Genomic DNA, 57,548 nt, shown 5'->3' with positions numbered 1-57,548 from the left:
GTACCGATTGGGAAACGTTTTTTATGAATGACGTCGAATTTCGGCGATTTCCCGAAATTCCACTCCCAGTTGCCATAACGTTCTGCCGAGATGGCACGTACTTTATCCCAGTCCTCTTCGGTTAAGATATACCGTTCAATCTCTTTCCCTTCATAGATCGAAGCAAGGAGATGATCGACGAATTGTTCCATCGTCAATGGTTCTGACAGGAATTCCGAGATATTCGCGACACGACTCCGGACTGATTTAATGCCTTTAGAGCGCATCTTCTCTTCACTGACGACAAGCGCATTGACGACTTCTTCGATGTTCGAATCGAGCATCAGTGTACCGTGACTAAACATCCGCCCTTTAGTCGTGAACTGAGCATTCCCACTGATTTTCCGACTTCCGACATGAATATCGTTTCGTCCAGATAACTCCGCTTCGACACCGAGTTTATGCAGCGCTTGTACGACTGGCTCCGTGAACTTTTTATAGTTGTTGAACGAATCACCGTCATCTTTTGTCAAGAAACTGAAGTTCAAGTTTCCTTCGTCATGATACACAGCGCCACCACCTGAAAGACGACGGACGACGTGGATGCCGTTTTCTTCGACATATTTCAAATTGACTTCTTCATTCGTGTTCTGGTTTTTTCCGACGATGATCGACGGACCATTGATATAAAACAAGAAATAGTCTTCTTCATTAACGTTCAGGTTGTTCAAGATGAATTCTTCGACAGCGAGATTGATTCGCGCATCGCGAATCTCAGGATGGAAGATGAATTTCATAAGGGTTTCGTGCTCCTTTGTGATGGAATCATAATGTGATCAGTTACAGCCGTCAACACCACACGCGTCACCTTCAGCGATGACTTCAAGTGTTTGTTCTTGGCGCATCTTCGCGAAGACTTGTTCGAAGGCTTCCACTGGTTGTGCGCCAGAAATGGCATATTTCCGGTCAAAGACGAAGAACGGTACACCACGGACACCCAGTTGTTGTGCCATCGCTTCTTCTTCTCGAACATCTGTCGCCAGTTCTTCTGACGCAAGAAACGCTTTGACATCTGCCTCAGCAAGTCCAGCATCTACTGCGATCCTTGTCAGAATAGCTCGGTCATTTAGATCTTCTCCATTCATGAAGTACGCTGTGAACAAGGCTTCTGATACTGCATTCATCTTACCATGTTTTTTAGCGAATTGAGTCAGACGATGAGCCTCAAATGTATTGGCTGGGATGACACGATCCATCTCGTAGTGCAAGCCTTCCTGACGTGCCGTATCAACGACACCTTGCGACATATTCCGTGCTTGCTCGAGAGTCGTTCCATATTTTGAAGCAAGAATTTCGTATAATCCTTGCGTCGGTACTGCTGGTGCATCTGGATCGAGTTCAAAGCTCTTGAATTCGACCTCGACATCTAACTTTTCGTTCGCAATTGCTTGTTCTAAACGACGCTTCCCAATATAACAAAACGGACATGCGTAATCCGACCATACTTCTACTTTCATCTGTGTTCTCTCCTTTTGTGCAATTTCATACATTAAGCATAGTCGCCTCTAGAAAGAGTTGCAATCTTTCCGCCCGCGTCAATACGAATATGTAAAAAAAGAAATCAAGATCATATTGATCTTGATTCCTTGATGAGTTAGAGAGCTTATTCTGTCACGAGTGCATGTGCTGCATCTTCGATCTCGATATCGAGTTCTTTCGTATAAGCATCTGTTTGTTCTGCTGTCCAGTTCAAGACAGATTTCATCTCTTCGATGACGGCATCTTTATGAGCACGAGCCCAAGCGATATCGAAGAAGACAGCACCTGTACGGCGGATGAAGAAGTCGATCGGACGAGCGACCATTTCATGTTCGATGCTGTAGTGGAGTTGTGCATAGACAGAACGTGGAAGAGCTGTCGTTGCTGCATCGAATGCTGCTGCGTATTCCAGTACTTTCGGTAAGTTCGAACCGTAGCGTTTTGCTAGGAATTGAACTTCTTCTGTCGTTAAACCGTTCGTTGCTGTTTGAGCTTTTAAGAATTCAGCAAATCCTTTTGCTCCGCCAACGTGTCCACCAGACATTGGCATGTTTTTCGTCGAGCAACGTGCATACGCGACGTTTTCTTCTTTTTTCAAGAGTTTAGCGACGAGATCAACGACGTGCTCACCCATTTTACGGTATCCAGTCAATTTCCCACCCGCAATCGTGATGAGACCTGACTCAGACTGCCATACTTCATCTTTACGAGAGATTTCAGAAGGATCTTTTCCTTCTTCATAAATCAATGGACGTACACCAGCCCAGCTTGATTCCACGTCTTCCGCTGTCACTTTAACCTCTGGGAACATATAGTGAATCGCGTCTAGGACGTAGTCTTGGTCTTCGACTGTGAACTTCGGATGTGCAGTATCTTTATCGAAGAACGTATCTGTCGTACCAACGTACGCTTTTCCATCACGTGGAATCGCGAAAATCATCCGACCGTCTGGTGTATCGAAGTAGACCGCTTGTTTGAGTGGGAATTTCGATTGATCGATGACGACGTGGACCCCTTTTGTCAAACGAAGTTGTTTCCCGACTTTAGAGCCATCTTTTTCACGTAATTCATCGACCCATGGACCTGTCGCGTTGACGACTTTTTTCGCACGGATTTCATGTACGTCACCTGTCAAGAGATCCGTCACACGCATGCCGACGACTTTTCCAGCATCGTAGATGATTTCTTCCGCTTTTGTATAGTTGACGACGCGTGCACCGTGTTCAACCGCTTCTTTCATGACTTCGATTGTTAGACGGGCGTCATCTGTGCGGTACTCAACGTAGTAACCGCCACCTTTGAGACCTTGTTGTTTGACGAGTGGTTCTTTCGCTAATGTTTCTTTCGCAGATAACATCGTCCGCCATTCCGAACGTTTAACACCTGCTAAGAAGTCATAAACACGAAGACCGATTGACGTACTGAACGGTCCGAACGTACCGCCTTTATGCATCGGAAGCAACATCCATTCTGGTGTCGTGACGTGTGGTCCGTTTTCGTAAACGATCGCACGTTCTTTACCGACTTCAGCGACCATCTGAACTTCGAATTGTTTTAAATAACGTAGACCACCATGGACTAATTTCGTTGAACGACTAGACGTACCGGACGCGAAATCCTGCATTTCGACGAGGCCAATCTTCATACCGCGTGACGCTGCATCGAGGGCGATCCCCGCACCTGTGATACCGCCACCTACGACGAGTAGATCGAGTTCTTCACGTGTTAATCGATTATAGACATCTGCACGGTTTTTGCTTGAAAATGGTTGGTTAGCCATGAATAGTTCCTCCTGTTTAGGTTCGAAAAAAAAAGAGACCACAACAAACACGCTGACTATGTCAACTGCTGCTGTGGTCTCTCCATATTCTCCGACCGATTTATTAACTTGACCTTACTATAACATACCTCACATCATTTGAACAACATCGTAGCTTGAACAGCTTTTTGCCATCCACCGTAGAGCGCATCCGTCTCTTCTTTCGCCATACTCGGCTCGAAACGACGTTCTTTTTTCCATTGCGTCGTAATCTGTTCACGGTTCTCAAAGAATCCAACAGCAAGACCTGCGAGGTACGCTGCACCTAACGCCGTCGTTTCATTGATTTCCGGACGCTCAACTGGCGCTTGGATGATGTCACCTTGGAACTGCATCAAGAAGTCGTTTTTAACTGCTCCACCATCGACACGGAGCGTTTTCATCTCGATGCCTGAATCTTGCTCCATCGCAGATAGGACGTCTCGTGTCTGATAAGCGAGTGATTCAAGTGTCGCGCGGATGAAATGTTCTTTTTCCGTACCACGTGTCAAACCGAAGACGGCACCACGAACGTCTGAATCCCAGTAAGGTGTACCAAGACCAACGAATGCTGGTACGACGTAGACACCGTCTGAAGACGTGACGCGTGTTGCGTATCCTTCTGATTCTTTGGCATCATCAATGAGACGTAAGCCGTCACGTAACCACTGAATCGCAGATCCTGCGACGAAGATACTTCCTTCTAAGGCATACTCCACTTTTCCATCGACGCCCCACGCGATCGTCGTCAGCAATCCGTGATCTGATTTCACAGCCTCTTCCCCTGTGTTCATCAGCATGAAGCAACCCGTACCGTATGTGTTTTTCGCCATTCCTGTATCAAAACATGCTTGGCCAAACAATGCGGCTTGCTGATCGCCTGCTGCTCCAGCAATTGGAACTGCTTCTCCGAAGAAGTGATACCCTGCTGTCTCTGCGTACACTTCAGAAGATGGTCGTACTTCCGGAAGCATGGCTTTTGGGACATCTAAGATGCCGAGTAACTCGTCATCCCATTTTAATTCATGAATGTTATACATCAACGTACGACTTGCATTCGAATAGTCGGTCACATGTGCTTTTCCGCCGGATAATTTCCAGATGAGCCACGTATCGATCGTACCGAACAGTAGTTCACCACGTTCAGCACGTTCCCGTGCTCCTTCGACATGATCTAAAATCCATTTGACTTTCGTACCAGAGAAATAAGCGTCAATCAATAGACCTGTCTTCTCACGGAAGAGCTCGGCATGACCGGCTGCTCGAAGCGCTTCACAGATTTCAGCCGTTTGTCTCGATTGCCACACGACTGCATTGTGAATCGGTTTCCCTGTTTCTTTTTCCCAAACGACAGCTGTTTCACGTTGATTCGTGATTCCAATACCAGCAATCTGCGACGGCTTTACGTTCGCCTCCGTCAGACAAGTCGCCACGACAGCAAGGACACTTCCCCAAATCTCGTTTGCGTTGTGTTCGACCCAACCTGGTTTCGGAAAATACTGCGTGAATTCCTGTTGCGCTGAATGGACGATCTCGCCGGCACGATTAAACAGGATCGCACGTGTACTCGTCGTTCCCTGATCCAATGACAAAATGTAGTTCTCCATCTCTTCCCCATCCTTTTGTATCTAAATAAGTTAAGCTGACTTTGACTCCACTGACGTTGTTTTGTTCGGACGAACACCGAATCTATAGCATAAGCCTAATATGACGATTGTCACAAGTCCTACAATCCAAAAAGCCGGTGTATCTTTTCCTGTGAAGACCGAACGATAAAACAATCCGCCAAGACTTCCACCGAGAACTGGTCCGAGAACCGGAATCCATGAGTATCCCCAGTTCGATGATCCTTTTCCATGAATCGGTAAGATGAAGTGAGCGATACGTGGACCAAGGTCCCGCGCCGGATTCATCGCATATCCTGTCGTGCCTCCGAATGACATACCGAGGCTGACGATCAAGAAACCGACGATCAATGGATTCAGACCATCTGAGAACTTATTCGCTCCGATCGACAACAACCCGATGACAAGTAAGAATGTTGCAATCATTTCACTCATTAGATTGGCAAATGTATGTGGAATCGCTGGTGACGTCGCAAAGACGCCGAGTTTCGCTGCTGGGTCTTTCGTCTCTGCCCAATGTGGTAAGTAATGGACGAAAACAAGACTTGCACCAAGTATCCCGCCGGCAATTTGAGCGACGATATAGCCTGGTACGTCCGTCCATGCAAATGAACCGTCAAAGGCTAAACCAAGCGTTACTGCTGGGTTAAGGTGTGCTCCACTGAATTGACCGACGGCATACGCTGCAATCGCCACGGCAAAACCCCACGCAAACGTGATGACGATCCAGCCTGCATCCTTTGCAAACGATTTCGTCAAACTAACGCCTGCACCTACACCGTTCCCAAGCGCGACAAGCAAAGCTGTGCCTAAAAATTCCGCTAAAATGGGTGACATATGTGTTCCTCCTTTTGGTTATGTGAAAAAAGCAACATAAAAAGGAGATCCACGTCAGTTCATACTTGAATGTTCTTCAAGCAGGACTCACACGTGAATCTCCCTTTTCTCCGTCACTTTGTATCAACTTGATATCACTATAACAATCAGTGAAAACGCTGTCAAACAATCTGAATGATTTTCATCACAATCCGGTTAGGAGCGTGGTTCAAAATGACGCCACAAGTCCTTATTCGATGTTGTGATACTTGAGGCACCTGCTTCAATTGCTTGTTCCACTTCCTCGACCGTATCGATGAGTCCACCGGCGAATACGAGACGCCCCGTCTTTTCTTTCACTTCTTGAATGTACTTTGGCATTAATCCAGGTAACACCTCGATGTAATCAGGTTGCGTCCGTTCCATGAGTTGATAACTTTTTTCGAGTGAACTGGAATCGAGTAAGAACATGCGTTGCATCGTCTTGACCTTTTTTTGACGTGCTTTCAAGATGACGCTCGCCTTCGTCGAAATGACACCATACGGCTTTAATTCTTGGCAGACGTATTCCGTTGCGTATTCATCATTTTTTAATCCTTGAACGAGATCCATGTGCAAAAACATTTTTTTGTCGTAACGATGCGCCATCTCATAGACTGCTTTTAAGCGCGATACGTGCATTTCGAGTAAGACCCCATATTCATATGGACTCTTCAGCATCTTTTCAAAGTCTTCTAATTTTCTAACGGAAGGCAGGATCTTCTGTCCAAAATATGTCATATGTTCTCCCCCTGATTCGTAATGTGTCCTAAGTATGTCGTGAAATAGGAGGAATAGGCAATGCTCTTTTCATGAAAATAAGTGAAAAGAGCGCTACGATTAGGGTATAGCTTAACGAAACGATTTTTTTTCAGGAGGTGAACGCGCAGTCCTACCGTCTGTGCACGTCAATGAGTCAGCAAAAACGGATTGTCATCTATTTATTCTCTATTTTAATTAACGCCTTAGGAAACAGCTTCATGGTGACCGCCTCGATCGGGAGTGCACCTTGGACTTCAGCGAGTGAGGCCGTCGCGGCCATCTCACCTTTAACTGTCGGACTAGCGATCATCGTCTTACATGTGCTTGCTTTGATTGCAGCACTTTCTCTCGGGAGTCGATTTAGTTGGTGGACGATTGTTCTCAGTTTTGCACTCGTCGTCCTTTTCGGCGCTGCGATTGATTTCTTCTTATCCATCCATCAATTAATTTACACACCACAGGGACTTTGGATGCGCGCCGTGTACATGTTGATCGGTATGCCATTGATTTCACTTGGACTCGCCCTCTATCTCCAAATCGGATTCGTATTGATGCCACCGGATTACTTGATGAAGTCACTGATCAGCCGCTTTAAAAGTACATCGCTCGGAGCAACGATCAGCCTCGGTATTCCTTTTTTGATTGCTTGCCTCTTTTCACTGATTGAACGCGAACTGATCGGCATCGGAGTCGGAACTTTCATTTTCCTCTTATTGAACGGTCCACTGATCGAATGGTTTCAGCGATTGTTCCCGATTACGGCACGTCCACCTAAACGGACAAGTTCTTGAATACTGTAAAAGAGCTGCTATTGATAGACAAATTCATCTATCAATAGCAGCTCTTTCATTTACGTATATGATTTTCTTTGGAAGACAAGAATCGATGCACCTAACAAGACGATGATATGAGCCAATACGAACAAGGCGGAGAACGTCAAAGTTGTTCCCATCGCTTCACTCGTACCATAGGTCATAGAATCCTTGAAATACATTGACCAGTCTAAATGCATGAATACGATCCACTTAGCGATTGCTGGTTTGAAACCAACCAGTAAGTTACCCGCAATGCTCGTAAAGAACTGTGCTAGTACGGTGAAGCCGATAATCATTCCAACAGAACGGAACAACAATGAGAAGAATAACGTCATGAATATTGTAAAAATCGGACTGACAACTTCGACGATCGTATCGCGGAACAGAATTGGATCTCCTGCCTCTGAAAACGCAAATGAGCCTGCGTAGACGATCGCAGCGATGAACACGAATTGGAGCAACATGATCAAGATCGAAAAGATAAGTTTCGAGAAATAAATCGTCATTCGTGAATACGGACTCATTAATAAGTGTTTCATCGTGTCATAACGTACTTCATTCCCGATGGCTTCTGCCGTGAAGACAATCGTGATGATTCCTAATAGAGATGTCAGTAAAAGGAACGTTAATGAATAATAATCATAACGTGTGAACTCAAAATCATTTGTCTTTGCAATGATGATAATACCAACTGCAATAACGACATATAGCGCTAAAACGATTTTCGCTTTTTTAGTCGTCCACCATTTCATCCATTCATTTTGTATGAGCGAAAGCATGTGAATCCCCCTCTTTTTTCGTTACTTGCAGGAATTGTTCCTCAAGCGTCAAGCGTTTAACGGTCAGTTCATGTAAATCGGCAATCGGCACGACGAGTCGAGCGATAGCTGGACATTCACTTTCCGGTGCGGTGATAATGATTTTATTCTCGAGTACTTCTGATGGGTAGTTTGCGACGCGAAGGGCATCGAGTACATCTGTCATCGCTTCCGCATTGACACGAAGAGCGATTTTCGCTCCGGTCTCATTACGAACGGACTCGACCGACTTGATGACACCCTGATCGATGATCGCGTAACGATCACTGATTTGTTCCATCTCACTCAACATATGGCTTGAAATTAAAATCGCGATATCTTGCTCACGCGCCATTTGGCGTAAATATTCACGAAGCTCCGCAATCCCGGATGGATCCAGACCATTCGTTGGTTCATCTAAAATCAAGACGCGCGGGTTATGTAGCAAGGCACGAGCAATTCCGAGTCGTTGCTTCATTCCGAGTGAGTACTCTCCGACTTTTTTTGAAAGCTTTCCTTCAAGACCAACGAGTCGTGCTAGTGCATCATAATCAACTTGACCGAGTCCCGGAATGAGGTTTTTTGCATGAACCAAGTTTTGTTTTCCTGTCAGATAAGGATAAAACGCTGGGTTCTCCACGATTGCTCCAATTTGCGTCAACGCTTTCGAACGCTCTTCTACGACATCAAATCCATTGACCGTGACTTTCCCTGCATCCTGCTCGAGTAGTCCCGTGATGATGCGAATCGTCGTCGTCTTCCCTGCTCCGTTCGGTCCGAGGAAGCCGAACACTTCTCCTGGGGATACCTCAAAACTGACGTCTTTTAAAATTTGCTCTTTCCCGAGACGCTTTGAGATATTTTCAATCTTTAACATCTGCTCTTCCTCCTCATTCATATTTTGTCTATGCTATTAGTGTACGTGATTTTTAAAGGATAAGTTTCATTTCTTACAAATATGTAATCCGATTCCAATTAAAAAGGCGTAACAGCAGAAATTTTATACTAAAAATAAAGAATGGAGTCGCTAGATGATTCTTTTTGAACAAGTAACACATGATCACTTTCCGATCATCCAATCGTTGTACGCGAGCGTTCCTGAATATGCGCTCTTAGAAGAACGAGTGCTTCCGCTCTCTGATTCGACCTTACAGGAAGAGTTTTTAAATCCCGATACCGTATCGCTGATTGGATATGTGGACGGAGAACCCGTCTTACTGATTGACTACCTACCGAAGCATCCAAAAAACGGTACACCTTGGATCGGTTTATTCTTAATGGATGCTTCTCAACACGGTACGGGAATTAGCAGTCGGTTACTATCCGCTTTTTGTGATCGATTCCTAAGTCAGGAACCTCACATTCATCTCGCGGTCTTACCTGATAATTTAAGAGCCCGTCGTTTTTGGGAAAAACACGATTTCCGATACGCGCGAACGAGTTTCTCGAACCGCGAACAACTCGTAGACGTCTACGTGTATGATGTAAGTAAAAACAAATGAAAACGTATGAATGGAGTATCACACAATGTCCAAACCCTCACTTCGCTTTGATGTTTTGTTAGCGGGATTGATTTCCCTGCTATTTTTTAGCATGACGCTCGGATTAACTTTCTTCATTAGTCAACATGCAACAAACCGACTCCAATCGGAAGTCGGGATGAATCTGTCAACGACCGCTCACCAACTATCTGATAAGCTTGATCATTACATGTGGTCACGTTATGCCGAAGTAAAATTGCTGGGTTCCTTATCAACGATTCAACAAACAGAACAAAAAACAGAAACGCGACGGACACTCGAAGAGTTACAACGGCAGATTCCTGACTTTTCTTGGATTGGTCGATTAGATACGGAAGGTAACGTCGTTGCGTCAACGAATCAGATTCTGGAAGGAACATCGATCAAGGAACGTCCCGTCTTCCAACAAGCCTTATCACAACCATTCATCGGAGATGTCCATGAAGCTGTCCTACTCGCAAAATTATTGCCGAACCCAAGCGGTGAACCGTTACAGTTCGTCGATATTAGTACACCTTTGTATGATAAGGGTCGATTTTCTGGTGTCCTTGCGACACATCTCAGCTTCGAATGGGCAAAAGCGATCGAACAAAGTTTTCAAAGCGCCACGTCCTCTCTCCAACAAGTCGATGTCTTCATCATTAGTCAAGATCGAAAAACGATTTTACTTGGACCAAGCGGATGGAGCGGTAAAACATTACCCGATAGCGTAACGCTGACTTCGAATGCTTCTGCGACCGCTTCCTGGCAAGGGAAAGAATTTGTCTCTGGTCAAAGCACAAGCCGAGGTTACAAGGATTACGATGGCTTAGGTTGGACGGTTCTCGTACGTCAACCGACTTCGATTGCGTTCGCTGATGCCGATGCTTTACGTCAAACGATTTTCATCGCTGGTTTGATTGCCTCTTTCGTTACAGCCGTACTTGGCTGGATGTTAGCGAAGCTATTGACACGACCATTATTAAAAATCACACATGCCGCCCAACAGATGCAGGATGATCCCTCAAAATCACTCCCGAATCATCGTGGAATCCGAGAAATCGAGACACTGACGGATGCCTTACAACGACTGATTCATCGCTTGCTACATACCGAACAAGAGAAATTAACGTTTGAACGCTTGTCACAACGCGATAGCCTGACTGGTCTCGCGAACCGCAACGGTCTTGCTCAATACATCGAACAATTGCCTGCAGAAACGCATTCTATCTATCTTTGCCTTGATTTAGACGGCTTTAAAGCAGTCAATGATACGTATGGTCACGCGCTAGGTGATCTCCTGCTGATCGAGGTCAGTCAACGTCTCGAACAGTTGCTTCCACCTGGTGGATTCGTGGCTCGTCTGGGCGGCGATGAGTTCATCATCGTCTTGACGACTCAATCCTTAACAGAAGCACGATACTTAGGTGAACAATGGATCGCTCACGTCTCGATGCCGTATCACTTAGAAGAACAAACCGTCCACATCGGGATGAGTATCGGAGTCGCCGAACAGGTGACAGGAGAATCACTTGAACAAGTCATGCATCGCGCTGATTTAGCGCTCTATCGTTCGAAGCAAAACGGCAGAGGATGTATGTCCGTTCAATGACCATTCAGGACGGAGGATTGACAAGCGCAGCTCTCCTCCGTAAGGTGAACGAGAAGCGTATAATTTTTCAACGAGGAGCTGTCAACATGAATCAATGGACACGTGAAGCACGATACCGTCCCCTCTCGGATGTCGATCCGAGCGTTTACCAAGCGATGAAGGAAGAAGTTCGAACATCTCCTTGGCGATTTTCTTACCATATTCAACCTCCGACCGGACTTTTGAATGATCCGAACGGCTTCGTCTATCATGATGGTCTCTATCATTTGTTTTATCAATGGTTTCCACTCGGACCCGTACACGGGCTGAAGTACTGGTATCACATGACATCAAAAGATCTTGTACATTGGTTCGATGAAGGAGCCGCCTTGATCCCAAATGACGATCCTGATTCGCACGGTGCTTATTCCGGTAGTGGCTTCATTAAAGATGATCAAGTGCACATCATGTACACCGGTAATAAACGGGATGCGGATTGGAATCGCCATACGAGCCAAATCGTCGGTCATCTCCGCTCGGATGGACGAATCGAAAAACATTTACCACCTGCTATTCCAAACGTTCCTGAAGGATATACGGAACATTTCCGTGATCCGAAAGTCTTCCAAGATGCATCGGGCATCTGGTACTGCATCATTGGTGCACAGCGCAGTGACTTGACGGGCTGTACTGTCATCTATCAGTCTCAAGATGCAGAGCAATGGACATTCCTCGGTGAGTTACAGACGAACTACCCGACATTCGGTTATATGTGGGAATGTCCTGATTATTTCGAGCTGGATGGAAAAGGAATCCTCCTCTTTAGCCCTCAAGGGATTGAACCAGATGGTCAGAACTATCAAAATATTTTCCAGTCCGGTTATTTCATCGGCGAACCGTTAGCTTTACCCGACTTAACATTCACACACGAACCGTTCCAAGAACTCGATTTCGGATTTGACTTCTACGCGCCACAAACAACTGAGGCGGCAGATGGTCGACGGATTCTTGTTGGTTGGATGGGGCTACCGGATATCAGTTATCCTTCTGACATCTATAACTGGGCACATGCTTTGACATTGCCACGTGAATTAACGATTGAACAGGGGCAACTTCGTCAACGACCTGTCAATGAACTGACACAGCTACGAAAAGAGACGCTGTTTGACGAAACGATTCTTTTCGAACAAGACGTGACAATTGCGGAAGCCGAGATTTTCGAGCTCGTGATGACAGACTTAAAACTGTCGTCGGACACGTTCCGCTTCTCGATTCGTCAAGACGCCACTGAAGAAACCGTATTCCATTACGATGCTGTATCACGTCAATTTACAATCGATCGAAGCCGTTCAGGTGCGGAAGTCCCTGCTGAATCATTCGGCACTTCGCGATCGACGATTCTTGCGAAGGACTTGCATACATTACGTTTGTTCGTGGATCGTTCTTCGTTTGAACTTTTCCTGAATGACGGAGAAGCCGTTGCATCTGGACGGATTTTCCCGAAAACATCCAGTCGAGGGATTGCCTTCTCTGGTGAAGCAGGTGCGCATCTCTCACTCTACGATTTATCTTAAGTAAAAAAAGCATTTTCCTGAATAAAATCAGGAAAATGCTTTTTTACTTCATTGTTTTAATCGAGATTCTTTTTCTAGATCAAATGCAAGGATGTGTTGCTCCCCAATCGGACCCATGACGGACTGTAACGTATCGACGTATCCCGTCTTGAAGTACAGTGATTTTGCAGCAATATTCTTTTTATTGACCGCTAGTGTAATCGCTGTGACTTCTGGAAAATGATGATGGACGAACTCTGGCAACTGCATCATTGCCTCTTTCGCATATCCTTGCTGTTGATGGCGTGCATCAATGGAAAAGGCACGTAATAGGACACTTTGTTCATGTGTTCGATGTGTTTTAGGGGGGTTAAGATGAAGAATAAAAAATCCGACGACGAGCTCGTCTTTTTTGATGACAACCGGGAATTTATCTGGATGGGCAACTGCATCTGTGACGACATCCGTCGGAAAAGAAGTAAACTGGACTTGTTCTTCCGGAAGAATGAACGCATCACATTGTTCATAATGTTCATTCGTATACATGTGTAATTTCACTACAGACATTCTCATTCCGCCTTCCCTCTTTGTACAGGACAAGAGAGTACTCTCTTACATCTATTCCCATTTTAATGTTTTTGTATCCATTTGCCTAGTCTTTTAGGGTACTCGTCTTACATAACATCCAATAGGCTCTTGTCTCTTTATTCCACGGTTCTTCTTTCCGTAATCCAATCCTGACACTAAAAATGATACACTAGGGAAAGTTCGATTATTGGACGAGAAATAAATACGCTCGAGGTGAACTGTATCATGCATGAAGATTTTTTCGAACAGATGGAGCGATTGACCGGCATTCAACTGAATCCTGTCCAACAACAGGCAATCGAACATGACCATGGTCCGTTGCTGTTACTCGCCTCACCCGGCTCTGGAAAAACAACGACGCTTAATTTTAAGATTGCCTATTTGATTTTACAAAAAAAGATCGAACCACATCGTATTTTAGGGCTGACCTTCAGTAAGGCAGCAGCTCGCGAGATGGCGGATCGTTTTTATCATCTATTTCACGAATTAATTGGAACGACAGCGGCATTCTCGACGATTCATAGCTTTGCTTTTCAAGTCGTTCGGGATCATACATCCCAGCAGCGTCTTTCCTATACGATCATTGAGGGACCAATGGATCAACAACATCCGAATGCGCCACATAAACGTATGTTACTCCGGCGTATTTTCCAGGAAATTAATCGGAGTGTCATTACCGACGACCAGATGGATGAGTTATTACGAATGATTTCCTTTGTCAAGAACCGTCTTCTTTCTTTAAAGGAAATCAAGGCAGTACCGACGACGATCAAACATTTCCCTGATATTTATGTGGCGTATGAACAATTCAAGTCGCGTGATCCCTTACATCCGTTACTCGACTTTGATGATATGTTGACGTATGCGAATACGATTTTGGAGCAAGACCGTCGTCTGTTGCAACATTATCAGCGTCGCTTTGACTATATCCTAACGGATGAGAGCCAGGATACGTCACTCGTTCAACATCAATTGGTCGAAAAGTTAGCCTTACCGCATAACCGACTTTGTGTCGTTGCAGACGATGATCAGACGCTATACAGCTGGCGTGGCGCGGACGCTTCTAAAATTTTGCACTTCAAAGATACGTATCCGAATGCGACGATTCTTTACATGGAACAAAATTATCGTTCGTCTCAAGACATCGTATCCGTCGCGAACCAATTCATTCAGCGCAATAAAGCACGCTATCCGAAACAGATGTTCACGGAGAACGCTGCTGTTCGTCCGATCATCTTAGAGACGTTACCAACTTACGAGGATCAGACTCGCTATCTGTTGAATCAACTACGGACAGAGACGAATTACCGCGAAGTGGCCATCTTATATCGCAACAATGCTTCTTCGATCAACGTCATGAATGCTTTGGATCAAGCAAATATTCCGTTTTATATTAAGGATGTCGATCATAAATTCTTCAGTCATTGGATTTTGAAGGATATCTTAAACTTCATGACATTCGCACAAGATCCGACAGATATCGATGTGTTAGCAACTATTCATACGAAATTCGCCGGGTACATTTCAAAAGCGCAACTTTCTCAATTGCAGCAGTTCGGTACGGGCGAATCTGTATTTGATCTACTCATAAACAAAATCGAGATGAAGTTTTATCAAAAGAAACAACTTCAACAAATGAAGCGCACGTTCGCTTCCATCCAAACCGTTCGACCCTCTGCTGCCCTCTCTCTGATTCGTCATGAACTGGGTTACGAAAAGAATTTGCGGAAAATGAGTGAGAGTCTCGGTTTTAGTCTCGATCACCTGCTTGAAACATTGAATACGATTGATAACATCGCAAGTGATGTACCAACGCTACTCGCTTTTCGTGAACGGATCACGCATCTCGAACAATTGATGCGTGATGCGAAACAAAATAAAAATCAAAATGCGGTCACCCTTTCGACCTTTCACAGTGCAAAAGGACTTGAATTCGATCGCGTTTTCATGATTGATCTCGTTTCTGGTATTCTTCCATCAGCTGATACGATCAAGGCGTACAAGAATGGACAACTCGATGATATGGAAGAAGCTGCACGTTTGTTTTACGTCGGCATGACACGGGCGCGACACGAACTACATCTTCTGTCCTATCGTTTTAAATCGAAATCATTTGATGTCTCGCCATTCGTCGAAGACGTTCATCGCCTCGTCACGCCTGATGCTGCAAAACGAAAAGTAGAGCGCAAGCGAACTGCTGTTGCAGCGCGAGCTAGCGTTTCCCCACTACCGATCACTGAGAACATGCGTGTCTCGCATACAGCATTTGGTCCCGGAACCGTTTTGCACATGGTTGACGACGTGCTAGAAATTTCATTTGATCAAGGAATGAAAAAACAGCTTTCGTTACAAGTCTGCTCTGAAAATGCATTACTCGAAATTTTATGATTTAAAAAAGGAGCTGACTCAAAAAAAAGAATGACGCGTCTTTTCACGCCCTTTCCTCAGGCGAGACACAAGCCAGTTTTCCTGCTTCATTCAAGCAGGAGAACGGGTCTTGTTTGTCTCTGACAGCGCATAATGCGCTTTTTCCTGTAGGAGTGGCGTGTGACGCGTCATTCTTTTTTACGAGATAAGGGTGGCAGATCATCATTCTGCCACCCTTATCTTTGTAGAGGCTGACTTTTGAGTCAGCTTTGTTGTATCCGTCAATTTTTAGTCGATGACTCATTTTGATGAATCAAGGCATCTCTGATTTCTGTCAATAATTTTTCTTCTGTCGTTGGTACCGCTTCTTCTTCGACGACCTCTTCCTTCTTTCGGAATGAAGTGATGCCTTTGACGAAGATAAACAGCGCAAAGGCGATCAACAAGAATTCGATGCTCGCTTGAAGAAATTGACCGTACTGCAACTCTGCATTTCCGACCATGACCGACAATCCCTTGACATCAACACCACCGATGATGATGCCGATCAACGGCATGAACACACTGTCAACGAGTGATTTGATGATCCCGCTAAACGCAGCACCAAGAATGACTCCGACCGCTAAGTCGATCACATTTCCTCGAAACGCGAACTCCTTAAATGCTTTAAACATGAAACGTCCCCCTTACCAAGCGCGGGACGCCAACTGCTGAATCGCATATCCGACGCCGTGCTCATCGTTTGTTTTCGTCACGTGATGGGCAATCGCTTTTGCCTCATCATGACCATTTCCCATCGCGATCGCCTTTCCGGCAACTTTGAACATTGGAAGATCGTTTAGATTATCACCGATGACAGCGACTTGTTCGATTGGCACACCGAGGTGGTCCGCGAGGATTTTAACTGCCGTTCCTTTATCGGCACCGACAGCCATGACTTCGATATTATCGTGTCCTGACGACGTGACATAGACACCTTCGACCTTTTGCTCGATTTCCTGCCAGATTTTTTTCATCAATTCTTGATCAAACGAGAATGAGATGAATTTAAATACTTTTCCCGCTTGGTTACGAATGTACGACCGGAATCCATCAATCATCTTGACGTCTTCGTGGACATAATAACGATCGTGGAAGAAATCAAGCACTTGTTTCGCCCGATCACTCTCTTCACTCAACTCTTTCAGGGAATCATAGGCTGCGTCGATCGTCGCTCCTTGTGCTGTCACGAGTCCTTGATCACAGAACATCTCGAAGAAAACTTCATATTGACTGATGATAACGTAAATTTGCTGTGCTTGTTCCGTCGTCAACGTCGTTGCACTTAACTCTTCTCCATCGACGGTCATCACACGTGCCCCGTTTGAAGCAATGATTGGACAGTGGATTCCTGCTGCGTCTGTTAATTCTTTTGCATTTAAGTAGTTACGTCCTGTCGCGATTGCAAATTCGACACCTTGTTCGCGTGCCGCTTCAATTGCCTGAATCGTCTCCGGTTCAATTCGTTGCTTGCCCGAAAGAACGGTTCCATCCATGTCTGATACGAGTAGTTTGATTGGATTTGCCATCGTCTTCACTCTCCTCTTTTTCTATTTCCATACCACTATACCATTTTTCACATTTTGACTGGTCGTAAACGCGGTTTACAAAATCGGTGACAATAAACGCGAAATACTTTCCTTGAATTTGATCGTTCTTGAACGCGCGGCATACGACTCGACCGTCATGAGCTTTGATACCTCACAATCAGCGAGGAAGAGACGTTCTAGTTCAATCGCTATTGTCTGATCATAGACGATCGTGTTCATTTCAAAGTTCAACCGAAAGCTTCGCGCATCGATATTCGTCGTCCCGACTGAAGCAATCTCGCCATCAACGACGATCGTCTTTGCGTGTAAAAATCCAGGTTCATACGTGTAGACTTTAGCTCCGTACGATAACAACTCTCCTACAGCAGCAGTCGTTGCCCAGTAAACGAATGGGTGGTCCGGTTTGTTCGGAATCATGATGCGGACTTCCACTCCGGACAGAAGGGCTGCCTTACATGCATCTAAATAACTCGTGTCTGGAATGAAATAAGGCGATTGGATATAAATCGTCCGTTTTGCTTCGTTGATCATCTTGATCAAGGAAAGCTTCAAATACTCTGAACGGGAATCCGGACCCGATGTGACGATTTGCATCGGTAATATATCCTGAATCCTATGCGTTCCATAGTAAAATAAAGATTTTTCCGTATAGACGTCACTTGCTTGGTTCCAGTCGAGAATAAAGCGGTCGAGTTGATCATGAACGACGTCACCTTCCAAGCGAAAATGTGTATCCCGCCAGTAGCCGAACTTTTCATCGATACCGAGATATTCCGTACCAACGTTGAAGCCACCAATATAGCCGATTCGACCGTCGATGATACAGGATTTACGGTGATTGCGGTTGTTCAATCGAAAATTAACGAATCCAATCGTCGACGGGAAAAAGGCAAACACTTCTCCTCCGTGTGCGAGTAAATCCTTAAAATCCGTCCGTTTGAGACTTCGTGATCCGACAGCATCATACAATAGACGGATTTTGATCCCACGACGGGCACAATCGGTCAATGTATCGATCAACGCTAACCCGAGACGATCTTTCTGAATGATGTAATATTGGATATTCACTTCATGCTCTGCCTGGCGGATATCTTGAATCATCCGATTGAACTTCTGCTCGCCATCCGAAAGAATCTGCAGTTGATTCGAGAGACTGAGCAGGGAACCGTTCGACATCAGGTTCATCCGAATCATATCCCGGTGCTTTTGAATCATCGGGTGCCGTCCCATCGTTACAAGTTCTTTTTTCTGTAAGGCGATCCGTCTATCCTGTTCCAGTTGTTCTTCATCCGTGACACGATAAAAATTCGTTTTTTTCAACAATCTTCCGAAAAACAGATAGACGAGAAATCCAACGAGCGGAACGAAATACAAGATGAATACCCATGCCCACGTCGCACCAATATCGCGCCGCTCGAGAAAAATAACCGTCAGGACAGCCAAGATATTCATGATAAGCAATCCGTAGACGATGATGATCGTGAACGTACTCCATACTTCCACCATACGATTCCCTCCCGCTTCAACGGTATTCTTCGATTTTGATTCCTCTGTCTCTTATTCCCGTTTCCTTCCGTGTCATTCTTCTGAAGACAAAAAAACCTTTTTGAAGCACTGCTAGCTTCAAAAAGGTTTAGGCGTGTCATGATTCTGGACATGGTTCCGGTTGTTGTAACGCCATTTGTTCAAGCGTCGCTTTGACACCTGCTACACAGTCTGGCAAACCAACACCATCATAGGCGAGTCCGGCTAAATGAATGTGTGGATAGTGAGAAGCGACGATTTCTCGCACTTCTTGAATCCGCTGTGCATGTCCTACCGTATAGGCCGGTAAGCCGTCTAAGAGACGACTGATGACGACACGTTCCGGTTGCAATGGACGACCACAGATGTTTTCAAGATCTTCTAAGACGACGCGTTCAATCATTTCGTCTGATTCACGAACGAGTGCATCTTTTCCGGGGCGTCCGATGAAGGCACGGAGCACGGTATGATTCGGTGCTGCATGATTCCACTTTTGATCAATCGCCGTGCATGCTGTAATTGAATACGGCGCCCGACGGTTGACGATGAATCCCGTTCCATCAATCGGTAACGCTGTTTCCTTATCGAAAATCAACGTGACCGTCGCCGTCGAGTGTGTTGAAAGGTTCGCAAGCCCTGGAAGCGTCGCATCTGGTAACAGGGACACGACTTGGCGATGCGGAATCGTCAACAAAATATCATCGGCATATTCTGGACCGTGATCCGTTTCGAGACGATACCGCCCGTCTTCTTCCCGTTCAATTGAACGAAGTGGTGTCTCCAGACGAATCTCTGTCCGTTCAAGCACCTCTTCTAAACGCTCGACGAGAGACTCGAGTCCAGTAGCAAGTGATAAGAATTGACCTGTCGCTTTAAGCGTCGGACCTTGTTGTTGATCAAGCGGACGCATGAGGCGCATTCCTTCGAACAAGCTTCCCGCCTTTTGCTCATTCGCAACGAATTGCGGGTAGGTCGCAAACGTACTCATCCGGTCGATATCACCCGCATAGATGCCTGAAAGAAGCGGTTCGATTAACTTCTCGACGAGTGCATCTCCAAGACGCGGACGCAGGTATTCCCCTAATGGGATGTCTGTTTCCGGAATCGTCAAATCAGGAGCAGGGTGAAGCAATCGTTCTGTCACCTCTGCTTTTTCTTCTTCCGTCAGTAGAGATGTCTCTGCGAATAACTCTAAATCGGTCGGGATGCCCATGACGGCACCTTTTGGAATCGGGTGGAGACCGCGCGCATCCAAGATATACGCTTGCGACGTGTTATTGCGAACGAGTTGCTCCCCTAATCCGATCTCTTCGATGAGATCCGTCAACACGTGTTTCCGTGCGACATACGAATCTGGTCCCCGCTCGATCGTCAATCCTTCGTCCCGATATGTCGCCACCTTACCACCGAGACGACCCTCTGCCTCGAGTAACGTGATGTTCATCTCCGGAAACTGCTTCTCTGCATAATAGGCGGCTGCAAGTCCTGATATACCACCGCCCACGATGACGAGACGTTTACTGGACATAACTACCCACCTGTTTCGCGACGGCTTCCGTGACAGCTTTCATGAAAGCTGGATCCGCGTTTGGCATGACAGGTCGCGCATAGTGAATTCCGAGTTCGTCGCAGACGACTTTACACTCGTAATCATTATCGAACAATACTTCTAGGTGATCGGCAACGAAACCAACGGGTACATAGACGAATGCTTCGTATCCTTTTTCTTCGTAGACGTCACGTGTCAAATCCTGAACATCTGGTCCAAGCCATGGTTCTGGCGTTTGTCCAGCCGATTGCCAGCCTGTGATCATATGCGGTACACCAGCACGTTGCGCGATCAATTCAGCTGTTTCCTTCAATTGTTCTGGGTATGGATCACCGTTTGCAATGATTTTTTCAGGTAGACTGTGTGCTGAAACGACGAGAACGGCTTTTTCTTCAGGTACTGGTAAAGCGTCGAACGTCTTGCGGATTTCTTTACCCCACCAATCGAGAAACGCTTCTTCTTTGTACCACGATTCGACGGATGCGAGACGAATACCGTGTTGGTCCGCGACTTCCTTCGCACGACCATTGTATGAACGGATACTGAACGTCGAATAGTGAGGTGCTAAAACGACCGTGACCGCTTCCGTAATGCCGTCTTTTGCCATTTGCTCGACAGCATCCTCAACGAATGGCTCGATGTGTTTCAGACCAAGATAGAGCTTGAACTCGATTTCACCAGCATATTTCTCAGACAGTTGACGGTGTAGCTCTTCAGCCTGATCAATCGTGACTTGTGCGAGTGGTGAGACACCACCGATGGCTTCGTAACGTTCCGTCAACTCTGCCAATGCTTCTGGAGACGGTTTGCGCCCGCGACGGATGTGCGTATAATAACGCTCGATATCTTCTGGTTTATATGGCGTACCGTACGCCATAACAAGTAGTCCTAACGTCTTCATTTTCCTACCTCCATTTTTTCTTTCGAATAATCATGGATAAATGCAGTCAAACGTTTCAATACTTCTGGATCGACTTCCGGGAAGATGCCGTGACCGAGGTTAAAGATAAATCCTGGTTGCTTCATTCCCATGTCGAGAATTTCCTTCGTTTTTGCTTCAAGGATATCCCATGGTGCTAACAGATAAGACGGGTCGAGGTTTCCTTGGACAGGTTTCGTCAGTCCACGCTCACGTGCTTCGTCAATCGACAAACGCCAATCAAGTCCGACGACGTCTAACGGTAAACTGTGCCATTCTTCTGCCAAGTGACTCGCTCCTACACCGAACATGATCATCGGCACGCCTGTATCTTTTAATTCCGTGAAAATGCGTTCCATCGTTGGCTTGATGTAACGGACATAATCTTTCCGGCTTGTCGTTCCGACCCATGAATCAAAGATTTGGAACGCTTGGATTCCTGCATCCACTTGTGATTTGATGTAATCGATGACCATGTCACCTAGTTTCTCCATTAAGGCATGCCATACCTCAGGTTGTCCATACATCAATGCTTTCGTTTTATGGTATCCCTTCGAAGGACCACCTTCAATCATATAGCTCGCAAGCGTGAATGGTGCCCCGGAAAAACCAATCAACGGTACTTCGAGTCGTTCCCGTAACAAACGAATCGTTTCATAGATATATGGAATATCTTCACGGTTAAATGGTTGTAATGCTTCGACATCTGCCATCGTGCGAATCGGGTTCGCGATGACTGGACCGATGCCACTCTTGATTTCGACGTCAACGCCCATCGATGGAAGTGGCGTCATGATGTCTTTATACAGAATCGCTGCATCGACCCCTAATTGTTTTACAGGTAGTTCTGTCACATATGCGCCTAGTTCCGAGTCATGTGTGATCTCGAAAAGCGTCCGTGTCTTCTTGATTTCACGATATTCCGCTTGATAACGACCTGCTTGTCGCATGTACCAGACGGGAACGTGATCAATCTGCTCGCCACGGATCGCCCGCAAAAACGTATCATTGAATTTCTTCATCATAACTACCCCTTTATACTCGTTCTAACGCCCCAAAAAAACGTACGATAAGTTTGTGAACACAGAAACATTATATCTGAAATTAAGAAGTCTGTGCCAATAAATCGTTTACAAAATGACAGTTCTGTTACCAGTTCATGAAATGTTCACTGTTTCTTGTAAAGACCGAATGCAGCGTTTAATTGACCACGGATCAAGTCAGAACGTTGCTGTTCCGTTACCTTCCGTTCTTTTTCACGTATTTCATGTGTCCGCCAGCCATCTTCGATTTTTTCCGCGACTTCGACGAGTCGTTCGACATCCGTAAATGAATATTTTCGTGTCTTTCCGTTCGTCCGTTCTGGAAAGATTAATTTTCGTTCTTCGTAGTAACGAATCTGACGTTCCGATAATCCGGTCAATTCACAGACGATTCCAATCGACATCACCTTTTTCTCACGGTAGTTCATCTTCGTCACTCCTTTCCACAAAAATACCATGTCAGATTTTCTGACACAACACGTTTCTTTGAAAGTATTTCCGTCTAAAGTAAACACATACTTTAAATGGATAAAGGAGGAACGACAATGAAACTGGAACAACTCGCTATCTCAGTCGATACGTTTTATGTCTTATTCGCAGCACTGCTCGTCTTTACGATGCAAATCGGATTCTTACTTTTAGAAACAGGAATGTTACGGGCGAAGAACGCAGGGCACGTCGCTGTCAAACAGATCATCAGCTTCTCAGTTGCCGCCCTCGCCTTTTGGGCCATCGGATTCGGATTGACGTTCGGTGATGGTAATTCCATTATCGGAACGGAAGGATTCTTCTTACAAGGAGGATTCAGCAGTCTTGATTGGTCGAACATCACGATTGATGTGAAATTCCTCTTCCAACTCTCATTCGTCGCTGTCTCCCTTGCAATTGCTTGGGGCGGATTCGCAGAGCGTGCTAAATTATCAGTTTATCTATTATTCGGAACGTTTTTCGTTGCTATCATCTATCCGATCATTGCACGTTCCGTTTGGGCAGGTGGATTCCTCGGTTCGCTCGGAATGCAAGACTTCGCCGGATCAACAGTCGTTCACTTACAAGGTGGGATCGCCGCACTCGTTGCTGCTTTACTGCTCAAAAAACGAATCGGTGCTGAAAAAACGCCGTTACTCGGACACAATGTCATCTACTCTGTCGTTGGTGCTTTCATCCTCTGGTTATGTTGGTTCGGATTCAACGCTGGTTCGACATTAACGATTGCCGACGGATTCTTTAGTTATGTTGCCTTGACGACATTACTTGCTACTGCAGCAGGTGCACTCGGCGCACTCGCCATCTCATTCTGGCACCGCCGTGTCGCAGATATCCCGTCGATCATCAACGGTGTCTTAGCCGCACTCGTTGCGATCACAGCAGCCTGTGCTTTCGTTGAACCATGGGCAGCCGTCGTCATCGGATTCCTTGCTGGTGTCATCACATATGGAACGAGCATTCTTCTCGCAAGTCGCGTTGATGATCCATTATGTGCCTTCTCCGTCCACGGTGTCGCTGGTATCTGGGGTACACTCGCAACTGGATTCTTCGCTTCACCACGTCTCGTTGAAATCACTGGGATCGGACAAGCTGGCCTCTTCTATGGTGGCGGTTTTACGCAACTCGGTGTTCAAGCACTTGGTGTCGTCTTTGCCGTCGTCATCGTCAGCGTCTTAAGTTATGCATTCTTAAAAGTTCTCGACCTTACGATTGGTCTTCGGATCACACGCGAAGATGAACTCCGTGGACTCGACGTCGCGGAACATGGTCAAGCTTCTTACGACCTCCCTGCTCCTGTCAGCAAAGAATTACGTATGGTCGAAGAAGAAGACCTCTCAAACGAACGTGTCAATTAATAATTAGTAAAGACCAAGAGCCTACACGATGGATTCATCGCGTAGGCTCTTTCTAATTGTCTATCATTTTCGTGCATAATACTCACCGATCACAAGTGCCAACGCTGCTCCACCAACGACATAGAGGGATCCGCTTAAAAAGAATCCAATAAGTGTCAGTACGATACATTGACTGATTGCTGCGAAGCGGATGATTTTCCGTTTCGCCAGTACGGCATTTCCAAATGGTAATAGACGAGTCAAAAGATGCTGATCGACTGCTTTCGTGAATGGCGCCAACTGAAAACTAGTTAGTCCTCCGAACGCTGGAATCGCTAAGGCGACGAACCAAACATTTCCACTTGCCAACCACATGAAAACAGCTCCAATTAACGTCAAACGAACAATCAATCCGATCCCGTCTCCACTCCGGATGAACTGTTTGACATACAAGTAATCGAATGTCGTTTGCGCTCGATATGGAATCCGCTCGACCATGTTACTTAAGAGACGACGGCGTTTATACGTTGCCGATAGATGCGGCACATCGACGAACCAATTCGCTAATCGATAAAATCGATCGCGCGATTCCTGCTCAAGTGAAATCCATTCGCGTAGAGGAAGATGATCCTGACGCTTCAGATGAAGGACGACCATTAAGAGAAGTGCGACGACGATCGCCATCCACGCCATATCGATGATGACGAGAAGTGCCGCTCCGAACGCATATAACAGCACCGTCCGATGTGCAATTCCTTCAAGTTTTGATAAGTTCGCTGCTGCTCCGAACAGTCCAAGCGCTACCCCAAGTAAAACAAGTTCAAGTGGTGTCGTCTGTTCCGTTCGAACATAGAGAACAACGACAGCTAAAAATGGAATCACGGCACGGATGATACCAAAGACCGCATTGTACGCTCGTACTTGTTGCATAAACCCTGATAACTTCGCTAATACCGGTAACAAAAACACTTGGTCCGCCTCAACGAGAAACGTCCGACTCGTCCGGTAGAGCGGTAAAATCAGAAACAAGGCTGCCATGACGAACCGACCAGGAAACGATGGATCGAGTTGGTCGAGGAAACGACCGTATACGACTAAACCGTACAAAATAACGAAGTACACGGTGAATAATAGTCCACCATTCGCCATATACCTTGTGTATTTCACCGTCTCGGTCATCGCCGCCTGATACCGTTCCTTCCATAAGGACTGGCTGTTCATCGTTCCGCCTCCTCGATTGCAGCGACGTACAGATCATCTAGTGTTCCATCTTGTAATCCATATCGTGCGCGTAAAGCAGCTGTCGTCCCTTCCGCTGCAATGTGACCCTCATGCAAGAGTACGAAGCGATTACAATGCCGTTCTGCTGTCTCAAGGATATGCGTCGACATTAAAATACCTTTACCGTCTTGCTTGAGTTCACTAAAAATCTGTAATAACTCGCGAATCGCGAGCGGATCTAGTCCAACAAACGGTTCATCGACGATCAACAGCTCACTCCCTGTGACGAGTGCGCACAAGATCATCGCTTTTTGTTTCATTCCTTTTGAGAAGACACTTGGAAACCATTCGAGTTGCTTCGTCATCCGAAGTCGTTCAGCGTAATGTTGCGCGCGTTCTGTCGCGATCGCTTCTTCGACATCATATCCTTGCGCCATCAGACGAAGATGCTCCCGTAATGTCAGTTGTTCATATAACATCGGTTGTTCTGGAATGTATGCAACTTGGCGACGATAATCGGTTTCGTTCGTTACTAAATCCATTCCATTGATTCGAACTGATCCCGTCTTGACTGGCAAAAGACCGAGTATGTGCTTGATCGTCGTCGATTTCCCAGCACCGTTTAAACCAATTAAACCAACGAGTTCACCCCGATCCACTTCGATATTAATGTCATGAAGGACGGTTTTCGATCCATATCCGCCTGATAAACCTTTGATATCTAATAACATGTTCGCCACTCCCTTTAGGCTCATCGTAAAGTAGATTTGCTTCGTTTTTCTAGCTTAACGCCTAGTTTTTTAAAATATAATGTTTTAATACTTGTTTTTTCGGCAATTACTCTAAGTGTAATCGTTACATCAATATATGAAAACGATTTACATGTAAATTGAAAGTGAAATCAATGAATCGTCCATTCATTCTCTATCAAGTGGTCTAATTGTCTAGTCATTTAAAGAATGAACGATTTCAGATTTTTTCATTTTCGCACGTGTTTATAACTGCCTGAAAACAGGTAAAACTAATATGTAGAGGAGATGTTTTAAAATGGGTTTCTTATGGGCACTCATCATTGGTGGTCTCATCGGTTGGATCGCAAGTTTAATTATCGGGAAAGATGTGCCGGGTGGCATCATCGGTAACATTATCGCTGGTTTCATCGGTTCGATGATCGGTCAAGCCATCTTTGGTTCAATGGGACCAAAAATCGCCGGTTTCGCAGTCATTCCGGCTATTCTCGGAGCAGTCATCTTGATCTTCATCGTCTCACTTATTCTCCGGGCAGTACGTAAGTAATCATATATCTTAAATTGAAAAGGAGTGTTTTAAATGGGATTCTTATGGGCATTAATCGTTGGTGGTATTATTGGTTGGTTAGCAAGCTTGATTTTAGGTAAAGATGTTCCAGGTGGTATTATCGGTAACATCATCGCTGGTTTCGTTGGTGCATTGATTGGTCAAGCATTATTCGGAGATTGGGGTCCAATGGTTGCTGGATTCGCAATCGTACCTGCTTTACTCGGAGCTATCATTCTTATCCTCATCGTATCGTTCATTCTCCGTGCGGTGAATAAACGATAACCAAAAATCCTCGGACGTTCTGTCCGAGGATTTTTTTAGTCTTTTAATTGTAACCACATGCCGTCTTCTCGCTCGACGACACGTTTTTCTGCTCGCAGATTCAACCATTCGAACACACCTTCGAGAAAACTAGACGGATATTCCCAAACGGTACCGACTTGCTCTCGCTTCTTTCGTTCTGGTTTTCCAGCGATGGCTTCAAGTTCATCCGGAGTCTTATTCAATCGGATTAACAATTCTTCCACCTGCCCCGACTGATAGGTTACTTCATATCCATCGTACCGCGCTCGATTGGCAACGGTCGAATCAGGCGTGCCGAACGTATTCTCAAACGAGTCACGCGAACGTCCAAGATAGCCAGTCATCGTATCGATACTTTTTCCAGTCCGGGCTTTCACTTCCGTCTCAAGTAACGTTTTGATATCGACTGCATATTCGTTCGAAACGGTCGTATTGAACCGATCAGCTAATTTAAAGTCGACTGTCGCGTTCGGTTCATCTCCGAGTTGTACAGTCTTTGATTCCTGGACGGTCTGTCCTGATTGTTCCGCACTTACTTGAACATCGTACTCTCCAGGAGAACGCTTGACTTCAAGAGATTTCTGATCGATCGTCCCGACTTCTTCTCCATCTAGTGAAACCTTTGTTCCCGGTAGATCACTCGAAACGGTTAACCGTTGAGGATTCACATCGAGAGAGTACCGGTCATACCAAAGCCATCCATCCTCTTCTTGTAACGAAAACAGATGTGTCTTTACTTGCTTACCTGCGTCTTGATCCTGTTTGACTTGTGCGATGACCCGGTCCGTCCGCTCTGTATCAGCCGTCAACCAGTTAACGAGTCGCGTCGCCTCACTCATCGGTAGTGACTTATCGTTCATCGTGACTAGCTTTTGGAATCCACGCTGATCCTTTTCCTTTAACAAGGTAGCAAGACGCTCGTCTGTTTTCTCCATTTTCGCCGCTTCTTGCATGTTACGCCCAAACCAAAAGGCAACGAATAAGAAAAGACCGACGACGATAACGCTACCGACGAGCAGACGCCGTTTTCGTTTTTTTTGTGCCGTCGAGGCTACTCGTGATGCCATGCAGTTCGCTCCTTCCCTTCAGTAGCTGTATGTTTCTAAGTGTATCGGGTTCAATTTGACTGTCAATCGTGCGGAAGTCGGAAACTTTCCGTATACTAATGTTATCTTACCCAAAGGAGTGAACGTTCCATGCAAAAAGAGTCATGTATCTTCTGTAAAATTGCTCGCAAAGAAGTCCCTGGTCATATCGTATTCGAGAACGAACAAGTTCTCGCCTTCCTCGATTTGTCACAAGTGACGAAAGGACATACGCTCGTCATCCCAAAACAACATGCCGATAATTTGTATGATCTTTCTCCTGAACAAGCACAAGACGTATTTGCGACGATCCCGCAAATCAGTCGTGCGCTTCAACAAGAGACAGAGGCAGCTGGCATGAATCTCTTATCGAATACAGGAAAAGTAGCAGGTCAATCGGTCTCCCACTTCCACCTGCACCTCATTCCGCGTCACGATAAACAAGACGGTTTCGGCGCGAAATGGGAAGTTCATAATGACGATTACACGGTAGAGGAATTGGCTGAACTCGCTAACTCGATCGCTTCTCGCATCTAAGTCTGTTCTTTTTCTTCTATTCTTAGAAAAATATTGCCGAAATAGGTTTCTTTCATTCGATTTTCGGTAAAATAATATGAAACAAATATTTTAATATTAAAAAGGAGGTTCAATATGTCGAAGCGTCCCGCCCGTAACTGGGTCGCTTTTGGTGCTACGCTAACACTTGTGACTTTTTACGGTCTGAAGGCGCTTCGCCAAGGTACGAAAAGCGACTCTTCGAACGGTCATCAACGTCGAAATTCTTATTCTACAATCGTAACGAATGTGCAGGATTTGACCCAGGAGGGCAAGAACTTAGTAGAGACAGCAAAAGCGTCTGGTATGCACTTCAAAGAAGAAGTCATGCAGAGCGTCTCGGAATACCAAACGGAAGTCCAAGCATCGCTCACGAAGATCCAGTCTCTCGCTGATGAAGCGAAACAGGAAGCAGACCAGCTTTCTCCACAAAAGTAAGATCCGTTGCTTCGATTTGTTTTTGTATAGTTTGCATTTTGCGCGTTTGAGCCATTGTCACCTTTCGAAAGGATGAGTCAGATATGGAACACGAAAAGTTATATCCTGGACAAGAGGCTTTGTTGTATAGCCACAAGATTGTCCAGTTAAGCAAAGCACTATGGAAAACGGTAGAAAAAGATTGGCAAAATTGGATCAAGCCTTTTGATCTGAACATCAATGAACATCATATCTTGTGGATTTCGCACGCGCTAGGCGGTGCCTCGATTTCAGAGATTGCGAAGTATGGTGTCATGCACGTCTCGACGGCGTTCAACTTCTCGAAGAAGTTAGAAGACCGCGGACTGTTGACGTTCTCAAAAAAGGAAACAGATAAACGAAATACCTACGTCCAGTTGACACCAGAGGGCGAATCACTCTTGCTTGAGACGATTCAAGCGTTCCGCCCTGAAGAAAACGGTGTCTTCCGTGCATCACTTCCTCTTCAGGAACTGTACGGGAAGTTCCCGGAATTAACGGACATTTCTGCGATCGTACGTCGCTTGTATGGCGACAGCTTCATGGACATATTCGCTGAGACATCAAAGATGATCACAGAAGAAGCAGATCGTCGCCCTCAAGATCCAGTCATGGACTCAATCAAAAAAGCATAACCTTACTAAAAGCGTTTTAGCCTCTAGCTAGAATGCTTTTTTTAGGTCTTTTTTCCTCATGACAAGGACATTACTACTATGTCTCAAGAGCGTTATTTCCCTCACAATTTCCCATAAAAATTATCCTCAACCGGCTACTTGGATGTGATAGCATGGAAAAGAGCAAGTATCTCTCGGCATGACAAGATACAGCTGTCAACCAGACGAGAATATGATATGATAAAACGGTTGAAATAAATGGTAAATTAGGGGTGTATGTATGAAAAAGAAATTGTTAGGCGCAGCAGCAGTCGCAAGTGTATTTACGTTAGCAGCATGTGGATCAAATGACGAAGCCGTCATCAATTACAAAGGTGGCGAAGTCAACAAGGCTGACGTCCAAGAAGAAGCATACGAAAAAGCTGGTGCTCAAATCGCCTTCCAGCAAACGATGAACAAATTGCTTGAGAAGAAATACGGCAAAGAAGTCACGGATAAAGAAGTCGAAGCAGAAGTCAAGAAGACAAAGGACCAGTTCCCGGATAAAGAGCAGTTCAGTACAACATTGAAATCTGCTGGAATCAAGAATGAAAAAGAATTCGAGAAAGTTCTTCGCACACAAATGCTCTTAACGGAAGCAAAATCTGCGAAATCAAAAGTAACAGATAAAGAAATCCAAGAGCGTTTTGACCAAGAAAAAGTCGAAGTTAAAGCAAGCCATATCCTCGTTGCGAAAGAGTCAGAAGCAAAAGACATCAAAAAACAATTGGATGACGGCGCGGACTTCGCGAAACTCGCAAAAGAGAAATCAACAGATACAGGTAGCGGTACAAAAGGTGGAGACCTTGGATACTTCACAAAAGGTAAAATGGTCAAGGAATTCGAAGATTATGCGTTCAAGGATGGCGTTGAAGGTAAAATCTCCGATCCAATTAAAACACAGTTCGGTTACCACATCATCAAAGTAGTCGATCGTAAAGAAAAGAAAGACTTTACACTTGATAAAGAAAAATCACGCATCAAAAAAGCACTTGCTGAAGAAAAAGCAGCACAAGTCAACCCGAACGATATCTACCGTTCACTCATGAAAGAATACGATGTTAAAATCGAAAACAAAGACTTCAAGGATGCTTTTGATTTAGACAAACAAGAACAACAACAAATGCAACAACAGATGATGCAACAACAACAGCAGTAATCAAAAAAGGAAGCCTTTAGGGCTTCCCTTTTTTGTGTCGTTTTTTCATATGATTAATAGTTAGCGTACCGTCCGAATCGGTGCTCGTTCGTATTGTTTCGGCAAGGCGACCGTGTCTCCTAGTTCGGCTGCCGCATGATAGACCCAGTAAGGCTGACGCAGTAACTCACGTGCGAGCAGTACGATATCCGCCCGACCGTTACGGACGATTTCTTCTGCATGGGCAGCTGTCGTGATCAATCCAACCGCTCCCGTGGCGATACCTGTCTCTCGTTTCAACTCTTCCGCATAGCTCACTTGATAGCCTGGATACACTTCCGGTACGGCATTGGCGACGACAGCCCCTGAACTGCAATCGAGTAGATCGATGTTACGTGCTGCTAGTTCTTTTGCAAGTGGAATATAGTCCGTTGCCGTCATTCCTCCTGTTGCGTGATCCGCTGCTGAAATCCGGACCCAAATCGAAAGCTTCGAGACTTCCTGAATCCCATCAATGATCTCTAGCAACAAGCGCATCCGATTTTCAATCGATCCACCGTATTGATCCTCGCGGACATTCGATAACGGAGAGAGGAACGTGTTCAATAAATAACCATGAGCCCCATGAATTTCAATGAAATCGTACCCTGCTCGTTCCGCACGTAGTGCTGCATCGATGAACTGTTGTTTGATCGTTGCGATTTCCTCAAGCGTTAATGCTCGCGGATGACCGTATGTGTCATCAAACGGTAAAGCACTCGGTGCGACGGGTGGTTCTGCCGTCGTACTTTTGCGCCCAGCATGGGCCAGTTGAATGCCTACTTTTGCACCCGCTGCTTTGACTTGCTCTGCGATCCGTTGTAGTCCTTCGATATGCGCATCTGACCAAATCCCAAGGTCACCGGCTGAAATACGACCGTCTGGCGTGACGGCACTCGCTTCTAAGATAACACCACCGACACCACCCATTGCACGGGTTGCATAGTGCGTGACATGCCAATCCGTAACGAGTCCATCTTCTTTTGCACTGTACATACACATCGGCGCCATGATGACCCGATTGCGGAATGTCAACGTTCCGAGTTGAACCGTATCAAACAACTTCGTCTTCATCTTTTTTCCCCCTTATAGCTTCGGACGATAAAAAGCACGATTATCTAGTGCAAATGATCGTTCCGAGAACTGTCCTGGCTCGACATATTCAAGGAGACGATCCATCATCGTCATCCGTGCATCAAGGTTATCGATCAAGAACAAGACTTCTGCCTCGCGCATCTGTGGTGCGACGGCAGAACCCCATTCCGGTCGTCCGTGATGACTTAAGACGAGATGTTGCAAGACCGTCAGTACTTCTGCGTCAATTTGTAATTCTGCTCCGACTTTCTCAAGTTCCGCTACCATCATCGTAATATGACCGACGAGTTTACCAGGCAACGTATATTCCGGTGCAACCGGATCGGATAACTCCTTGATTTTCGCATAATCGTGCAGAATGATGCCACTGATTAGCACGTCACGGTTTAAGGTCGGATAGAGTTGAGCGATTTGATCCGCTAGACGCAACATCGAAAGGACGTGGTATGACAGCCCCGAGTAAAAAGCATGATGGTTCTTGACCGCTGCCGGATGCGTGAAGTAGGCGTCGAATCGTGAAGTAATCAAATGTTTAACGAGCTTTTTCATATCACTGTTCTGAATCGATTCTACGAACGCGAGTACTTCCGTCTCGATCTGCTCTCGCGGAATCGGCGCGGATTGGACATAGTCCTCGACATTCGTCTCCTCTAGGACCGTGATTTGTTTGAGCTTGAGTTGTGTCCGTCCCCGATAGTCCATGACTTCTCCAGCAGCATGGACGATCGACTTCGGCGCATATTTTTCAAGATCACTCGTATCCCACATCTTCGTCTCGATTTCGCCTGTCTTATCCGTCAAGATGAGCGTCAAGTATGGTTTCCCATTTGCTGCAATTCCTTTGACCGCTTGCTTGATCATCGCTCGTTGATCGAGCGTTTCTCCAACTGCTAATTTACCAATTCCTTTCATACTTGAAACACGTCCTTTATCTGTAAAATAGGTGTCTTTTTTATATTCCATTGACTACACTTAAGGCATATACTATTTCATTCTACTATATGGGAGTCATGAACATGGAACTGGAACCTCAATTTAATTGGTCTCGCTATCTCGATTTAGCTGACTATGAACAAACATTTCCGACGGCTGCCGTCGACCAATCCGAAATGGACTGGGTGACGCAGCTGCGATCGAAAGACATGAACTTCACCCGCTCGGAAAAAGGGGTTCTCTATGGCGCTGTCGTCACCTGGCAAAATCCTGTCGACAAAAGTGACCGCCGCTCGATTTGCTTTTACGTAACGAAAGAAAAACTCATCACAATCGGATTGTCGGATTCGATCGTGTCCCTGGTCGCTCCCTATTCTCCCGCGCATCCCTTTGCGGCTTTTTATACGATTCTTGCTTTACAGCTGAACACGTATTTTGCCGGTATCGATCAGTTTGAGACTGAACTGTTCTCAAGACAAGATGAACTACGTGGCAGCATCAATGAAGATTCGCTCGATAGCATCTTCGCTTTACGCGACACGATCGAGAACTGGTCCGATTTAATCGTTCCGTTTCAAGAGCTCGTCATGGCTGGTGAAGAATCATTTCTCGACGAGGACGCGTATCTCGAGGATCTCTCGTTGAAACTAGCTACGAAACGTGTCCGCCGTCTGTTGATGCTCATTGAACATTATCAAAAAGACATTGAGGTCCTGCTCGACTTATCGACGACCGTCTCGAACTTCCGTGGAAACGAAATCATGAAGGCATTAACTATCTTTACTGCCGTCGCGACACCAACGATGGCTCTCGGTGCGATTTGGGGGATGAACTTTAAAATCATGCCGGAATTAGAATGGAAATACGGTTACGCCCTATCCCTTGGTCTAATTTTTCTCTCGACCGGTGGCATCTTCTACTGGATGCGCTGGCGTGGATGGTTAGGCGCTCTTGTTCGGATGCCAAAGAACAGTCGACCAAAAAAATAGATATCAGAACATAAGTTCGTTATACTAATTGTATCATATCTACTGAAAGGAGACGCTTGTACGATGGAACGAAAAATCATTCATATTGATATGGACGCCTTTTACGCTTCCGTCGAGCAACGCGATCGTCCTCGATTAAAAGGTGTTCCCGTCGTCGTCGGTGGACCGCCTCATGCACGTGGTGTTGTAGCGACCTGTTCCTATGAAGCACGGAAATACGGGATTCATAGCGCGATGCCGTCACGACGTGCCTTTCAGCTCTGCCCCCGTGCGGTCTTCATTCGTCCCCGCTTTGACGTCTACCGGGCTGTCAGTGCGCAAATTATGGCGCTTTTCCGAGAAGTGACACCGCTCGTCGAGCCTCTCTCGCTTGATGAAGCGTACCTCGACGTCACGGAAAATTATTTTGATCAAAAAAGTGCGACCTATATCGCGCAATATGTTCTTCAGCAAATTAAAGAACGGACAGGTCTGACAGCCTCTGCTGGTGTTTCGAACTCTAAGCTCGTCGCGAAGGTCGCTTCCGGATACGAGAAACCGAACGGGTTGACGGTCGTTCCTCCAGAGGACGTCCTCAGTTTCTTGTCTCCATTAAAAATTGGAGATTTACATGGCGTCGGAAAAGTCACGGAACAAGCGTTACGAAAACAAGGAATTGAAACCGTCGCAGATGTCCAAGCAATGCCGGTCGAACAATTACGAGCATTGCTCGGACGCGATCGCGGAACGGAACTGCATGCAATGGCGCATGGCATCGATGAACGTCCCGTTCGTCCGGAACGCGAGCGAAAATCAATCGGTTCTGAGACGACCTTCGAAGAAGATACGGAGGATATCGATACGATATTCGAGACGTTGATTCGAGAATCAAAATCCGTCATTGCGAGTCTTCAAAAAAAAGAACTCGTCTGCCGAACGATCACGATCAAGTGGAAGACCGATACATTCCAGTCACGTTCGAAACGGCATACATTTTCAGAAGAGACGGCGGACGAAGAACGATTACTTGAGGAAACAACGAAACTGTTCAATGGCATCACCTTCGACGGACCGATCCGCTTGATTGGTATGACGGTCAGTCACCTGACTACTCCTCCCGCTGCGCGACAGTTGACGTGGCAAGACTTAGACTTGCGCTTGTAAAATGAATGGTGATTCACTATACTAAATACAAGACCGATCAGACAAGGGAGGAACAAGTATGCAGTATACGATTACAGTCTTTTCAGATCGTGGTGAAACGTTACTCGATGACGTCTTTGAAGCAGAAACAGATGGACAGGCACGAGAAGAAGGGATTCGGCGTCTTAATGAGAGTGGGTACGCCCATCATGCAGCACGTGTCACGCGTTCCGGTCGTCTCATTCATTTCGAGCGCGCTTATTTGCCACGGATCGTCCCTACTTCATCTTGAGCCATACAAAAAAGGAAGACGCGCCACTATGGCCGTCTTCCTTTTGATTACTTATTGAACGTCGTCTTGTTGCTCCATCATTGGCGCGTAGAGTTCTTCTAACGGCTTCATGATGATTTGTGTGACTTCCGTCAGCATCGTGTGCATCCGTTGCTCTTCTTGCATCAGCTGACTGATTAGTGGGTTGTTTTGTACTTCAAGCATCTTTGTTTGGGCAGATGCCATATCGTCTGGTGTGATTTCTTCACCTTGCATCTGTTTTTGTTGTAATTCGAGTTGGATGTTACGGAACGACGCGAACAATTCGTTTGATTCCGGATCCGCGTTAACTTGCGTGTACAAGTCTTTTAATGTCGTATACTCCGAAGTTTCACGTAATGCACGCTCCAGTGTGTACGCGTGATCGTATAAGTTTGTTTCTGCCATGAGTAAAACCTCCAATTTGTTTAGACGAGATAAAGCCCCGCCTGTATCAATCCAATTAAACCACCTAACAACCCTCCAAGCCAAGTGATAGCCCGGAATTCTCGCTTAGAAATCGATAAGACGATTTCTTCGAGATATGCAGTATCCAGCAAACCGACCTCTTCTCGAACAATCGTTTCGAGATCGAGCGTCTGCAAGATTTGCCCGATTTGATTCGTCGTCCGTTCGAATAGATGATCGATGACGACAGGGACATGTTGCTCGAGTAATTGTGATTCGAGTGGATTCAACCAGACGCGTAATGGTGTAGCAAGCATCGATTCAATCGGTAAACGCGCCAAGACTTGTTCTTTGACGGTCTGTCGAATCCGCGACTCCGTCTCTTCCGTCATATAGGACGACAGTGGACGATCCAGTCCCTTTTGCAATTCCTGACGTAATAAGGCAAGGATAAACTGAGACGTCGACTCTGATTGAAGTACCCGTTTCAGCTCCGGCTGAATCATATCAACGACGTTGACGTTCGCGAGCAACATCCCGAACATCCCACCTCCGAGACGCTGTTGGATGAAACGAGCAACCGTTTCCTCGAGTTGTAGACGTCCTTTTGGTCCATCAAAATATTCCTCTGCTTGGTGCAATACGGATGTGACGAGTCTTGGCATGACCTCCTCGATTTTTTGTTCTCCGGCTTCCCCGATCAACTCGCGTAAGGATTTTTCACGCCATTTACCCATGAGGAGCGAAAACTCCTGCTCCAAGTGATAACTGATTTTCCCTTGGATCCGTTGTTTGGGTTCGTCGATGAAGCGACTAATCCACGCTTCCGCCGTCTCTTCCGAGCGTGTCCATTTCATGACTTCTTGTTCGACAAGTCGCGTGACGGCTCCACGAACAGCTGGTGATGCGAGACGTTTCCCGATCCCTTCTGGCGTCAAGAGATGCTTGACGACCGTCCGTCCGAGATTCGCTGCCAGTTCATCCCGCCGTTTAGGAATCAGACCAGGTGTAAATGGGATGCGAAATTTTCCGATGTATTTCGGTTCAAGTGGTCGAAATAACATCCGAATCGCTAAATGATTCGTAATTGCGCCAATCAGGGCCCCAATGACGATGATTCCGACAAGTTTCAACACGAGTAAAAACGTATCTGACATAAGTTATCATTCCTTCCGATTTTCGACTTATGGTAAAGTCGAGATAGTTATGTACGATTTAGGGGTGATGCCGTGTGTTACGACAACTGATGACTGTATTCAATGACCAGCTTACGACCGATCCGAATGTTTATTGCCAGGAACAGTATAGCGTATATCGCCTTGAAGATGGACTTTGTTTTGGAATCAAGGCGACTGCCATCTCTGACCGTGAACAACAACTGCTTGATGTATTCGCTGAACGCATCATCACGACGTCGCGGTCTGATATCGATCTATGGCGAGAGCGTATCCAATCTGCTCATGCCCTCGAAGATCAGTCGTTCCGACTTGTCCATTTTTTGTTCAATCCAACCGATGAACGGACAAGTGAAGAAATTCAACAATTGCTCTCCTCTTTCTTTTCGCAGACGAGCATCCTTATTCCTTTTAGCACACACCGCTTCACGGTCGTCGAACGCGAAGAGTTTGTCATTGAGTCTGAACTATCCGATTTATTTTTAGCGTTACAATCTGATTTTGTACTCGACGGTAAGGTATTGCTTGGTCAACAACGTGCTGCAGGCGATATCGCCGTTCAGTTCCAACTTGAACAAGCAGCGCTTGCTTTCGTTCCTTCGATGCACATCGAACGCTTCTTGCCTGCCATGATTCGTCTTGCGAGTCTAGATGACCGGCACCGCGCGACACTCGTCGATCAGTTCATTCGTTCCCTTGAGGCAGAGTCTCGTGAGACAATCCTTGCTTTTTGCCGAGCTAATTTGAACGTCTCCCTGACAGCAAAACATCTATTCTTACATCGAAATAGCCTCCAGTATCGACTCGACCGGTTGACGGAGCAGACTGGAATCGATGTTCGCTCATTTGAAGGTGCTACTTTCCTCTATACCTTACTTCTTGTAGCATGATGCCTAATTGAAAACGTTTGCATTTAGTCAGGTTGTCCATAGGCAGACTCCCTGACTTCTTTTATACTAAATCTTGTAAGCGTTATTATTTCATCATTTACATTAGGGGGAACTACACATGGCTGAAATTCGTCTTGAACATATCGATAAAATCTACTCAGGTGATGCAAAAGCGGTTGATGACTTCAACCTTCACATTAAAGATAAAGAATTCATCGTCTTCGTCGGACCATCAGGTTGCGGTAAATCAACGACGCTCCGGATGATCGCTGGGCTCGAAGAAATCTCAGGTGGGGATTTCATCATCGACGGTAAACGCATGAACGATGTAGCGCCAAAAGATCGCGATATCGCGATGGTCTTCCAAAACTACGCGCTGTATCCACACATGAACGTCTTCGATAACATGGCATTTGGATTAAAGCTTCGGAAGTTCCCTAAAGATGAAATCAAGCAACGCGTTGATAACGCAGCTCGTATCCTCGGTCTTGAAGAATACCTCGAGCGGAAGCCAAAAGCACTCTCTGGTGGTCAGCGCCAACGGGTAGCGATTGGTCGCGCCATCGTTCGTGATGCTAAAGTCTTCTTGATGGATGAGCCGCTCTCGAACTTAGATGCTAAATTACGTGTACAAATGCGTAAGGAAATCATTCAGTTACACAAACGTCTTGAGACGACGACGATTTACGTTACGCACGATCAGACGGAAGCGATGACGCTTGCGACACGAATCGTCATCATGAAAGCGGGTATCATTCAACAAGTCGGTACGCCGAAAGAAGTCTATGATCACCCAGATAACATGTTCGTTGCCGGATTCATCGGTTCACCATCGATGAACTTCTTGACAGGTAAATTAGCGGAAGACGGTCTCTTCCACGTTTCAGGAACAGAAGAGAAGTTCGAAGTACCAGAAGGAAAAATGAAAGTTCTCCGCGACCGTGGTTACACGAACAAGGATCTCGTCCTCGGAATTCGTCCAGAGGACATCCATGCGGAATTGATCTACCAAGACACGAAAACAGCACACCGCTTCCCAGCACATATCGAAGTATCCGAATTGATGGGTGCAGAGTCTTACCTCTACTCAAAAGTCGGACAACAAGCGTTCACGGCACGTGTTGATTCGCGTTCACACGTCGAGATGGGATCGCAGCTTGATCTCTTCTTCGATATGACGAAAGCACACTTCTTCGACTCTGCGACGGAAGCAACGATCCGTTAATCGCATCATCGATCAGTTACGATGTTTCAGACTGTCCTTTTAAGGGCAGTCTTTTTTATTGACAGACGTTCCTGTAACTTTGTATGATACTGCTTGTAGCTTAAAATTAATCCTATTCGAAAACTAGGAATTGAAATCATTCATTTATAAAGGAGAGAGCGCTATGAAACACGGTTTGAAATTAGCTGTAGCAGCATTATCGACAGCGGGGGTGCTTGCAGCATGCGGCGCTTCGAACGACAACGCAGGTTCTGATAAAGAGTCAAAAGTCATTACAGTCGGTACAGAAGCAACGTACCCACCTTTCACGTATAAAGAAAAAGGAAAATTGACAGGTTATGACGTAGACGTCATGAACGAAGTCGCAAAACGCGCCGGCTATAAAGTCGATTACAAAGCGATGGACTTCAAAGGACTCATCCCAGCACTTGATTCAAAACGGATCGATGTCATCGCGAACCAAATGGGAATCACACCTGAGCGCCAAGAAAAATACGCTTTCTCTGATGCGTATACGGTCTCTGGTTCAACGATCATCGTCAACAATAAAACGAACGATATCAAAACACTCGATGACTTAAAAGGAAAGACAGTTGGTTCGACACAAGGTTCACTTTATGCAAAAACGGCTGAAGAAGCTGGCGCGAAAGTGAAATACTACAAAGGCGCGAACCAAGTCTTGAAAGATCTTGAAGCAGGTCGTGTTGATGCTGCTATGAACGATCGTCTCTTCGTCTTGACGGAGCTGAAAAAAGCAGGCTACAAAGTCAAAGCGGTCGGTGAAACATTCGACAAGAACGAATCAGGCTTCATGATGGCAAAAAACAGTAAGTATACAGAAGACTTCAATAAAGCACTCGCTGATATGCAAGAAGACGGCACTCTTGCAAAAATCGGTAAGAAGTATTTCAACGAGGATATCAGTAAGTGAGTGAATTACTGACGATCGTCCGGGATAACTCGGACGTCTACGCAAAGGCGATTGGTACGACCCTTCTTGCAAGTGGTCTCGCCATCGTCTTTGCGCTTATTCTCGGGTTGATTCTTGCCGTCATGCGTGATAGCCGTCTTGCCGTCTTTAGCGGTTTTGCACGTTTATACGTCTCCTTCTTCCGAGGAACACCATTGCTGTTACAAATCCTGATTTTATACAATGGTCTCGTTGTCCTTCAATTGACTGGATTCCAAGCTCTCGCCTTCGGCTTATCGCTTCACTTTTCTGCGTATATCTCGGAATCGTTCCGGGCTGCCATCTCCTCTGTCGATCGTGGACAATGGGAAGCCGCTGACTCGCTCGGTATTCCGCGCCGTAAGACATTCAAGGACGTCATCTTGCCACAAGCACTATCTCGGGCGATTCCCCCACTTTCGAACTCTGTCATCGATATCATCAAATCGACATCACTCGGTACGATTGTTGCTGTTGAGGAATTGACATACGTCTCTGACCAGATTTCAGCTACGACGTATCTTGTCATGCCGTTGCTTCTATTCTCAGCTGCGATTTACTGGATCATGTCAACACTCATTCAAAGTGTTCAGCATCGCTTAGAGGCACGATTCAGCATTCCAGAATGAATTTTCCACACTTGGAACCGTCAGGATTTCAAGTGTGTTTTTTTAGATTTTTTTAGGTTTAGCACTAGGCAATCCGGGAATAATCAAGTATACTAATAAAAATCAGAATTATCTGACAACTTACAAAGGAGCGTGGCCGAGATGAAACAAGTAATTGAAGCTTTCCGTAGACAAGATGCAGAGCAGCGAATTCCAGTGCTACGTCTCGAAATCGATTATGAGCTCAGTACGCTCTTCGATGCGATTCAAGCCAATGACCAAGCTGCCATGTCAGCAAGTAAAGATCGTTTAGATAAATACCGTCAGGAGATGCTTCGCTTAGAAGCTTAACCTCATAGATCCCCCATCTCTCCTCCCCCTTGAGATGGGGCTTTTTTTGTTTACTTTTTGACATATGTTCTATACGTAAGCGAAAGAAAGGATCGCTTCCGGATGATATATCGGAAACGATCCCCTCACTTTATTTCGCTAACGGACAATTTACGCATTGATCCGCTTCTATCTCAAAATCAATTAATCGACGTCACGACCACGTGATGCCTTCAAAATCTCAAACCACTGTTCGCGTGTCAACGACAATTTCGTCGAACGAACCGCAGATTCGATGCGTTCAATCTTACCAGAACCAACGATTGGCATGATACGTGCTGGATGTTTGAGCAACCATGCATATGCGACTTCGTCGATTTCTTCTGCCCCGATCGTCTCTGCGATCTCAGCTAATTTTTCGCGTAACGGAGCATATTGCTCGTCCTTGAAGAGACGACCGCCCGCAAGCGGACTCCATGCCATCAACGGCATCTCATTTTCATGACAGAGATCAACGGATCCGTCCTCGAAATGTTTCAGTTCCGAAACCGACAACTCGAGTTGGTTCGTCACGAGCATGAATGGTAAGCGCGACTGAATGAGACTTTGTTGCGCAGGTGTATGGTTCGAGAGACCGAATGTCCGTACCTTTCCTGCGTCCTTCAACTCTACGAACGCTTCAGCAATCTCGTTCGGGTCCATCAACGGATCTGGACGGTGAATCAACAACGTATCCACGTACTCGACACCGAGTTCTTGAAGAGAACGGTTGACTTGTTTGATGATATGCTCTTTCGTCGTATCGTAGAATGACAACGACTGATCCGAGAAATGATTCCCTTTCATCTTGATGCCCGTCTTCGTAACGATCTCCATTCGGTCACGTAACTCCGGTTTTAAAGCAAGCGCTTCTCCGAATAAGCGTTCATTCGTGTAATCGCCATAGATATCTGCGTGATCAAACGTCGTAATTCCTAAAGCAAGACATGCTTCGATCAATTCAAGCCGCTCTTCTTTCGTCATCTCCCATTCATTTAATCGCCATAAGCCGTGAATGATGCGTGAGAATGATAAATCTTCTGTTAGTTGAATCCGTTCCATCTATCTTCCACTCCCCTATCGTATAAACTCTATCTTGTTTACTGTACCCCAAAATGGTACCGGTTGCACGGATTTCACTTTTTGATGCTCTCAGACAAAAAACAGGACCCCGTCGATGACGTGATCCTGCATGGGACTTATTGAATTTGTTCGACTTCTTGCATGACTTCATCTTCGATTTGCTGACGTTTCCGTGTCGTCTCAGCAGCATCTGGTGACGTGACGCTGAAGTAGAATTTGATTTTTGGTTCCGTACCCGATGGACGAAGGCAGAACCATGATCCATCGCTAAGCGTAAACTTCAGTACGTTGGATTTTGGCAAGTTGATCGGTGAAGGTTGATGTGTCTTCAAATCGTGGGCGATGCTCGCATCATAGTCCTCGAATAAGACGACCTGTTCTCCAGCCACTTGTTTTGGCGGATTCTCACGGAACGTATCCATGATACGACCGATCTGTTCCACGCCATCCTTCCCTTTGAGTGTCAGAGAGCGGAGTGACTCTTCAAAGTACCCGAACTGCTCGTAAATCGCCTGTAATGCCTCATAGAGCGTCCGTCCTTCTTTCTTATGGTACGCAGCCATCTCAGCAGCTAACAAGCACGCTTGGACGGCATCCTTGTCTCGGCAGAAGTCACCGATAAGGTAACCATAGCTCTCCTCGTATCCGAAGAGATACTCATATTGACCCGATGCGTTGTATTGTTTGATTTTTTCCCCGATGAACTTAAAGCCTGTCAACGTGTTCTCGACATGAAGATCATAGTGACGTGCAATCAACGCGCCGAGTTCCGACGTAACGATCGTCTTCGCGACGAATCCGTTCGCTGGCAGTGTTCCTTGCGCCGCTTTTTGTGAAAGGATGTAGTCGAGCAATAACGCTCCCGTCTGATTCCCTGTCAGGACTGTCCATTCTCCGTCTGCATCACGTGTTGCGACTCCGACACGGTCAGCATCGGGATCCGTCGCAATCAAGATGTCGGCATCTGTCCGGTCACCATATTCGATCGCCAGTTTAAAGGCAGCATGTTCTTCCGGGTTCGGTGACGTCACGGTCGGGAACGCACCGTCTGGTTCTGCTTGCTCCTTAACGACTGTCACGTGTTCGAATCCATACCGTTTCAAGCCTTCTGTTACCGGCACAAGACCTGTTCCGTGAAGTGGTGTGAAGACGATTTTAAGTGGATCCGCTAATTCCGATTGAATCGAAGGTAAGACACGAATCGTTTGTAATTTTTCTTGATACGCCTCGTCGAGCTCTTCTCCGACACGGACGATCAAACCGTTCGCGCGAAGGACTTCTTCTTGCTCAAGTTCAATCGATAGCTCATCTTCGATTTGGCTGACGTACGAAACGAGTTCATCTGCTTCTTTTGGCGGAAGTTGTCCACCGTCATCCCCGTATACTTTATAACCATTGTACTCTGGTGGGTTGTGACTCGCCGTGATGACGATCCCGCCCGCCGCTTGTAAAGACCGAACCGCAAACGAAAGTTCCGGTGTCGGACGTAGACCGTCAAACAGATACGCTTTGATGCCGTTGCTTGCGAGCGTACGTGCCGCCTCTAGCGCAAATTCTGGTGAGAAATGGCGTGAATCGTGTGCGATGACGATTCCTTTTGCTGCCGCTTCTTCCCCCGACGCCTTAATGAATGCCGCGAACCCTTGTGATGCTTTTCGGACCGTATATACGTTCATCCGGTTCGTCCCGACACCGATTTCCCCACGCATACCACCTGTTCCGAACTCGAGTTCTTTATAGAATGCTTCTTCGGCTGCTTTTTCATCCGTTGCTAACGTGACTAACTCTTCTTTTAATGTACTGTCTAAATCAGCGAACTGATCCCATTTTTGGTAGGTTTCTTTCCATGACATGGTAAATCGACTCCTTTTTGAATGAGGGTAAGACTTGCGATGATGCGATACCTTTCATATGATTAACACTAGAAAGGGTAAGGTGATGAGGCATGTTTCCTACGATTCAAATGGCAGATCTTCAACAGCTCGTCCGAACGGATCAGATTCGCTGGTTTGACTGCCGATATGACTTGCAACAACCTGAATATGGACGAAATGCTTTCTTGGAACAACACGTCGAAGGTGCACAGCACCTGGATTTAACAACTGACCTTTCCGGTCCCATCGATGAGGTCGGCGGTCGGCATCCGCTTCCTACAAAAGAAGCGTGGCAACACACACTGGAACAGCATGGTGTGACACCAGAAGACTTCGTCGTCTTGTATGACGATGGTTTTCCGTATGCCGCTCGTGCGTGGTGGTTATTTAAATGGATCGGACATGAGCGTGTCGTCGTCCTTGAGGGCGGATTCTCCTCTTACCTAGCGTTCGATCTTCCGGTCACGGACGACGTTCCTACTTATGAACCTTCTCATTACGCGCCTCGTTTTCAAGATGAGATGCTCGTCTCGTTCGAAGAGCTGAAAGATCAGCTGACAGAAACGATGGTCATCGATTCCCGTGCGCCCGATCGATACCGTGGAGAAATCGAACCACTCGATCACGTCGCCGGCCACATTCCAGGTGCCGTGAATTGTTTCTTCGAACAAGCACTCTCACCAGATGGTCGCTTACGGGACGCGGAAGATTTGAAAGAATTGTACGCCGACATCCTACCGGTCACAGCACCTATCCTCTATTGTGGAAGTGGTGTGACAGCGTGTGTCAATGTCATCGCTCTCCATTCACTCGGGAAAACCGATGTCCGGCTTTATGCCGGCTCTTATAGTGATTGGGTCAGTCGTGGTGAAGATGTCTCCCGTTCGTAAGCATCAGACACTGACAGAAACATCTGTCAGTGTCTTTTTGTTCAGAGTTGAATCGGTTTGATGTTCCAGATCGCATTCGCATACTCTTTAATCGTTCGATCACTTGAGAACACACCTGACCGCGCAATATTAAGAATGACGCGTTTATACCATTCTTCTGGTTGCTGATACATCCGATCAATTCGTTCCTGCGCTTGTTGATACGACATGAAGTCTTTCAGGATCAGATACTCATCATTATACGTCAATAATGAATCGTAAATCGCTTGGAATTCACCTGGAGCAAATAAGGTTCCATCAACGAGACTATCAATAATCCGTCGTAACTCGGGTTGGGCATTGTATTGATCGTATGCACTGTAACCACCGTACTGCTTATAATTCATGACTTCTTGCGGTGTTAAGCCGAAGATGAAGATGTTCGCATCCCCGACCTCGTCTCGAATTTCGATGTTCGCTCCGTCGAGCGTTCCGATTGTCAGTGCACCATTCATCATGAACTTCATGTTGCCGGTTCCAGAGGCTTCATAACTTGCAGTCGAAATCTGTTCACTGACGTCACTTGCCGGGAAGATTTTCTCAGCAAGCGATACACGATAGTTTTCTAGGAAAACGACTTTCAAGTACGGACTGACGTCTGGATCATCGTTAATCAAGCGTGCCAATGCATTAATGTAACGAATGACTTCTTTTGCATAATGATAGCCTGGCGCCGCCTTTGCACCAAAGATGAATGTCCGCGGTGTCATCGTGAAGGAACGGTCTTCCTTCAGACGATAGTAGAGCGAATGAATGTGTAATGCATTCAAGAGTTGACGTTTGTACGCATGCAATCGCTTGACTTGAACATCAAAAATCGAGGTTGGGTCCACGACGATACCGGTTTCTTTTTCAATGAGCAACGCTAATTCTTCTTTACGCTGAAGTTTGATCTCGGCGATGTCCTTCTGTAATGCTGAATCCTCTGCCCATTTCGTCAACTTTTGCAAATCGGATGGATGCTGAATCCAACTATCCCCGATTGCTTCTGTCACACGATTTGCCAGTGCTGGATTCGATGAGAGGAACCAGCGACGATGTGTAATTCCGTTCGTCTTATTATTAAAGCGAAGCGGAAACATCTCATAAAATAGTCGCATCTCGCGCTGCTTCAGAATCTCAGTATGAATCTGAGCGACACCATTCGTCGAATGCGTGCCGACGACAGCCAGATTCGCCATGTTGATCCGGTTATCCGCGATGATGGCGATATCTCGCATATGCGCTTCCATGTGTGGATAGTTTGCAAGCACATCCTTACAGAAGCGTCGGTTGATTTCCTCGATAATGAGGTAGATGCGCGGTAACAAGCGACGGAACAAATCGATCGGCCAGCGCTCGAGTGCTTCTGACAGTAACGTGTGGTTCGTAAACGACATGACACTCTTCGTGATGCGCCATGCTTCTTCCCATCCAAATCCTTCTTCATCGACAAGAATCCGCATCAACTCCGGAATCGCGACGACCGGATGTGTATCGTTGATATGGATAGCGATATGGTTGCCGAGTTGCTTCAATGAATGATTTCGCTTTTTAAAGGACGTCAAGATACTCCGTAATCCGGCAGAGACAAAGAAGTATTGTTGCTTCAAACGCAACTCTTTTCCTTCATACGTCGTATCATCCGGATACAGAAACTCTGAAATCGTCTGAATCGATTGTTTATGTGCCAGTAAATCTTTATAGTTCCCACGGTATTGGCTAAGTAATTCATCATCATCAAGTGGAGACTCAGCACTCCAGAGTCGCAGGTTATTGACGACCTTGTTTTGATAGCCGACGATCGGCATATCGTACGGAACAGCACGGACGATTTCAGCCGGCTCATGATGGACACGATATCCATCACCGACTTCTTCGAGCCAGACATGTCCACCGAATGGAACATCGACCGCTTTATCAGAACGTCTGATTTCCCACATGTTCCCGTTCTTCAGCCAGTTATCCGGTAACTCGACTTGATAACCATCAATGATTTTTTGCTTAAACAGACCGTACTGATACCGGATTCCGTTCCCGTGTCCAGGAAGACCGAGCGCAGCAAGGGAATCAAGGAAACACGCCGCGAGACGTCCGAGACCCCCGTTCCCAAGTCCAGGTTCCGGCTCTTCTTCCGTCAAATCACTGAGCTGATATCCGAGTTCTTCAAGTCCCCGCTCGACATCCTTTAAGACATCAAGACTCAATAGATTGTTATGCAGGAAACGTCCGAGTAAAAACTCGAGTGAGAAGTAATAGACTTGCTTACTTTTTTTATGGATATATGTTTCCTTCGTCCGTAACCAATCGGTCGTGACCGTCTCGCGTACCAGATAGGCAAGTGTCTGATAAATATCGTTTTCTGTTGCTTCCGTTATGGCTTTACCATGCATCGAAACGAATCGTTCCGTAAACCTCTCCTTGAACTTCTCTTTATCTTTGAACATGACGTAACCCCTTTTCCCAGTGATACGATCAAGTGGCGGACGGTGCAATCAATTGGTATAACGCCAAGTATTCGTCGGCTGAACGCAACCAACTGAAGTCTTCATTCATCGCCGTCTCAATCAAGTGCTCAAAGACCGGTCGATCATGATAAACCTCAATCGTACGTTTAATCGCTTCTAAAAACTCATGTGCATTATAATTCGCGAACGAGAATCCATTTCCTTCTAATGTGAACTGGTTGAACGGTTTGACCGTATCACGGAGTCCACCTGTTTCCCGAACGACCGGTAAACAGCCATACTTCATCGAAATCAACTGACTAAGACCACACGGTTCAAAACGCGACGGCATCAAGAAGGCGTCACTCCCCGCATAGATCCGTTGCGCGAGACCAACGTCGAATCCAATATAAGAAGCGATTTTGTCTGGACGAATCGATGTCGCATGATGGAACAATCCTTCATATTCCGCTTCACCCGATCCGAGAATGATGAACTGGGCATCGAGTTCGAATAAGTCTGGCAAGATATGCGCGAGTAAATCGATTCCCTTTTGGTCAACGAGACGAGACACGAAACCGAACAATGGTACGTCCGGATTAATCGGGAGACCTAGTTCCTCTTGTAAAGCCGCCTTGTTTTTTGCTTTTCCTTCCGTGACGGTATCAACGGAATACGTCTCAACGAGATGCGTATCATGCGCAGGATCAAATTGACGATAGTCGATCCCGTTCAAGATGCCACGCACGTCGACAGCGCGATGTTGCAAGACCGGCTCAAGTGTCTCACCGTAATACGGATCCATGATTTCATCACGGTACGATGGACTGACTGTCGTGATTTGATTGGAGTGGACGAGTCCTGCCTTCATGTAATTGACGAGCCCGTTATGAGCAATCCCATCCGCTGTGAAATGTTCATGACTCAAACCAAGTAAGTCACCAAGCACTTCTTCCGGGAAGACACCTTGGTATTGTAGATTGTGAATCGTAAAGACCGTTTTAATGTCTTGATAGCGCTCGAGATGTTGATAATGAATGCGTAAGAACGCTGGAATCACACCTGTTTGCCAATCGTGACAATGGATGACGTCCGGTACTTCCTTTCGATCCAAATGTTGAATCATCTCAAGGACAGCACGTGAGAAATACGCAAACCGTTCGGCATCATCATAATGTCCATAAATGACGCCATCCCGTTTGAAGTAGTACTCATTATCGATGAAATAGAACGTCACACCATCTTGTTTCAATCGGAGGACAGCACCGAATTGCTGGCGCCAACCGACTGGCACGATGAAGTCGAACAAGAACTCCATCTCTGATTTGTATTGTTCCTTGATTTGACCATAATTGGGTAAGACGACCGAAACGTCTGCCCCTTCCTCAGCAAGCGCTAAGGGGAGCGAGCCGACGACGTCAGCTAGCCCCCCTGTCTTGATGAAGGGTGTCGCTTCCGTGGCAGCAAACCATACCTTCATGAATGACATCTCCTTTAAACGATTGTTTGTTTTTTGATGACGATTGGTTCTTCTGCCGTTCCGCGGATGACTTGACCGCGTTTGACGGTGACTTCTTTATCGAGAATCGCGTACTCAACGACCGCGCCTTCTTCAATGACTGATTTTTGCATGATGATCGAATTCTTGACACGAGCGTGTTTACCGACTTTGACACCACGGAACAAGATGCTGTCCGTCGTCGTTCCTTCTAATTTACAGCCGTTCGCGACAAGTGAGTTCTTGATGTCAGAACCCGGTAGATAACGTGTCGGTGGCTCATGCTTGATTTTCGTATAGACGTGCTGGAAGTCATTGATTGCTCCCCATTGTTCAAGCAACAGCATGCTCTCACGATAGTATGAACGAAGCGAGTGAATGACTTGTGATGTACCACTGTACTCATAACCGTGCACGTGTAGACGGTTCAATTGTGAACGAATGATACTCTGAAGTAAATCGTACTCACCACGAGCAATCGCTTCATCAATTAAACGAACAAAGAGATTTTTCGATAGAACGACCGTCTCCATGTAGAACGTCTCATCCGTCGGCTGGAATCCGCGTGATCCAATCGCTGTCACGCGATTCTGTTCACCAAAACGGATCGGGCGGCAGTATTTACAAGGTAGCTCACGCTTCGTATAGACGACCGTAATATCCGCATTCGATTCTTTATGTTCACGTAATACATCGCGATAATCCACCGCGGATAAGATGTTTGAACCAGAGACGACGACATAGTTTTCCTTACTGCGAAGGAAAAAATCACGGTGAAGGTGGAAGTTCGATAGATCCCCACGGAACTCGTTCGCATCTTGTGACAATGCAGGTGGGAAGATATAGAGTCCACCGTTTGAACGGTCAAGATCCCACTCTTTACCAGATCCAAGATGGTCCATCATGCCCCGATATTTCTCGAGCGTAAAAATCCCGATGTTCGCGATATCGTTTTGTACCATGTTCGTTAATGTAAAATCGATCAACCGATAACGCCCTGCAAATGGAACTGCCGCTAAGTTACGATGCTCCGTCAATTCCTTGAAAAAGCCTTCTTCCCCACTCAGATTGATGACACCTAATAAATCGACCTTCATTCGAATATCCCCCTTATTGAATCGCTTCTTTGATGACTTCGTTCTTCTTGACGATACTGTCTGCTTCGATGACGAAAACTTCTCCGTCTGGAGAACCAATCGTTGCACCATCTTCTACGATTACGCCATCTGCTAAGATCGCCCGGTGAATCGTGACGTCTCGTCCGATTTTGACGTTCGGGAAGATGACCGAGTCTTTGACGAGTGATCCTTCTGCTACATCGACACCGTAGAAGAGAACCGAATGATTGATTTCTCCTTCGATGTGGCATCCTTCGTTGATGATCGATGTCTCGACTGTCGCAGCGTTTCCAATGTATTGTGGTTGCTGATTCGGGTTGACCGAATGTACTTTCCATGACGGTTCATACAAATCGAATTCAGGCTCTGCCGTCAATAGATCCATGTTCGCTTCCCAAAGGGATTGAATCGTCCCGACGTCTTTCCAGTATCCTTTGAATTTATACGCACGGATATTGAGATTTTCAAAAAGCATGTTCGGGATGATATTTTTACCGAAGTCAAAGCTTGATTCCGCATCGCCGGCATCTTGAATCAAGTGGCGTTTTAAGATATCCCAGTTAAAGACATAAATCCCCATCGATGCAAGATTTGATTTCGGATTTTTTGGTTTTTCTTCGAATTCATTGATTCGTAAGTCATCGTCCGTATTGAGGATACCAAATCGCGGTGCCTCGTCCCATGGTACTTCACGTACGGAAATCGTGACATCAGAACCTGTCACACGGTGTTCCTCAATCATCTTTTCGTAGTCCATTTTATAAATATGGTCGCCTGATAGAACAAGAACATATTCAGGGTCAAATTGATTGATATAACTCATATTTCGATAAATAGCATTTGCTGTGCCCTCATACCAGTTTTTGCCGTTCTGTGCTTGGTATGGTGGAAGAATCGTTAATCCGCCATTACGGCGATCCAAATCCCATGGACTTCCAATGCCAAGGTATCGATTCAACTCTAATGGTTCGTATTGCGTCAACACGCCAACTGTATCGATTCCTGAGTTCGTACAGTTCGAAAGTGGGAAATCAATGATCCGGTATTTTCCTCCAAATGCAACAGCTGGTTTCGCAGTGTGTTTCGTCAAAGCTCCCAGACGTTTCCCTTCTCCGCCTGCAAGTAACATCGCAACGACATTCTTTTTAGCCATTTCGTCCCCTCCATTTATGCTCTTTTTTTACAGATGACTCGCGTTCTAAAATCCACAGATACTTCTATATACCCAATCTTTTCTCTTTTTAATATAACATTCCTGCAAAATAGGTTTATTAAAATACAAAAATCGAAAAAAAATCTATTGATTTCTCCATAAAAGACCGATAATAGGAATGAAATGACTTTTTGAAAGGAGTTCTCATGCGAATTACGACAGGATATCTCGTCTTACTTGGTCTTGCGACGATGCTTCTATTTTCCTTATTTTCAATAAAAGATGAGTTGAAAACAGCACGTACACTTTTTTTCTGGGCCGATGAACAGACGACGCGACATCCACTGACCTCCTATCAACCAATCACCGTAACCTATGAAAACAAACGGGTCGAGCTCTATGACGGATTGCGACGGGATGATCTAACTCCTCGAACATTGCCGAAAAAAGTCGAGCAAGCGTTTGTTGCCATCGAAGATCAGCGTTTCTATCAACATGACGGATATGACATCACAGGAATCTTACGCGCGTTTACGAAAAACCAGTCTGATTCTAAATCTCAAGGTGGCAGTACGATCACACAACAACTAGCAAGAATGACATATCTAACAAACGAAAAAACATATACTAGAAAAATAAAAGAGTTGTTAATTGCTGTGTCTTTGGAGCAAAAATATTCGAAAAAAGAACTGATGACAGCGTATGTCAATCAAGCCTATTTCGCGAATAATATTTATGGCATCGAACTTGCCGCAAAATCCTATTTCAATAAGCCGGCACGTGAGTTGAGTTGGTCTGAAATCAGTTTTCTGACAGCAATTCCGAATAATCCTTCTCTTTATGACCCGCTGCGCTTTCCTGAAAACACAAAAAAACGTCAGCAACGAATCGTTCAAGCGTTAATACGCGATCGTGTACTGACGAAAGATTTTGCTATTTCTCGTGTGTCGCCTCGATCCTATAAACCGAGTGTCCCTTATCCGGACTATATCGATGCCACCGTTCAAGCTGCCGTTCGGATGACCGCTCAAAAAAAGGGTTGGAGTGAGAAGCATGCTGCAGAATATCTGCATCAACAAGGTGCGGTCATCTCGACATATCTCGACTCAGCAGAACAACGACGGGCTAAGGAAGCTCTTCGCAATCTACCCAACCCGATTGAGGGGGCTTATGTTGGCATCGACGGACAAACACACGGAGTCACAGCTCTTGTCGGCTACAAATCGAATTTGACAGGTCAGTTCAACCGAGCAGTGCAGTCGTACCGACAACCTGGTTCAGCCATCAAACCGTTACTTGTCTACGGTCCTTACCTTGAGAAGACGAAAGCCCGCTTGTCGAGCACGTTAGACGGTAGTCCCGTCTGTATCGATGGATACTGTCCGTCAAATAGCGGAAATCGAATTCTCGGACAAGTAACAATTGCCGATGCGATCGCTTACTCCTATAACACACCAGCAATTCGAGCATTTGCTGTCTCTTTCCGGGAAGGATTGAAGTCCATCCGTCCATTCCAGTTTAGCCAATGGACACGTGAGGATGATGCCTTTACAAGTGCCCTAGGTGGGTTGCAATACGGGATCAGTCCATATGAACTGACGAACGCTTATTCCGTATTCGTCAATGACGGGATCTATCGACCGGCATCGATGATCAAAAGTATTACGCTTAAAAATGGAATGGTCGAACGACCACAAGAAAAAGAACAACGGATTTGGTCCAGTCAGACGAACCGGGAATTACGGGCTGGTTTAAAGAATGTCATGACGTATGGAACGGGACGCAAAGGATATGATTCCTCTACGCGCTATATCGGAGGAAAAACAGGAACGACGAACGATAACAAAGACATGTGGTTCGTCGGTATTAAAAATCAACATATCGGAGGGATTTGGCTAGGGGCAGATCGCCCGCGTCCCTTCCCTGTTGAGGCGAATGCAACGTTACAAGTCCAGACGTGGGCGACGATTTTACGTCCTTAAGTCAACTCGGAAATAAAATCGCTTCCCCGAACGAATTGAATAAAGTCAGACCGACCCACGATAGACCAGCAAGCAGAACACCCCAGGCTAAGAAAGAAAAGATAATCAAACCGACGGCTCCTGCTGCACTCGTCATTTTACTAATTTGTACCGTGTAAAAGATAAAATAGATGAAAAAAGACACAAGCAACACGATTCCGACATGCAAGAAGGACGTCATGAAGGCGAAGCTGACACAACCTCCGATAAGTAGCAGAATACTTCCCGGACGTAACATGCTGAGTGTCGTTCCCTCTTGTTCCTTGATGAAAAAGGCGAAACCGAGCTGATTGATCGTATCCGATAATAATTTCAATGAACTGAAAATCATGAAGTAAACGATCAAAAAGCCAAGCCAAACGACAAGCTTCGTATCGCGTGCCGTCAAGAGTTGTAACAATTCATCGTACACACCAACTTGATCGAGCCAATGTAATGCGAGTTCCGTCGTTGCAATCGCAAGGGACGTACTAAATAACAAGATGCTGATCAGCGGAGCATAACTTAATAGGTAAACGTTCGTACGCATGTGGAGTCTCCATTCATAGAAAATTCATATGTAGCACACAATTTCACTTACAGGTATACTATAATAGATTATATCGGTTCAAGAGACTGAAGGGGGAAACAAAAATGGCATTTATCTTAATGGTCGGCGTAAGTCTTGCGTTTTTGACAGCAATCTTCACTGCAGGCTACAACAAAAAACCTGAAGGTAACGAATAATTCATAAAAGCTCCATCCTGATTCAGGATGGAGCTTTTGCTTTATAGAAGACCTGCGTATCCTTGCTGACGCAATGCTTCATAGACGATGATCGCTGCCGTGTTCGAGACGTTCAGTGAACGAACGAGATTCGATTGGGGTAGACGGATACAACGCTCTGCGTTCGCATCGATGACTTCAAGCGGCAATCCTTTTGTTTCCCGACCAAAGACAAAGAAATAATCCTGTTCGACATCCGATAAGTCGATCTGGCTCGGGTACTGTTCTCCATATTTCGTAATATAGTAGAAAATACCTTCCGGATGCTTCTCCCACAGTTCTTCTAACGAATCATGATAACGGACATCGACGAATTCCCAGTAATCGAGACCCGCACGTTTAAGTTGCTTATCGTCCGTCGAGAAGCCGAGCGGTCGGATCAAGTGAAGGACGGAATGCGTCGCTGCACATGTGCGTGAAATATTTCCTGTATTTTGAGGAATCTCCGGTTGATACATAACGACATGAATAGCCATGGTTCAATTCTCTCCTATCTCATGCGCTAAAAGCGCTTCTTTATGGGCAATCCCACTTGCAAAACCCGTCAGTTTACCAGTCGCCCCTATGACACGGTGACACGGATAAATTAACGCGATCGGATTTCGGTTCAAGGCACCACCAACGGCTCGTGCTGCCTTTGGTTTCCCGATCATTCGAGTCAGTTCACCGTAACTGATCGTCTGACCAAACGGAACGGTTCGTAAAGCGTGCAACACTTGCTCCGCAAACGGTGTGACACGCAACTGACAAGGAAGTGCATCAAGCGCTTGTCGATCGCCTCCTGCATAACGATCAAACGCCATGCGCCAAGCTTTCGGTAATTCACCGTCGTCGGTTTCTTCTTGCAAATAGGTTCGAGCACGCTCTTCATTCAATCCAAAATCGAGATACACGATGTGCTCTTTTTCCCATGCGACGAGCAATGTACCAAACTCATAAGTGAGCTGTTGAAATGGCATCTGCTTCCCCCCACTCCTCAAGTAACCGTTGTCCTTCTGTCTGCACATCCACTGCAGTATCGGCTAAAAGACGTGATTCGATATATGACTTTTCTTCAATTCCACCAATTCGACCGACTGCCCAGAGTGCAAGCGCCCGCATGTCTTCCCGGGCATCCGTTTCTGTCATTAACCGTAGCGCCTCAATCGCGCTCTTGTCTCGATAATGGACGAGCGCACAAATCGCATTACGCTGAATCGGCTTTTTTCCACGCCATGCGCCAGACAACGTACCGAACCGGCTCTTGAACTCACGGTTACTCATGGATAAGAGTGGAACTAAGAGCGGTTTGACTTGTTCTGGATCCGGCTGCAGTTCAGCGTGATGTGTCGCATTCTTCTTCCGGTTATACGGACATACTTGCTGACACGTATCACAACCGTATAGACGGTTCCCAAGCGCCATTCGGAATGGTTCTGGTAGTAATGTTTTCGTCTGCGTCAAAAACGAGATACACCGTTTAGCGTCGATGACGCCAGGTTCAACAAGCGCATCCGTCGGACAAGCGTCGATACACTTATTGCATGTCCCGCATAATTCTTCGACTGGCTGGTCCGGCGGTAGGACGATATCTGTAATCAGTTCACCAAGATAGAGATAGGATCCGTGCTCCTCACTGATGATCGAGCAGTTTTTCCCACTGAATCCGATACCTGCTCGTTCTGCTACTGCACGATCGACGAGTTCTCCTGTATCGACCATCGAGCGCGTCCTTGCACCTGGACTCAATTCTTGAATTTTTTCTTCAAGTAACGTCAAGCGTTGTCGCAACGCCTGGTGATAATCCAGTCCCCAGGACGATCGACAAAAGATTCCCCGTCGCTCCCCTTCCTTGCCACGAGGTGCACTTTTGAGAGTACTTGGATACGCGACCGCAATGGCAATGATCGAAGCGGCATCTTCAACGAGTAGAGACGGTGTCGTTCGAAGATCGAGATCGGGCTCTTCAAAACCAGAAGCGAATCCTTTTTCTTGTTGCGCTTGCAGGCGACGTTTTAAGACAAGAAATGGATCAGCCGTCGTCACCTTCAATTCATCAATCCCAATCTCTGCTGCGTACTCTTGTAAAGCCAATTTCAATTGCACACCATCCATCACGATCTACTCCTTTCCTCGTTAAAATCCCGTTCCTAAACAAAAAGAGCAAGGTGTCAGCGAAAACGACACATTGCTCTTTTTTAGTAAGCGGGTGAAGGGAATCGAACCCTCGTCATCAGCTTGGAAGGCTGAGGTTTTACCATTAAACTACACCCGCATGATCAGGTGAAACATCAGATTGTGTAAAAAGTATAAAGCGGGTGAAGGGAATCGAACCCTCGTCATCAGCTTGGAAGGCTGAGGTTTTACCATTAAACTACACCCGCAAGATACCGGTGGTCGGAATCGAACCGACACTCCAAAGGAACACGATTTTGAGTCGTGCGCGTCTACCAGTTCCGCCACACCGGCACAATCTCTTGCAAAACTATTTAATTGAGAAATAGTTGGAGGCGCCAGTCAGAATCGAACTGACGATAAAGGAGTTGCAGTCCTCTGCCTTACCACTTGGCTATGGCGCCACTCATTGGAGCGGAAGACGGGATTCGAACCCGCGACCCCGACCTTGGCAAGGTCGTATTCTACCACTGAACTACTTCCGCTTGAAAAGCTGGGCTGGAAGGGATCGAACCTTCGCGTGCTGGAATCAAAATCCAGTGCCTTACCACTTGGCTACAGCCCAATAATAAGAGGGCGACTGATGGGAATTGAACCCACGAATGCCGGAATCACAATCCGGTGCGTTAACCACTTCGCCACAATCGCCATGGTAAACAGGGGCAGCAGGAATCGAACCCGCGCTGACGGTTTTGGAGACCGTAGTTCTACCGCTAAACTATGCCCCTATGGTGGTGGGGGGGGGCGGATTCGAACCGCCGAACCCGAGGGAGCGGATTTACAGTCCGCCGCGTTTAGCCACTTCGCTACCCCCCCACAAATGGGAAAATCATGTTGTTAATAAAGATGGTGGCTTTGGACGGAATCGAACCGCCGACACAAGGATTTTCAGTCCTTTGCTCTACCAACTGAGCTACAAAGCCTTAACAATGGCGGTCCTGACGGGATTCGAACCCGCGATCTCCTGCGTGACAGGCAGGCATGTTAACCGCTACACCACAGGACCGTATGTAATTGCGGGGGCCGGATTTGAACCGACGACCTTTGGGTTATGAGCCCAACGAGCTACCAGACTGCTCCACCCCGCGACGCTATAAATGGTGACCCGTACGGGATTCGAACCCGTGTTACCGCCGTGAAAGGGCGGTGTCTTAACCGCTTGACCAACGGGCCATTATGAATTGAAAGTGATGATGGCGGAGAGCAAGGGATTCGAACCCTTGAGACGCTTTTGACGCCTACACGATTTCCAATCGTGCTCCTTCGGCCACTCGGACAGCTCTCCATTGTACGTGGTGAAGAAGTAATAAATGGCTCCGCAAGTAGGATTTGAACCTACGACCTACCGGTTAACAGCCGGTTGCTCTACCGCTGAGCTATTGCGGAACGATCGCCTGGCAGCGTCCTATCCTCACAGGGGGAAGCCCCCAACTACTTTCGGCGTTCAAGTGCTTAACTTCCGTGTTCGGCATGGGAACGGGTGTGACCAC

54 protein-coding genes, 15 tRNA genes, 1 rRNA gene and 1 pseudogene (1 of these 71 running past the window's edge) are annotated in these 57,548 nt (G+C 46.2%); 22 read left to right on the top strand and 49 right to left on the bottom strand.

Translation table 11 applies throughout. The features are described 5' to 3' along the window. From lplA to KNQ03_RS08560, 6 genes are all read right to left on the bottom strand, one after another. On the bottom strand, positions 1–776 hold the 5' portion of the coding sequence (lplA, locus tag KNQ03_RS08585; RefSeq protein ID WP_023467375.1) for a lipoate--protein ligase. 214 nt of this gene lie to the left of the window's left edge; the window shows 776 of its 990 coding nt (coding positions 1–776); the start codon lies at positions 774–776; the stop codon falls past the left edge of the window. 39 nt (positions 777–815) lie between these two features. After that, the gene (locus KNQ03_RS08580; protein WP_064300369.1) at positions 816–1,496 is read right to left on the bottom strand and encodes a DsbA family oxidoreductase; all 681 of its coding nucleotides are present in this window, start codon (positions 1,494–1,496) and stop codon (positions 816–818) included. Between the two features lie 146 nt (positions 1,497–1,642). Continuing rightward, positions 1,643–3,298, bottom strand: a complete 1,656-nt coding sequence (locus KNQ03_RS08575; RefSeq protein ID WP_023467373.1) for a glycerol-3-phosphate dehydrogenase/oxidase — start codon at positions 3,296–3,298, stop codon at positions 1,643–1,645. Between the two features lie 134 nt (positions 3,299–3,432). Beyond that, entirely contained in the window at positions 3,433–4,923 is a 1,491-nt protein-coding gene (glpK, locus tag KNQ03_RS08570; RefSeq protein WP_214724372.1) for a glycerol kinase GlpK, read from the bottom strand. A 30-nt stretch (positions 4,924–4,953) separates the two neighbouring features. After that, positions 4,954–5,778: an MIP/aquaporin family protein gene (locus KNQ03_RS08565; protein ID WP_064300370.1), complete on the bottom strand. Its 825-nt coding sequence runs from the start codon at positions 5,776–5,778 to the stop codon at positions 4,954–4,956. Positions 5,779–5,973: 195 nt separating this feature from the next. After that, positions 5,974–6,537 (bottom strand): glycerol-3-phosphate responsive antiterminator, encoded by a 564-nt coding sequence (locus tag KNQ03_RS08560; protein ID WP_023467370.1) that lies wholly within the window; start codon positions 6,535–6,537, stop codon positions 5,974–5,976. A gap of 170 nt (positions 6,538–6,707) precedes the next feature. Here KNQ03_RS08560 and KNQ03_RS08555 point away from each other — a divergent pair, with 170 nt between their 5' ends. Next, positions 6,708–7,349, top strand: a complete 642-nt coding sequence (locus KNQ03_RS08555; RefSeq protein WP_064300371.1) for a YczE/YyaS/YitT family protein — start codon at positions 6,708–6,710, stop codon at positions 7,347–7,349. A 59-nt stretch (positions 7,350–7,408) separates the two neighbouring features. Here the strand turns inward: KNQ03_RS08555 and KNQ03_RS08550 are convergent, their stop codons facing one another. Beyond that, complete coding sequence (locus KNQ03_RS08550; protein ID WP_251140273.1) at positions 7,409–8,125, bottom strand: ABC transporter permease; 717 nt, start codon at positions 8,123–8,125, stop codon at positions 7,409–7,411. Positions 8,126–8,129: 4 nt separating this feature from the next. Beyond that, positions 8,130–9,047, bottom strand: coding sequence for an ABC transporter ATP-binding protein (locus tag KNQ03_RS08545; RefSeq protein ID WP_029340951.1), 918 nt, complete (start codon positions 9,045–9,047; stop codon positions 8,130–8,132). A gap of 154 nt (positions 9,048–9,201) precedes the next feature. On the opposite strand from KNQ03_RS08545, the gene KNQ03_RS08540 reads away from it, so the two are divergent. The 3 genes from KNQ03_RS08540 (at position 9,202) to KNQ03_RS08530 (ending at position 12,834) form a co-directional block, all read left to right on the top strand. Continuing rightward, the gene (locus tag KNQ03_RS08540) at positions 9,202–9,672 is read left to right on the top strand and encodes a GNAT family N-acetyltransferase (RefSeq protein WP_214724370.1); all 471 of its coding nucleotides are present in this window, start codon (positions 9,202–9,204) and stop codon (positions 9,670–9,672) included. Between the two features lie 25 nt (positions 9,673–9,697). After that, positions 9,698–11,281, top strand: a complete 1,584-nt coding sequence (locus KNQ03_RS08535) for a diguanylate cyclase domain-containing protein (protein ID WP_064300374.1) — start codon at positions 9,698–9,700, stop codon at positions 11,279–11,281. Between the two features lie 86 nt (positions 11,282–11,367). Continuing rightward, positions 11,368–12,834 (top strand): glycoside hydrolase family 32 protein, encoded by a 1,467-nt coding sequence (locus KNQ03_RS08530; RefSeq protein ID WP_214724368.1) that lies wholly within the window; start codon positions 11,368–11,370, stop codon positions 12,832–12,834. A gap of 48 nt (positions 12,835–12,882) precedes the next feature. Here KNQ03_RS08530 and KNQ03_RS08525 read toward each other — a convergent pair whose 3' ends face one another. Further along, positions 12,883–13,380 (bottom strand): GNAT family N-acetyltransferase, encoded by a 498-nt coding sequence (locus tag KNQ03_RS08525; RefSeq protein WP_050677173.1) that lies wholly within the window; start codon positions 13,378–13,380, stop codon positions 12,883–12,885. 246 nt (positions 13,381–13,626) lie between these two features. On the opposite strand from KNQ03_RS08525, the gene KNQ03_RS08520 reads away from it, so the two are divergent. Continuing rightward, positions 13,627–15,789 carry an ATP-dependent helicase gene (locus KNQ03_RS08520; protein WP_214724366.1) on the top strand — a complete coding sequence of 721 codons (2,163 nt, stop codon included), beginning with the start codon at positions 13,627–13,629 and terminating at the stop codon, positions 15,787–15,789. Between the two features lie 260 nt (positions 15,790–16,049). Here KNQ03_RS08520 and mscL read toward each other — a convergent pair whose 3' ends face one another. The 7 genes from mscL to KNQ03_RS08485 all read right to left on the bottom strand — a co-directional run bounded on the left by mscL (position 16,050) and on the right by KNQ03_RS08485 (position 22,820). Next, complete coding sequence (gene mscL / locus KNQ03_RS08515) at positions 16,050–16,442, bottom strand: large-conductance mechanosensitive channel protein MscL (RefSeq protein WP_133207909.1); 393 nt, start codon at positions 16,440–16,442, stop codon at positions 16,050–16,052. 12 nt (positions 16,443–16,454) lie between these two features. After that, positions 16,455–17,336 (bottom strand): Cof-type HAD-IIB family hydrolase, encoded by an 882-nt coding sequence (locus KNQ03_RS08510; protein WP_214724364.1) that lies wholly within the window; start codon positions 17,334–17,336, stop codon positions 16,455–16,457. Positions 17,337–17,411: 75 nt separating this feature from the next. After that, positions 17,412–18,863: a cardiolipin synthase gene (gene cls, locus KNQ03_RS08505; RefSeq protein ID WP_214724362.1), complete on the bottom strand. Its 1,452-nt coding sequence runs from the start codon at positions 18,861–18,863 to the stop codon at positions 17,412–17,414. A 136-nt stretch (positions 18,864–18,999) separates the two neighbouring features. Then, positions 19,000–20,409 carry a protoporphyrinogen oxidase gene (gene hemG, locus KNQ03_RS08500; RefSeq protein ID WP_064300379.1) on the bottom strand — a complete coding sequence of 470 codons (1,410 nt, stop codon included), beginning with the start codon at positions 20,407–20,409 and terminating at the stop codon, positions 19,000–19,002. Then, complete coding sequence (gene hemH, locus KNQ03_RS08495) at positions 20,399–21,331, bottom strand: ferrochelatase (RefSeq protein WP_023467355.1); 933 nt, start codon at positions 21,329–21,331, stop codon at positions 20,399–20,401. The genes hemG and hemH overlap by 11 nt, the downstream gene beginning before the upstream one ends. Beyond that, a complete protein-coding gene (gene hemE / locus KNQ03_RS08490; protein WP_023467354.1) occupies positions 21,328–22,374 on the bottom strand; it encodes a uroporphyrinogen decarboxylase in 1,047 nt (348 codons plus the stop codon). The genes hemH and hemE overlap by 4 nt, the downstream gene beginning before the upstream one ends. A 143-nt stretch (positions 22,375–22,517) precedes the next feature. Next, positions 22,518–22,820, bottom strand: coding sequence for a MerR family transcriptional regulator (locus tag KNQ03_RS08485; RefSeq protein ID WP_023467353.1), 303 nt, complete (start codon positions 22,818–22,820; stop codon positions 22,518–22,520). A gap of 117 nt (positions 22,821–22,937) precedes the next feature. On the opposite strand from KNQ03_RS08485, the gene KNQ03_RS08480 reads away from it, so the two are divergent. Further along, positions 22,938–24,236, top strand: coding sequence for an ammonium transporter (locus tag KNQ03_RS08480; RefSeq protein WP_050677708.1), 1,299 nt, complete (start codon positions 22,938–22,940; stop codon positions 24,234–24,236). A gap of 63 nt (positions 24,237–24,299) precedes the next feature. Here KNQ03_RS08480 and KNQ03_RS08475 read toward each other — a convergent pair whose 3' ends face one another. Together KNQ03_RS08475 and KNQ03_RS08470 are read right to left on the bottom strand one after the other, a co-directional pair. Beyond that, the gene (locus tag KNQ03_RS08475) at positions 24,300–25,436 is read right to left on the bottom strand and encodes an ABC transporter permease (RefSeq protein WP_214724360.1); all 1,137 of its coding nucleotides are present in this window, start codon (positions 25,434–25,436) and stop codon (positions 24,300–24,302) included. After that, on the bottom strand, positions 25,433–26,167 hold the full coding sequence (locus KNQ03_RS08470) for an ABC transporter ATP-binding protein (protein WP_214724358.1): 735 nt from the start codon (positions 26,165–26,167) through the stop codon (positions 25,433–25,435). Before KNQ03_RS08470 ends, KNQ03_RS08475 begins: the two co-directional genes overlap by 4 nt. A gap of 316 nt (positions 26,168–26,483) precedes the next feature. Between KNQ03_RS08470 and KNQ03_RS08465 the strand changes: the two genes are divergently transcribed. Continuing rightward, positions 26,484–26,732 (top strand): GlsB/YeaQ/YmgE family stress response membrane protein, encoded by a 249-nt coding sequence (locus tag KNQ03_RS08465; protein WP_023467349.1) that lies wholly within the window; start codon positions 26,484–26,486, stop codon positions 26,730–26,732. A 33-nt stretch (positions 26,733–26,765) separates the two neighbouring features. Continuing rightward, positions 26,766–27,017 (top strand): GlsB/YeaQ/YmgE family stress response membrane protein, encoded by a 252-nt coding sequence (locus KNQ03_RS08460; protein WP_029340936.1) that lies wholly within the window; start codon positions 26,766–26,768, stop codon positions 27,015–27,017. A gap of 35 nt (positions 27,018–27,052) precedes the next feature. On the opposite strand, the gene KNQ03_RS08455 is transcribed toward KNQ03_RS08460, so the two are convergent. Then, positions 27,053–28,105, bottom strand: a complete 1,053-nt coding sequence (locus KNQ03_RS08455; RefSeq protein WP_214724356.1) for a TcaA second domain-containing protein — start codon at positions 28,103–28,105, stop codon at positions 27,053–27,055. Between the two features lie 126 nt (positions 28,106–28,231). On the opposite strand from KNQ03_RS08455, the pseudogene KNQ03_RS08450 reads away from it, so the two are divergent. From KNQ03_RS08450 to KNQ03_RS08435, 4 genes and pseudogenes are all read left to right on the top strand, one after another. Further along, positions 28,232–28,660, top strand: a pseudogene (locus KNQ03_RS08450) (HIT family protein); the annotation flags it as partial. A 114-nt stretch (positions 28,661–28,774) separates the two neighbouring features. Next, positions 28,775–29,116 (top strand): hypothetical protein, encoded by a 342-nt coding sequence (locus tag KNQ03_RS08445; RefSeq protein ID WP_023467345.1) that lies wholly within the window; start codon positions 28,775–28,777, stop codon positions 29,114–29,116. Positions 29,117–29,199: 83 nt separating this feature from the next. After that, on the top strand, positions 29,200–29,769 hold the full coding sequence (locus KNQ03_RS08440; RefSeq protein WP_023467344.1) for an HTH-type transcriptional regulator Hpr: 570 nt from the start codon (positions 29,200–29,202) through the stop codon (positions 29,767–29,769). A 259-nt stretch (positions 29,770–30,028) separates the two neighbouring features. Further along, complete coding sequence (locus KNQ03_RS08435) at positions 30,029–30,946, top strand: peptidylprolyl isomerase (RefSeq protein WP_050677713.1); 918 nt, start codon at positions 30,029–30,031, stop codon at positions 30,944–30,946. A 60-nt stretch (positions 30,947–31,006) separates the two neighbouring features. On the opposite strand, the gene namA is transcribed toward KNQ03_RS08435, so the two are convergent. Both namA and KNQ03_RS08425 read right to left on the bottom strand, forming a co-directional pair. Next, positions 31,007–32,038, bottom strand: a complete 1,032-nt coding sequence (gene namA, locus KNQ03_RS08430; RefSeq protein WP_214724354.1) for an NADPH dehydrogenase NamA — start codon at positions 32,036–32,038, stop codon at positions 31,007–31,009. 12 nt (positions 32,039–32,050) lie between these two features. Beyond that, the gene (locus KNQ03_RS08425; protein ID WP_029340932.1) at positions 32,051–32,971 is read right to left on the bottom strand and encodes an HD domain-containing protein; all 921 of its coding nucleotides are present in this window, start codon (positions 32,969–32,971) and stop codon (positions 32,051–32,053) included. Positions 32,972–33,075: 104 nt separating this feature from the next. Between KNQ03_RS08425 and KNQ03_RS08420 the strand changes: the two genes are divergently transcribed. From KNQ03_RS08420 to KNQ03_RS08410, 3 genes are all read left to right on the top strand, one after another. Next, a complete protein-coding gene (locus tag KNQ03_RS08420; protein ID WP_023467340.1) occupies positions 33,076–33,981 on the top strand; it encodes a magnesium transporter CorA family protein in 906 nt (301 codons plus the stop codon). A gap of 63 nt (positions 33,982–34,044) precedes the next feature. Next, the gene (gene dinB / locus KNQ03_RS08415; protein ID WP_029340930.1) at positions 34,045–35,124 is read left to right on the top strand and encodes a DNA polymerase IV; all 1,080 of its coding nucleotides are present in this window, start codon (positions 34,045–34,047) and stop codon (positions 35,122–35,124) included. A 58-nt stretch (positions 35,125–35,182) separates the two neighbouring features. Continuing rightward, complete coding sequence (locus tag KNQ03_RS08410) at positions 35,183–35,395, top strand: YhzD family protein (protein WP_087679747.1); 213 nt, start codon at positions 35,183–35,185, stop codon at positions 35,393–35,395. A 51-nt stretch (positions 35,396–35,446) separates the two neighbouring features. Here the strand turns inward: KNQ03_RS08410 and KNQ03_RS08405 are convergent, their stop codons facing one another. Both KNQ03_RS08405 and KNQ03_RS08400 read right to left on the bottom strand, forming a co-directional pair. Then, entirely contained in the window at positions 35,447–35,821 is a 375-nt protein-coding gene (locus tag KNQ03_RS08405; RefSeq protein ID WP_023467337.1) for a YlbF/YmcA family competence regulator, read from the bottom strand. 20 nt (positions 35,822–35,841) lie between these two features. Continuing rightward, positions 35,842–36,978: a DUF445 family protein gene (locus KNQ03_RS08400; protein WP_214724352.1), complete on the bottom strand. Its 1,137-nt coding sequence runs from the start codon at positions 36,976–36,978 to the stop codon at positions 35,842–35,844. Positions 36,979–37,052: 74 nt separating this feature from the next. Between KNQ03_RS08400 and KNQ03_RS08395 the strand changes: the two genes are divergently transcribed. The 5 genes from KNQ03_RS08395 to KNQ03_RS08375 all read left to right on the top strand — a co-directional run bounded on the left by KNQ03_RS08395 (position 37,053) and on the right by KNQ03_RS08375 (position 41,019). Further along, positions 37,053–37,886, top strand: coding sequence for a PucR family transcriptional regulator (locus KNQ03_RS08395; RefSeq protein WP_050677719.1), 834 nt, complete (start codon positions 37,053–37,055; stop codon positions 37,884–37,886). 118 nt (positions 37,887–38,004) lie between these two features. Continuing rightward, a complete protein-coding gene (locus KNQ03_RS08390; protein ID WP_023467334.1) occupies positions 38,005–39,111 on the top strand; it encodes an ABC transporter ATP-binding protein in 1,107 nt (368 codons plus the stop codon). A gap of 163 nt (positions 39,112–39,274) precedes the next feature. Then, positions 39,275–40,042 carry a transporter substrate-binding domain-containing protein gene (locus KNQ03_RS08385; protein ID WP_133207898.1) on the top strand — a complete coding sequence of 256 codons (768 nt, stop codon included), beginning with the start codon at positions 39,275–39,277 and terminating at the stop codon, positions 40,040–40,042. Beyond that, positions 40,039–40,689, top strand: a complete 651-nt coding sequence (locus KNQ03_RS08380; protein WP_023467332.1) for an amino acid ABC transporter permease — start codon at positions 40,039–40,041, stop codon at positions 40,687–40,689. Before KNQ03_RS08385 ends, KNQ03_RS08380 begins: the two co-directional genes overlap by 4 nt. Before the next feature lie 141 nt (positions 40,690–40,830). Continuing rightward, positions 40,831–41,019 (top strand): hypothetical protein, encoded by a 189-nt coding sequence (locus tag KNQ03_RS08375; RefSeq protein ID WP_023467331.1) that lies wholly within the window; start codon positions 40,831–40,833, stop codon positions 41,017–41,019. A 183-nt stretch (positions 41,020–41,202) separates the two neighbouring features. On the opposite strand, the gene KNQ03_RS08370 is transcribed toward KNQ03_RS08375, so the two are convergent. Continuing rightward, positions 41,203–42,099: an aldo/keto reductase gene (locus KNQ03_RS08370; RefSeq protein ID WP_058265034.1), complete on the bottom strand. Its 897-nt coding sequence runs from the start codon at positions 42,097–42,099 to the stop codon at positions 41,203–41,205. A gap of 137 nt (positions 42,100–42,236) precedes the next feature. After that, a complete protein-coding gene (locus KNQ03_RS08365) occupies positions 42,237–43,973 on the bottom strand; it encodes a phospho-sugar mutase (RefSeq protein ID WP_149426894.1) in 1,737 nt (578 codons plus the stop codon). Positions 43,974–44,065: 92 nt separating this feature from the next. Between KNQ03_RS08365 and KNQ03_RS08360 the strand changes: the two genes are divergently transcribed. Continuing rightward, positions 44,066–44,884 carry a sulfurtransferase gene (locus KNQ03_RS08360; protein ID WP_214724350.1) on the top strand — a complete coding sequence of 273 codons (819 nt, stop codon included), beginning with the start codon at positions 44,066–44,068 and terminating at the stop codon, positions 44,882–44,884. Positions 44,885–44,925: 41 nt separating this feature from the next. Here KNQ03_RS08360 and KNQ03_RS08355 read toward each other — a convergent pair whose 3' ends face one another. The 4 genes from KNQ03_RS08355 to KNQ03_RS08340 are packed head-to-tail and all read right to left on the bottom strand — an operon-like array spanning position 44,926 to position 51,118. Then, entirely contained in the window at positions 44,926–47,349 is a 2,424-nt protein-coding gene (locus tag KNQ03_RS08355) for a glycogen/starch/alpha-glucan phosphorylase (RefSeq protein ID WP_214724348.1), read from the bottom strand. 28 nt (positions 47,350–47,377) lie between these two features. Then, positions 47,378–48,829 carry a glycogen synthase GlgA gene (gene glgA, locus KNQ03_RS08350; protein ID WP_214724346.1) on the bottom strand — a complete coding sequence of 484 codons (1,452 nt, stop codon included), beginning with the start codon at positions 48,827–48,829 and terminating at the stop codon, positions 47,378–47,380. A gap of 14 nt (positions 48,830–48,843) precedes the next feature. Continuing rightward, positions 48,844–49,944, bottom strand: coding sequence for a glucose-1-phosphate adenylyltransferase subunit GlgD (gene glgD / locus KNQ03_RS08345; protein WP_023467325.1), 1,101 nt, complete (start codon positions 49,942–49,944; stop codon positions 48,844–48,846). A 13-nt stretch (positions 49,945–49,957) separates the two neighbouring features. Continuing rightward, positions 49,958–51,118 carry a glucose-1-phosphate adenylyltransferase gene (locus tag KNQ03_RS08340; protein WP_023467324.1) on the bottom strand — a complete coding sequence of 387 codons (1,161 nt, stop codon included), beginning with the start codon at positions 51,116–51,118 and terminating at the stop codon, positions 49,958–49,960. 206 nt (positions 51,119–51,324) lie between these two features. Here KNQ03_RS08340 and KNQ03_RS08335 point away from each other — a divergent pair, with 206 nt between their 5' ends. Further along, entirely contained in the window at positions 51,325–53,100 is a 1,776-nt protein-coding gene (locus KNQ03_RS08335; protein WP_214724344.1) for a transglycosylase domain-containing protein, read from the top strand. Between the two features lies 1 nt (position 53,101). On the opposite strand, the gene KNQ03_RS08330 is transcribed toward KNQ03_RS08335, so the two are convergent. The 20 genes from KNQ03_RS08330 to rrf all read right to left on the bottom strand — a co-directional run. Next, positions 53,102–53,668 (bottom strand): DUF5366 family protein, encoded by a 567-nt coding sequence (locus tag KNQ03_RS08330; protein ID WP_214724342.1) that lies wholly within the window; start codon positions 53,666–53,668, stop codon positions 53,102–53,104. A gap of 238 nt (positions 53,669–53,906) precedes the next feature. Next, positions 53,907–54,380, bottom strand: a complete 474-nt coding sequence (trmL, locus tag KNQ03_RS08325) for a tRNA (uridine(34)/cytosine(34)/5-carboxymethylaminomethyluridine(34)-2'-O)-methyltransferase TrmL (RefSeq protein WP_023467320.1) — start codon at positions 54,378–54,380, stop codon at positions 53,907–53,909. 3 nt (positions 54,381–54,383) lie between these two features. Further along, positions 54,384–54,863 carry a methylated-DNA--[protein]-cysteine S-methyltransferase gene (locus KNQ03_RS17215; RefSeq protein ID WP_214724340.1) on the bottom strand — a complete coding sequence of 160 codons (480 nt, stop codon included), beginning with the start codon at positions 54,861–54,863 and terminating at the stop codon, positions 54,384–54,386. After that, entirely contained in the window at positions 54,838–55,998 is a 1,161-nt protein-coding gene (queG, locus tag KNQ03_RS08315) for a tRNA epoxyqueuosine(34) reductase QueG (protein WP_214724339.1), read from the bottom strand. The genes KNQ03_RS17215 and queG overlap by 26 nt, the downstream gene beginning before the upstream one ends. Before the next feature lie 89 nt (positions 55,999–56,087). Continuing rightward, positions 56,088–56,158: transfer RNA gene (locus tag KNQ03_RS08310), tRNA-Gly, on the bottom strand. 38 nt (positions 56,159–56,196) lie between these two features. Beyond that, positions 56,197–56,267, bottom strand: a tRNA-Gly gene (locus KNQ03_RS08305). A gap of 4 nt (positions 56,268–56,271) precedes the next feature. Then, positions 56,272–56,352 (bottom strand) — tRNA-Leu (locus tag KNQ03_RS08300). Between the two features lie 36 nt (positions 56,353–56,388). Next, a tRNA-Cys gene (locus KNQ03_RS08295) sits at positions 56,389–56,462 on the bottom strand. Between the two features lie 6 nt (positions 56,463–56,468). Beyond that, positions 56,469–56,543 (bottom strand) — tRNA-Gly (locus KNQ03_RS08290). An 8-nt stretch (positions 56,544–56,551) separates the two neighbouring features. Next, positions 56,552–56,623, bottom strand: a tRNA-Gln gene (locus tag KNQ03_RS08285). A gap of 10 nt (positions 56,624–56,633) precedes the next feature. Then, positions 56,634–56,706: transfer RNA gene (locus tag KNQ03_RS08280), tRNA-His, on the bottom strand. A 9-nt stretch (positions 56,707–56,715) separates the two neighbouring features. After that, positions 56,716–56,786: transfer RNA gene (locus KNQ03_RS08275), tRNA-Trp, on the bottom strand. Positions 56,787–56,790: 4 nt separating this feature from the next. Beyond that, positions 56,791–56,874, bottom strand: a tRNA-Tyr gene (locus KNQ03_RS08270). Positions 56,875–56,905: 31 nt separating this feature from the next. Next, positions 56,906–56,981, bottom strand: a tRNA-Phe gene (locus KNQ03_RS08265). 7 nt (positions 56,982–56,988) lie between these two features. Then, positions 56,989–57,064 (bottom strand) — tRNA-Asp (locus KNQ03_RS08260). Between the two features lie 8 nt (positions 57,065–57,072). Beyond that, positions 57,073–57,146, bottom strand: a tRNA-Met gene (locus KNQ03_RS08255). Between the two features lie 10 nt (positions 57,147–57,156). Beyond that, positions 57,157–57,231 (bottom strand) — tRNA-Glu (locus KNQ03_RS08250). A 21-nt stretch (positions 57,232–57,252) separates the two neighbouring features. Then, positions 57,253–57,343, bottom strand: a tRNA-Ser gene (locus tag KNQ03_RS08245). Between the two features lie 26 nt (positions 57,344–57,369). Beyond that, a tRNA-Asn gene (locus KNQ03_RS08240) sits at positions 57,370–57,444 on the bottom strand. A 6-nt stretch (positions 57,445–57,450) separates the two neighbouring features. Then, positions 57,451–57,548, bottom strand: a 5S ribosomal RNA gene (rrf, locus tag KNQ03_RS08235); the annotation flags it as partial.

The organism is Exiguobacterium sp. s143 (genome assembly GCF_018618895.1).
Lineage (GTDB): Bacteria > Bacillota > Bacilli > Exiguobacteriales > Exiguobacteriaceae > Exiguobacterium_A > Exiguobacterium_A abrahamii.
The sequence above is the reverse complement of the archived record's forward strand: the minus strand, read 5'-3'. Positions and strand labels throughout refer to the sequence as shown.

Coding starts and splice junctions, on each gene's coding strand:
- KNQ03_RS08460 (WP_029340936.1), top strand. CDS start 26,766: ATGGGATTCTTATGGGCATTAATCGTTGGTGGTATTATTGGTTGGTTA.
- KNQ03_RS08365 (WP_149426894.1), bottom strand. CDS start 43,973: ATGTCATGGAAAGAAACCTACCAAAAATGGGATCAGTTCGCTGATTTA.
- KNQ03_RS08340 (WP_023467324.1), bottom strand. CDS start 51,118: ATGGCTAAAAAGAATGTCGTTGCGATGTTACTTGCAGGCGGAGAAGGG.
- KNQ03_RS08455 (WP_214724356.1), bottom strand. CDS start 28,105: ATGGCATCACGAGTAGCCTCGACGGCACAAAAAAAACGAAAACGGCGT.
- trmL (WP_023467320.1), bottom strand. CDS start 54,380: ATGGCTATTCATGTCGTTATGTATCAACCGGAGATTCCTCAAAATACA.
- glgA (WP_214724346.1), bottom strand. CDS start 48,829: ATGAAGGTATGGTTTGCTGCCACGGAAGCGACACCCTTCATCAAGACA.
- KNQ03_RS08425 (WP_029340932.1), bottom strand. CDS start 32,971: ATGAAAGGAATTGGTAAATTAGCAGTTGGAGAAACGCTCGATCAACGA.
- KNQ03_RS08360 (WP_214724350.1), top strand. CDS start 44,066: ATGTTTCCTACGATTCAAATGGCAGATCTTCAACAGCTCGTCCGAACG.
- KNQ03_RS08440 (WP_023467344.1), top strand. CDS start 29,200: ATGGAACACGAAAAGTTATATCCTGGACAAGAGGCTTTGTTGTATAGC.
- hemH (WP_023467355.1), bottom strand. CDS start 21,331: ATGAAGACGTTAGGACTACTTGTTATGGCGTACGGTACGCCATATAAA.
- KNQ03_RS08540 (WP_214724370.1), top strand. CDS start 9,202: ATGATTCTTTTTGAACAAGTAACACATGATCACTTTCCGATCATCCAA.
- KNQ03_RS08550 (WP_251140273.1), bottom strand. CDS start 8,125: ATGAAATGGTGGACGACTAAAAAAGCGAAAATCGTTTTAGCGCTATAT.
- KNQ03_RS08510 (WP_214724364.1), bottom strand. CDS start 17,336: ATGGCAAATCCAATCAAACTACTCGTATCAGACATGGATGGAACCGTT.
- mscL (WP_133207909.1), bottom strand. CDS start 16,442: ATGTTTAAAGCATTTAAGGAGTTCGCGTTTCGAGGAAATGTGATCGAC.
- KNQ03_RS08330 (WP_214724342.1), bottom strand. CDS start 53,668: ATGCGTACGAACGTTTACCTATTAAGTTATGCTCCGCTGATCAGCATC.
- hemE (WP_023467354.1), bottom strand. CDS start 22,374: ATGATGAAGAAATTCAATGATACGTTTTTGCGGGCGATCCGTGGCGAG.
- KNQ03_RS08480 (WP_050677708.1), top strand. CDS start 22,938: ATGAAACTGGAACAACTCGCTATCTCAGTCGATACGTTTTATGTCTTA.
- glgD (WP_023467325.1), bottom strand. CDS start 49,944: ATGAAGGTCGATTTATTAGGTGTCATCAATCTGAGTGGGGAAGAAGGC.
- KNQ03_RS08465 (WP_023467349.1), top strand. CDS start 26,484: ATGGGTTTCTTATGGGCACTCATCATTGGTGGTCTCATCGGTTGGATC.
- KNQ03_RS08520 (WP_214724366.1), top strand. CDS start 13,627: ATGCATGAAGATTTTTTCGAACAGATGGAGCGATTGACCGGCATTCAA.
- KNQ03_RS08445 (WP_023467345.1), top strand. CDS start 28,775: ATGTCGAAGCGTCCCGCCCGTAACTGGGTCGCTTTTGGTGCTACGCTA.
- KNQ03_RS08535 (WP_064300374.1), top strand. CDS start 9,698: ATGTCCAAACCCTCACTTCGCTTTGATGTTTTGTTAGCGGGATTGATT.
- KNQ03_RS08545 (WP_029340951.1), bottom strand. CDS start 9,047: ATGTTAAAGATTGAAAATATCTCAAAGCGTCTCGGGAAAGAGCAAATT.
- KNQ03_RS08470 (WP_214724358.1), bottom strand. CDS start 26,167: ATGTTATTAGATATCAAAGGTTTATCAGGCGGATATGGATCGAAAACC.
- queG (WP_214724339.1), bottom strand. CDS start 55,998: ATGGATGGTGTGCAATTGAAATTGGCTTTACAAGAGTACGCAGCAGAG.
- KNQ03_RS08575 (WP_023467373.1), bottom strand. CDS start 3,298: ATGGCTAACCAACCATTTTCAAGCAAAAACCGTGCAGATGTCTATAAT.
- hemG (WP_064300379.1), bottom strand. CDS start 20,409: ATGTCCAGTAAACGTCTCGTCATCGTGGGCGGTGGTATATCAGGACTT.
- KNQ03_RS08435 (WP_050677713.1), top strand. CDS start 30,029: ATGAAAAAGAAATTGTTAGGCGCAGCAGCAGTCGCAAGTGTATTTACG.
- KNQ03_RS08385 (WP_133207898.1), top strand. CDS start 39,275: ATGAAACACGGTTTGAAATTAGCTGTAGCAGCATTATCGACAGCGGGG.
- KNQ03_RS08370 (WP_058265034.1), bottom strand. CDS start 42,099: ATGGAACGGATTCAACTAACAGAAGATTTATCATTCTCACGCATCATT.
- namA (WP_214724354.1), bottom strand. CDS start 32,038: ATGAAGACGAAGTTGTTTGATACGGTTCAACTCGGAACGTTGACATTC.
- cls (WP_214724362.1), bottom strand. CDS start 18,863: ATGGTGGAAGTATGGAGTACGTTCACGATCATCATCGTCTACGGATTG.
- KNQ03_RS08420 (WP_023467340.1), top strand. CDS start 33,076: ATGGAACTGGAACCTCAATTTAATTGGTCTCGCTATCTCGATTTAGCT.
- glpK (WP_214724372.1), bottom strand. CDS start 4,923: ATGGAGAACTACATTTTGTCATTGGATCAGGGAACGACGAGTACACGT.
- dinB (WP_029340930.1), top strand. CDS start 34,045: ATGGAACGAAAAATCATTCATATTGATATGGACGCCTTTTACGCTTCC.
- KNQ03_RS08405 (WP_023467337.1), bottom strand. CDS start 35,821: ATGGCAGAAACAAACTTATACGATCACGCGTACACACTGGAGCGTGCA.
- KNQ03_RS08555 (WP_064300371.1), top strand. CDS start 6,708: ATGAGTCAGCAAAAACGGATTGTCATCTATTTATTCTCTATTTTAATT.
- KNQ03_RS08390 (WP_023467334.1), top strand. CDS start 38,005: ATGGCTGAAATTCGTCTTGAACATATCGATAAAATCTACTCAGGTGAT.
- KNQ03_RS08475 (WP_214724360.1), bottom strand. CDS start 25,436: ATGAACAGCCAGTCCTTATGGAAGGAACGGTATCAGGCGGCGATGACC.
- KNQ03_RS08375 (WP_023467331.1), top strand. CDS start 40,831: ATGAAACAAGTAATTGAAGCTTTCCGTAGACAAGATGCAGAGCAGCGA.
- KNQ03_RS08565 (WP_064300370.1), bottom strand. CDS start 5,778: ATGTCACCCATTTTAGCGGAATTTTTAGGCACAGCTTTGCTTGTCGCG.
- KNQ03_RS08400 (WP_214724352.1), bottom strand. CDS start 36,978: ATGTCAGATACGTTTTTACTCGTGTTGAAACTTGTCGGAATCATCGTC.
- KNQ03_RS08410 (WP_087679747.1), top strand. CDS start 35,183: ATGCAGTATACGATTACAGTCTTTTCAGATCGTGGTGAAACGTTACTC.
- KNQ03_RS08525 (WP_050677173.1), bottom strand. CDS start 13,380: ATGTCTGTAGTGAAATTACACATGTATACGAATGAACATTATGAACAA.
- KNQ03_RS08355 (WP_214724348.1), bottom strand. CDS start 47,349: ATGTTCAAAGATAAAGAGAAGTTCAAGGAGAGGTTTACGGAACGATTC.
- KNQ03_RS08560 (WP_023467370.1), bottom strand. CDS start 6,537: ATGACATATTTTGGACAGAAGATCCTGCCTTCCGTTAGAAAATTAGAA.
- KNQ03_RS08580 (WP_064300369.1), bottom strand. CDS start 1,496: ATGAAAGTAGAAGTATGGTCGGATTACGCATGTCCGTTTTGTTATATT.
- KNQ03_RS17215 (WP_214724340.1), bottom strand. CDS start 54,863: ATGCCATTTCAACAGCTCACTTATGAGTTTGGTACATTGCTCGTCGCA.
- KNQ03_RS08335 (WP_214724344.1), top strand. CDS start 51,325: ATGCGAATTACGACAGGATATCTCGTCTTACTTGGTCTTGCGACGATG.
- KNQ03_RS08485 (WP_023467353.1), bottom strand. CDS start 22,820: ATGAACTACCGTGAGAAAAAGGTGATGTCGATTGGAATCGTCTGTGAA.
- KNQ03_RS08530 (WP_214724368.1), top strand. CDS start 11,368: ATGAATCAATGGACACGTGAAGCACGATACCGTCCCCTCTCGGATGTC.